This is a genomic window from Streptomyces sp. NPDC017890, assembly GCF_044328675.1.
Classification (GTDB): domain Bacteria; phylum Actinomycetota; class Actinomycetes; order Streptomycetales; family Streptomycetaceae; genus Streptomyces.
This window is the reverse complement of the sequence record NZ_JBIRHU010000013.1, coordinates 96,395-152,979: the sequence shown is the minus strand read 5'-3', so window position 1 is coordinate 152,979 and position 56,585 is coordinate 96,395. Positions and strand designations below refer to the sequence as shown.

49 protein-coding genes (1 of these 49 cut by a window edge) are annotated in these 56,585 nt (G+C 73.3%); 23 read left to right on the top strand and 26 right to left on the bottom strand.

The window, feature by feature from the left end:
- Positions 1–641, bottom strand: partial view of a citrate synthase 2 gene (locus tag ACH4F2_RS19000; protein ID WP_398133852.1) — the 5' portion only. It extends 460 nt beyond the left edge of the window; the window shows 641 of its 1,101 coding nt (coding positions 1–641); its start codon is at positions 639–641; its stop codon lies off the left edge, out of view.
- Between the two features lie 246 nt (positions 642–887).
- Between ACH4F2_RS19000 and pdxH the strand changes: the two genes are divergently transcribed.
- On the top strand, positions 888–1,592 hold the full coding sequence (pdxH, locus tag ACH4F2_RS18995) for a pyridoxamine 5'-phosphate oxidase (RefSeq protein WP_398133922.1): 705 nt from the start codon (positions 888–890) through the stop codon (positions 1,590–1,592).
- Positions 1,593–1,595: 3 nt separating this feature from the next.
- On the opposite strand, the gene ACH4F2_RS18990 is transcribed toward pdxH, so the two are convergent.
- The 8 genes from ACH4F2_RS18990 to ACH4F2_RS18955 all read right to left on the bottom strand — a co-directional run bounded on the left by ACH4F2_RS18990 (position 1,596) and on the right by ACH4F2_RS18955 (position 11,446).
- Positions 1,596–2,222, bottom strand: coding sequence for a TetR/AcrR family transcriptional regulator (locus ACH4F2_RS18990; RefSeq protein WP_398133851.1), 627 nt, complete (start codon positions 2,220–2,222; stop codon positions 1,596–1,598).
- Complete coding sequence (locus ACH4F2_RS18985; protein ID WP_398133850.1) at positions 2,210–2,944, bottom strand: enoyl-CoA hydratase family protein; 735 nt, start codon at positions 2,942–2,944, stop codon at positions 2,210–2,212. The genes ACH4F2_RS18990 and ACH4F2_RS18985 overlap by 13 nt, the downstream gene beginning before the upstream one ends.
- A 78-nt stretch (positions 2,945–3,022) precedes the next feature.
- Positions 3,023–4,207 (bottom strand): acyl-CoA dehydrogenase family protein, encoded by a 1,185-nt coding sequence (locus tag ACH4F2_RS18980; protein WP_398133849.1) that lies wholly within the window; start codon positions 4,205–4,207, stop codon positions 3,023–3,025.
- Positions 4,208–4,269: 62 nt separating this feature from the next.
- Positions 4,270–6,138: a biotin carboxylase N-terminal domain-containing protein gene (locus tag ACH4F2_RS18975; protein ID WP_398133848.1), complete on the bottom strand. Its 1,869-nt coding sequence runs from the start codon at positions 6,136–6,138 to the stop codon at positions 4,270–4,272.
- Between the two features lie 14 nt (positions 6,139–6,152).
- Positions 6,153–7,751: an acyl-CoA carboxylase subunit beta gene (locus ACH4F2_RS18970; RefSeq protein ID WP_398133847.1), complete on the bottom strand. Its 1,599-nt coding sequence runs from the start codon at positions 7,749–7,751 to the stop codon at positions 6,153–6,155.
- Positions 7,748–9,424 (bottom strand): acyclic terpene utilization AtuA family protein, encoded by a 1,677-nt coding sequence (locus tag ACH4F2_RS18965; protein WP_398133846.1) that lies wholly within the window; start codon positions 9,422–9,424, stop codon positions 7,748–7,750. Before ACH4F2_RS18965 ends, ACH4F2_RS18970 begins: the two co-directional genes overlap by 4 nt.
- Positions 9,421–10,215, bottom strand: a complete 795-nt coding sequence (locus tag ACH4F2_RS18960) for a TIGR03084 family metal-binding protein (RefSeq protein ID WP_398133845.1) — start codon at positions 10,213–10,215, stop codon at positions 9,421–9,423. The genes ACH4F2_RS18965 and ACH4F2_RS18960 overlap by 4 nt, the downstream gene beginning before the upstream one ends.
- 250 nt (positions 10,216–10,465) lie before the next feature.
- Positions 10,466–11,446, bottom strand: coding sequence for an EamA family transporter (locus ACH4F2_RS18955; RefSeq protein WP_398133844.1), 981 nt, complete (start codon positions 11,444–11,446; stop codon positions 10,466–10,468).
- A 500-nt stretch (positions 11,447–11,946) separates the two neighbouring features.
- Here ACH4F2_RS18955 and ACH4F2_RS18950 point away from each other — a divergent pair, with 500 nt between their 5' ends.
- Entirely contained in the window at positions 11,947–12,399 is a 453-nt protein-coding gene (locus tag ACH4F2_RS18950; RefSeq protein WP_398133843.1) for an NUDIX hydrolase, read from the top strand.
- Positions 12,400–12,488: 89 nt separating this feature from the next.
- Positions 12,489–13,103 (top strand): dihydrofolate reductase family protein, encoded by a 615-nt coding sequence (locus ACH4F2_RS18945; protein ID WP_398133842.1) that lies wholly within the window; start codon positions 12,489–12,491, stop codon positions 13,101–13,103.
- Positions 13,104–13,144: 41 nt separating this feature from the next.
- Here ACH4F2_RS18945 and ACH4F2_RS18940 read toward each other — a convergent pair whose 3' ends face one another.
- The 3 genes from ACH4F2_RS18940 to ACH4F2_RS18930 all read right to left on the bottom strand — a co-directional run bounded on the left by ACH4F2_RS18940 (position 13,145) and on the right by ACH4F2_RS18930 (position 17,170).
- Entirely contained in the window at positions 13,145–13,720 is a 576-nt protein-coding gene (locus ACH4F2_RS18940) for a DinB family protein (RefSeq protein WP_398133841.1), read from the bottom strand.
- A gap of 101 nt (positions 13,721–13,821) precedes the next feature.
- Entirely contained in the window at positions 13,822–15,348 is a 1,527-nt protein-coding gene (locus tag ACH4F2_RS18935; protein ID WP_398133840.1) for an FG-GAP-like repeat-containing protein, read from the bottom strand.
- Positions 15,349–15,541: 193 nt separating this feature from the next.
- Positions 15,542–17,170: a carboxylesterase/lipase family protein gene (locus ACH4F2_RS18930; RefSeq protein WP_398133839.1), complete on the bottom strand. Its 1,629-nt coding sequence runs from the start codon at positions 17,168–17,170 to the stop codon at positions 15,542–15,544.
- A 247-nt stretch (positions 17,171–17,417) separates the two neighbouring features.
- On the opposite strand from ACH4F2_RS18930, the gene ACH4F2_RS18925 reads away from it, so the two are divergent.
- Positions 17,418–18,614 (top strand): alpha/beta hydrolase family protein, encoded by a 1,197-nt coding sequence (locus ACH4F2_RS18925; RefSeq protein WP_398133838.1) that lies wholly within the window; start codon positions 17,418–17,420, stop codon positions 18,612–18,614.
- Between the two features lie 24 nt (positions 18,615–18,638).
- Here the strand turns inward: ACH4F2_RS18925 and ACH4F2_RS18920 are convergent, their stop codons facing one another.
- Entirely contained in the window at positions 18,639–21,629 is a 2,991-nt protein-coding gene (locus tag ACH4F2_RS18920; RefSeq protein ID WP_398133837.1) for an FAD-binding and (Fe-S)-binding domain-containing protein, read from the bottom strand.
- 110 nt (positions 21,630–21,739) lie between these two features.
- On the opposite strand from ACH4F2_RS18920, the gene serC reads away from it, so the two are divergent.
- Complete coding sequence (serC, locus tag ACH4F2_RS18915) at positions 21,740–22,858, top strand: phosphoserine transaminase (protein ID WP_398133836.1); 1,119 nt, start codon at positions 21,740–21,742, stop codon at positions 22,856–22,858.
- Between the two features lie 71 nt (positions 22,859–22,929).
- Here serC and ACH4F2_RS18910 read toward each other — a convergent pair whose 3' ends face one another.
- Together ACH4F2_RS18910 and ACH4F2_RS18905 are read right to left on the bottom strand one after the other, a co-directional pair.
- Complete coding sequence (locus tag ACH4F2_RS18910; RefSeq protein WP_398133835.1) at positions 22,930–23,757, bottom strand: ABC transporter permease; 828 nt, start codon at positions 23,755–23,757, stop codon at positions 22,930–22,932.
- A complete protein-coding gene (locus ACH4F2_RS18905; protein ID WP_398133834.1) occupies positions 23,754–24,743 on the bottom strand; it encodes an ATP-binding cassette domain-containing protein in 990 nt (329 codons plus the stop codon). The genes ACH4F2_RS18910 and ACH4F2_RS18905 overlap by 4 nt, the downstream gene beginning before the upstream one ends.
- A 113-nt stretch (positions 24,744–24,856) precedes the next feature.
- Between ACH4F2_RS18905 and ACH4F2_RS18900 the strand changes: the two genes are divergently transcribed.
- Complete coding sequence (locus tag ACH4F2_RS18900; protein WP_398133833.1) at positions 24,857–25,645, top strand: TetR/AcrR family transcriptional regulator; 789 nt, start codon at positions 24,857–24,859, stop codon at positions 25,643–25,645.
- On the opposite strand, the gene ACH4F2_RS18895 is transcribed toward ACH4F2_RS18900, so the two are convergent.
- Entirely contained in the window at positions 25,619–26,614 is a 996-nt protein-coding gene (locus ACH4F2_RS18895) for a WD40 repeat domain-containing protein (protein WP_398133832.1), read from the bottom strand. The two genes, ACH4F2_RS18900 and ACH4F2_RS18895, sit on opposite strands and share 27 nt — an antisense overlap.
- A gap of 100 nt (positions 26,615–26,714) precedes the next feature.
- Here ACH4F2_RS18895 and ACH4F2_RS18890 point away from each other — a divergent pair, with 100 nt between their 5' ends.
- From ACH4F2_RS18890 to ACH4F2_RS18880, 3 genes are all read left to right on the top strand, one after another.
- Positions 26,715–27,395, top strand: a complete 681-nt coding sequence (locus tag ACH4F2_RS18890; RefSeq protein ID WP_398133831.1) for an SGNH/GDSL hydrolase family protein — start codon at positions 26,715–26,717, stop codon at positions 27,393–27,395.
- Positions 27,396–27,556: 161 nt separating this feature from the next.
- Positions 27,557–28,144, top strand: coding sequence for a Uma2 family endonuclease (locus tag ACH4F2_RS18885; protein ID WP_398133830.1), 588 nt, complete (start codon positions 27,557–27,559; stop codon positions 28,142–28,144).
- A gap of 52 nt (positions 28,145–28,196) precedes the next feature.
- Complete coding sequence (locus ACH4F2_RS18880; RefSeq protein ID WP_398133829.1) at positions 28,197–29,189, top strand: aldo/keto reductase; 993 nt, start codon at positions 28,197–28,199, stop codon at positions 29,187–29,189.
- Positions 29,190–29,320: 131 nt separating this feature from the next.
- Here the strand turns inward: ACH4F2_RS18880 and thpR are convergent, their stop codons facing one another.
- Positions 29,321–29,893, bottom strand: coding sequence for an RNA 2',3'-cyclic phosphodiesterase (thpR, locus tag ACH4F2_RS18875; RefSeq protein ID WP_398133828.1), 573 nt, complete (start codon positions 29,891–29,893; stop codon positions 29,321–29,323).
- A gap of 116 nt (positions 29,894–30,009) precedes the next feature.
- Here thpR and ACH4F2_RS18870 point away from each other — a divergent pair, with 116 nt between their 5' ends.
- A complete protein-coding gene (locus ACH4F2_RS18870; RefSeq protein ID WP_398133827.1) occupies positions 30,010–30,597 on the top strand; it encodes a Uma2 family endonuclease in 588 nt (195 codons plus the stop codon).
- Between the two features lie 23 nt (positions 30,598–30,620).
- Here the strand turns inward: ACH4F2_RS18870 and ACH4F2_RS18865 are convergent, their stop codons facing one another.
- Positions 30,621–31,982, bottom strand: a complete 1,362-nt coding sequence (locus tag ACH4F2_RS18865; RefSeq protein ID WP_398133826.1) for an MFS transporter — start codon at positions 31,980–31,982, stop codon at positions 30,621–30,623.
- 27 nt (positions 31,983–32,009) lie between these two features.
- Positions 32,010–32,447: a MarR family winged helix-turn-helix transcriptional regulator gene (locus ACH4F2_RS18860; protein WP_381386255.1), complete on the bottom strand. Its 438-nt coding sequence runs from the start codon at positions 32,445–32,447 to the stop codon at positions 32,010–32,012.
- A 154-nt stretch (positions 32,448–32,601) separates the two neighbouring features.
- Between ACH4F2_RS18860 and ACH4F2_RS18855 the strand changes: the two genes are divergently transcribed.
- The gene (locus ACH4F2_RS18855) at positions 32,602–32,784 is read left to right on the top strand and encodes a ribbon-helix-helix protein, CopG family (protein ID WP_398133825.1); all 183 of its coding nucleotides are present in this window, start codon (positions 32,602–32,604) and stop codon (positions 32,782–32,784) included.
- Between the two features lie 30 nt (positions 32,785–32,814).
- On the opposite strand, the gene ACH4F2_RS18850 is transcribed toward ACH4F2_RS18855, so the two are convergent.
- Positions 32,815–34,272, bottom strand: a complete 1,458-nt coding sequence (locus tag ACH4F2_RS18850) for an NCS2 family permease (protein WP_398133824.1) — start codon at positions 34,270–34,272, stop codon at positions 32,815–32,817.
- A gap of 181 nt (positions 34,273–34,453) precedes the next feature.
- Between ACH4F2_RS18850 and ACH4F2_RS18845 the strand changes: the two genes are divergently transcribed.
- From ACH4F2_RS18845 to ACH4F2_RS18835, 3 genes are all read left to right on the top strand, one after another.
- Complete coding sequence (locus ACH4F2_RS18845) at positions 34,454–34,708, top strand: DUF2530 domain-containing protein (RefSeq protein WP_398133823.1); 255 nt, start codon at positions 34,454–34,456, stop codon at positions 34,706–34,708.
- Between the two features lie 50 nt (positions 34,709–34,758).
- Positions 34,759–35,298, top strand: coding sequence for a GNAT family N-acetyltransferase (locus ACH4F2_RS18840; RefSeq protein ID WP_398133921.1), 540 nt, complete (start codon positions 34,759–34,761; stop codon positions 35,296–35,298).
- Between the two features lie 99 nt (positions 35,299–35,397).
- Positions 35,398–37,800, top strand: coding sequence for an HAD-IC family P-type ATPase (locus ACH4F2_RS18835; RefSeq protein ID WP_398133822.1), 2,403 nt, complete (start codon positions 35,398–35,400; stop codon positions 37,798–37,800).
- A gap of 117 nt (positions 37,801–37,917) precedes the next feature.
- Here ACH4F2_RS18835 and ACH4F2_RS18830 read toward each other — a convergent pair whose 3' ends face one another.
- Positions 37,918–41,040 (bottom strand): sacsin N-terminal ATP-binding-like domain-containing protein, encoded by a 3,123-nt coding sequence (locus tag ACH4F2_RS18830; protein ID WP_398133821.1) that lies wholly within the window; start codon positions 41,038–41,040, stop codon positions 37,918–37,920.
- A gap of 271 nt (positions 41,041–41,311) precedes the next feature.
- Positions 41,312–42,238, bottom strand: a complete 927-nt coding sequence (locus tag ACH4F2_RS18825; protein WP_398133820.1) for a DUF3027 domain-containing protein — start codon at positions 42,236–42,238, stop codon at positions 41,312–41,314.
- 332 nt (positions 42,239–42,570) lie between these two features.
- Between ACH4F2_RS18825 and ACH4F2_RS18820 the strand changes: the two genes are divergently transcribed.
- From ACH4F2_RS18820 to ACH4F2_RS18805, 4 genes are read left to right on the top strand one after another with little or no spacing between them, the layout of a single operon-like run.
- Positions 42,571–43,962: an MFS transporter gene (locus tag ACH4F2_RS18820; protein WP_398133819.1), complete on the top strand. Its 1,392-nt coding sequence runs from the start codon at positions 42,571–42,573 to the stop codon at positions 43,960–43,962.
- Between the two features lie 59 nt (positions 43,963–44,021).
- Positions 44,022–44,534, top strand: a complete 513-nt coding sequence (locus tag ACH4F2_RS18815; protein ID WP_398133818.1) for a DUF2771 domain-containing protein — start codon at positions 44,022–44,024, stop codon at positions 44,532–44,534.
- 11 nt (positions 44,535–44,545) lie between these two features.
- Positions 44,546–45,253: a futalosine hydrolase gene (locus ACH4F2_RS18810; protein ID WP_398133817.1), complete on the top strand. Its 708-nt coding sequence runs from the start codon at positions 44,546–44,548 to the stop codon at positions 45,251–45,253.
- Positions 45,243–46,106 carry a 1,4-dihydroxy-6-naphthoate synthase gene (locus ACH4F2_RS18805; RefSeq protein WP_398133816.1) on the top strand — a complete coding sequence of 288 codons (864 nt, stop codon included), beginning with the start codon at positions 45,243–45,245 and terminating at the stop codon, positions 46,104–46,106. Before ACH4F2_RS18810 ends, ACH4F2_RS18805 begins: the two co-directional genes overlap by 11 nt.
- A gap of 16 nt (positions 46,107–46,122) precedes the next feature.
- On the opposite strand, the gene ACH4F2_RS18800 is transcribed toward ACH4F2_RS18805, so the two are convergent.
- On the bottom strand, positions 46,123–46,506 hold the full coding sequence (locus ACH4F2_RS18800) for a cold-shock protein (protein ID WP_053132946.1): 384 nt from the start codon (positions 46,504–46,506) through the stop codon (positions 46,123–46,125).
- 162 nt (positions 46,507–46,668) lie between these two features.
- Between ACH4F2_RS18800 and ACH4F2_RS18795 the strand changes: the two genes are divergently transcribed.
- A complete protein-coding gene (locus tag ACH4F2_RS18795; protein WP_398133815.1) occupies positions 46,669–46,941 on the top strand; it encodes a hypothetical protein in 273 nt (90 codons plus the stop codon).
- On the opposite strand, the gene ACH4F2_RS18790 is transcribed toward ACH4F2_RS18795, so the two are convergent.
- Both ACH4F2_RS18790 and ACH4F2_RS18785 read right to left on the bottom strand, forming a co-directional pair.
- Entirely contained in the window at positions 46,896–47,552 is a 657-nt protein-coding gene (locus ACH4F2_RS18790; RefSeq protein ID WP_398133814.1) for an HAD family hydrolase, read from the bottom strand. The two genes, ACH4F2_RS18795 and ACH4F2_RS18790, sit on opposite strands and share 46 nt — an antisense overlap.
- Before the next feature lie 47 nt (positions 47,553–47,599).
- Positions 47,600–48,724, bottom strand: a complete 1,125-nt coding sequence (locus ACH4F2_RS18785; protein WP_398133813.1) for a hypothetical protein — start codon at positions 48,722–48,724, stop codon at positions 47,600–47,602.
- Between the two features lie 131 nt (positions 48,725–48,855).
- On the opposite strand from ACH4F2_RS18785, the gene ACH4F2_RS18780 reads away from it, so the two are divergent.
- The 3 genes from ACH4F2_RS18780 (at position 48,856) to ACH4F2_RS18770 (ending at position 53,944) form a co-directional block, all read left to right on the top strand.
- A complete protein-coding gene (locus ACH4F2_RS18780) occupies positions 48,856–51,438 on the top strand; it encodes a helicase-associated domain-containing protein (protein ID WP_398133812.1) in 2,583 nt (860 codons plus the stop codon).
- Positions 51,439–52,000: 562 nt separating this feature from the next.
- On the top strand, positions 52,001–52,216 hold the full coding sequence (locus tag ACH4F2_RS18775) for a hypothetical protein (RefSeq protein ID WP_398133811.1): 216 nt from the start codon (positions 52,001–52,003) through the stop codon (positions 52,214–52,216).
- Positions 52,217–52,300: 84 nt separating this feature from the next.
- Positions 52,301–53,944 carry a DNA repair helicase XPB gene (locus ACH4F2_RS18770; RefSeq protein ID WP_398133810.1) on the top strand — a complete coding sequence of 548 codons (1,644 nt, stop codon included), beginning with the start codon at positions 52,301–52,303 and terminating at the stop codon, positions 53,942–53,944.
- A gap of 72 nt (positions 53,945–54,016) precedes the next feature.
- On the opposite strand, the gene ACH4F2_RS18765 is transcribed toward ACH4F2_RS18770, so the two are convergent.
- Positions 54,017–54,202: a hypothetical protein gene (locus ACH4F2_RS18765; RefSeq protein WP_398133809.1), complete on the bottom strand. Its 186-nt coding sequence runs from the start codon at positions 54,200–54,202 to the stop codon at positions 54,017–54,019.
- Between the two features lie 274 nt (positions 54,203–54,476).
- Between ACH4F2_RS18765 and ACH4F2_RS18760 the strand changes: the two genes are divergently transcribed.
- Entirely contained in the window at positions 54,477–56,540 is a 2,064-nt protein-coding gene (locus tag ACH4F2_RS18760) for a HelD family protein (RefSeq protein ID WP_398133808.1), read from the top strand.
- Positions 56,541–56,585: the final 45 nt, after the last annotated feature.

Genomic DNA, 56,585 nt, shown 5'->3' with positions numbered 1-56,585 from the left:
AGGACGCGGGAGGGGGCGCCGCCGTGCAGCGGGCCGGACATGGCGCCCACGGCGCCGGAGAGGGCCGCCGCCACGTCCGCGCCGGTGGAGGCGATGACGCGGGCGGTGAAGGTGGACGCGTTCATGCCGTGCTCGGCGGCGGAGGTCCAGTAGGCGTCGACCGCGGCGACGTGCTTGGGGTCGGGTTCGCCGCGCCAGCGGATCATGAAGCGTTCGACCACCGACCGGGCCTTGTCGATCTCGCGCTGCGGGACCATGGGCAGGCCCTGGCCGCGGGCGGACTGGGCGACGTAGGAGAGGGCCATGACCGCGGCGCGGGCGAGGTCTGCGCGGGCCTGCCCGGCGTCGATGTCCAGGAGGGGTTTGAGGCCCCAGACCGGTGCGAGCATGGCGAGGGCCGACTGGACGTCGACGCGTATGTCACCGGAGTGGACCGGGATCGGGAAGGGTTCGGCGGGCGGCAGGCCGGGGTTGAAGGCGCCGTCGACGAGCAGGCCCCAGACGTTGCCGAAGGAGACGTGCCCGACCAGATCCTCGATGTCGACGCCGCGGTAGCGCAGCGCGCCGCCCTCCTTGTCGGGTTCGGCGATCTCCGTTTCGAACGCGACGATTCCCTCGAGCCCGGGTACGAAGTCGGACATCAGGCGGCTCCTCGTGATCGTGACGTGTGGTGACCTGTGCGGGGGGCGGTGCGGTCGCCCCGATGGATCCACGGTCGTGTCCTCGACTCGCGGTCCTGTCGGTCACCCCTGTGATGCCCCGTACGGTCGGCGGTCATCCAACCGGGCCGGGACCAAGCACGATATCCCTGAGTGCCACGTTTGGGGAGTGGTTGCGGCACTCAGTGCCACTGGGTGACGAAGGACACCGCCAGGGGCGCGGCGCGGATGCGGCAGGATGGCCGCGTGACCGACCGTGATGCCGTCTCCGCCGGCCCCGCCGGCCTTTTCGATCTCGCCTCGATGCGCAAGCAGTACCGGGCCGACGGACTTCTGGAGGACGAGCTCGCCGCGACTCCCGTCGAGCAGTTCGCGGCCTGGTTCAGGCAGGCCGCGACGGAGGGCGGGCTGTTCGAGCCGAACGCCGTGGTGGTCTCCACGGCGGACGCGGAGGGCCGGCCCAGCTCACGCACGGTGCTGCTGAAGCACTTCGACGAGCAGGGGTTCGTCTTCTACACCAACTACGACTCCCGCAAGGGACGCGACCTGGACGCGAACCCGCACGTCTCGCTGCTGTTCCCCTGGCATCCGATGGCCCGGCAGGTCATCGTGACGGGGGTCGCGCGGCGTACCGGGCGGGACGAGACCGCCGCGTACTTCCGGACCCGCCCGCACGGCTCGCAGCTGGGCGCCTGGGCGAGCGTCCAGTCCTCGGTGGTGGCGGGCCGGGAGGCCCTGGACTCCGCGTACGCCGAGCTGGCGGCGCGCTATCCGGAGGGCGAGCAGGTGCCGGTGCCGCCGCACTGGGGCGGGTTCCGGGTGGTGCCGCGGACGGTGGAGTTCTGGCAGGGGCGGGAGAACCGGCTGCACGACCGGCTGCGGTACGTGGCGGAGTCGGACGGGGAGTGGCGGGTGGAGCGGCTCAGTCCGTGAGCGTCAGTCCAGTGCCCCGTCCAGCAGCCGGGCCCACTGCTCGACGACTCGTTCCCGGCGGGCCCCGTCGTCGGTGAGGAGGTTGGCGAGGCCCAGGCCGCGGGCCATGTCGAGGAGGCCCTGGACGGTTTCGCGGGCGCCGGGGCGGGTCTCGTCGGCGCCGAGGAGGTCGACCGCCGTGCGGTGGGCCTCGCGGCCGACGCGGGCCTCCAGCTCGGTCACCCGGCCGCGCAGCTGCTCCTCGTCACAGGCGGCCACCCACAGGTGGAGGGCGGCCCGGAACAGCGGGCCGGTGTAGAGGTCGACGAGGGCGGTGACCACCGCCCGGCGGCCTGCCGCGGCCGCGCCCTGCGGGAACAGGGCGCGCAGTGCGACCGAGCGTTCCTCCGCCACGTACTCGACGGCCGCGGTGAAGAGGTCCTCGCGGGTCGGGAAGTGGTGCTGGGCGGCGCCGCGGGAGACGCCGGCGTGTTCGGCGACGACCGAGACCGTGGAGCCCGCCCAGCCGCGTTCGGCGAGGCAGGCCACGGCGGCTTCCAGGAGCCGTTGCCGGGTGGCCCGGCTGCGGTCCTGCTTGGGAACGCGCTCCGCGCGGTCGGCCGTGTTCGCGGCGCCGCTCACACCACCCATTCCGGATCCCGTCTTTCGAGGAAGGCCGTCATCCCCTCGCGGGCCTGCGGGGAGGCGAACAGCCGGGCCGAGAGCGCGGTCAGGCCGGCCGCGTCCCGGTCGAAGGCCTCCAGCACCTTAGCCGTGAGCAGCCGCTTCGTCTCGGCCAGGCCCTGTGGTGAGGCGCGGCGCACACCGTCCAGTACGGGTTCCAGTACGGCGTCCACGTCGTCGCCCGCGGCCGTGACCAGGCCGGTCCGGGCGGCCTCGGCGGCGTCGAAGCGCTCGCCGGTGAGGCAGTAGCGGGCGAGGGCGCGGGGGTCGGTGCGGGGCAGCAGGGGCAGGGAGATGACGGCGGGGGCCACACCGATGCGGACCTCGGTGAAGGCGAACGTCGACGCGGTGGACGCGGCCGCGATGTCGCAGGCGGCGAGCAGGCCGAGGCCGCCCGCGCGGACGTGCCCGGTGACGCGGGCGACGACCGGTTTGGGCAGTGCGACGATCTGCCGGAGCAGTGCGACCAGGGCGTCCGGGCCGGGCGGGTCGCGCAGGTCGGCGCCGGCGCTGAAGGTGTTGCCGGTGTGGGTGAGGACGACGGCGCGGACGCCGGTGTCCTCACCCGCTTCGGCGAGGGCTCCGGCCAGGCCGGCGACGAGGGCCGCCGAGAGGGCGTTGCGGTTGTGCGGGGAGTCGAGGGTGAGGGTCTGGACGCCGCGTTCGCGGGCGTGGCCGACCGGGCTCATGGGGGCTCCTGTCGTACGCGGCCGACGCGGCCCCCGTGGACAGCGCGGGTCAGTACGGTCAGTACGGGTCAGTACGGGTCAGTACGACTTGGGCAGGCCCAGGGTCTGGTGGGAGACGTAGTTGAGGATCATCTCCCTGCTCACGGGGGCGATGCGCGCCACGCGTGAGGCCGTTATCAGCCGGGCCAGCCCGAACTCGCGGGTGAGGCCGTTGCCGCCGAGGGTGTGCACGGCCTGGTCGACGGCCTTCACGCAGGCCTCCCCCGCCGCGTACTTGGCCATGTTGGCGGCCTCGCCGGCGCCCATGTCGTCACCGGCGTCGTAGAGGTGCGCCGCCTTCTGCATCATCAGGCGGGCCAGTTCGAGGTCGATGTGGGCCTGGGCGAGGGGGTGGGCGATGGCCTGGTGGGCGCCGATGGGGGTCTTCCAGACGGTGCGCTCGCGGGCGTAGTCGAGGGCGCGGGAGAGCGCGTAGCGGCCCATGCCGATGCCGAACGCCGCGGTCATGATGCGCTCGGGGTTGAGCCCGGCGAAGAGCTGAAGGAGACCCGCGTCCTCTCCCTGACTGCCGGAAGCGTGGGAGGGGCCCCCACCGACGAGCGCGTCGGCGGGCAGCCGTACGTCGTCGAGGGTCAGCTCGAACTGCTTCTCGACGGCGTTCAGTTCCATGTCGATCCGACGGCGCTCGAAGCCGGGTGTGTCGCGGGGGACGATGAACAGGCAGGGCTTGACCCTGCCGGTGCGGCCCTCTTCAGCAGGCACAGCCTCGGTGCGGCCGACGATGAGGGTGGCGTCGGCGATGTCGACGCCGCTGACGAAGACCTTGCGGCCGGTGAGGAGCCAGTCGGTGCCGTCACGGCGGGCGGTGGTGGTGATGCGGTGGCTGTTGGAGCCGGCGTCGGGTTCGGTGATGCCGAAGGCCATGAGGCGGGTGCCGTCGGCGAGGGACGGGAGCCAGGCCCGTTTCTGGGTCTCGGTGCCGAAGCGGGCGATGACGGTGCCGCAGATCGCCGGGGAGACGATCATCATCAGCAGGGGGTTGCCCGCGGCACCCATCTCTTCGAGGACCAGGGCGAGTTCGGTGATTCCACCGCCGCCACCGCCGTACGCCTCCGGCAGGTTGACGCCGATGTAGCCGAGCTTGGCGGCTTCCTGCCAGAAGTGCTTGTTGTCGGTGCCGGGGGTGCGGGGGTGGTTCCTGGCGAAGGTGGATACCGCTCGGCGGAGGGACGTGTGCTCTTCGGACTCGATGAGTGTGGTCACTGTGCTCCTTCGGGTGCGGGTCTCGTCGTGGCTGGTCGCGCCCACGCGGCGAAGCCGCATGTTCAATGCGGCCCCGCGCCCCTGACGGCGTCTGCCTCGACCACCGCCAGGAGGGCACCGACCTCCACTTGCTTCCCGGGCTCGGCGTCGAGGGTGGTCAGCGTGCCGGTGACCGGGGCGGTGATCCTGTGTTCCATCTTCATCGCCTCCAGCCACAGGAGGGGCTGGCCGGCCTGGACGGCCGTGCCCTCCGTCAGGCCCTCCGCGACGCGGACGACCGTGCCGGGCATGGGGGCGAGGAGGGAGCCCGGGGCGTGCTGGGCGGTGGGGTCGGGGAAGCGGGGCAGGGCGGTGAGGCGGGTGGTGCCCACGTGGATCTGGTCGCCGTAGCGGGCGACCTCGTAGCGGCGCTGTACGCCGTCGGATTCGAGGACGACGATGCGGGCGTCGGCGTGGACGACGCGTACGCCGTCGGCGGCGGGACCGGTACGGGTGTGGTGGTAGCGGACCTCGTGTTCCTCGCCCGCCATGGCGTACCGCTTGAGCTGGGGCTGTGACGGGACGTTCCGCCAGCCGCCGCCGAACCGGGAGCGGCCGTGGGCGTCGGCGAGGGCCGCGGCCAGGGGCGCGAGGGGGTCCGGGGCCGGCGACGTCAGGTCGGCCAGGTGGCGGTCGTAGAAGCCGGTGTCCATGCGGGCGGACGTGAACTCCTCGTGCCGCAGGGAGCGGACGAGCAGGTCCCGGTTGGTGACCGGGCCGTGGACCGCCGCCCGTTCCAGAGCGCCGGCGAGGCGGCGGACGGCTTCCGCGCGGGTGGGTGCGTGGGCGACGGCCTTGGCGAGCAGGGGGTCGTAGTGGACGCCGATGTCGTCGCCGTCGGTGTAGCCGGTGTCCAGGCGGATGCCGTCGGGGACGGTGAGGCGGTGCAGGCGGCCGGTCTGCGGGGCCCAGCCGCTCGCGGGGTCCTCGGCGTACAGGCGGGCCTCGACGGCGTGGCCACGCGCGGGCGGGGGCTCGGCCTCCAGGGCGTGGCCCTCGGCGATCCGGATCTGGAGGGCGACGAGGTCGACGCCGAAGACCGCCTCCGTGACGGGGTGTTCGACCTGGAGGCGGGTGTTCATCTCCAGGAAGTGCGCCCTGCCGTCGGCGACGAGGAACTCCACGGTCCCGGCGCCGACGTAACCGGCCGCGCGGGCGGCGCGGACCGCCTGCTCGTACAGGTCCTGTGTGAGTGACGCGGTCAGGCCCGGTGCGGGGGCCTCCTCGACGACCTTCTGGTGGCGGCGCTGGAGGGAGCAGTCGCGGGTGCCGAGCGCCCACACGGTGCCGTGGGTGTCGGCGAGGACCTGCACCTCGACGTGGCGGCCGTTCTCGACGTACGGCTCGACGAACACCTCGCCGTCGCCGAAGGCGCTCACGGCCTCCGCGCGGGCGGCGGTCAGTCCGGCGTCGAGGTCGGCGAGGCGCCGTACGACGCGCATGCCGCGCCCGCCGCCACCGGCCGCGGCCTTCACCAGTACCGGCAGGTCGGCCTCGGTGACGTCGGTGAGGGGCGCGATGCCCATGAGCTCCTTGGCGCGGGTCTTGGACGCCATCGCCTCGATCGCCTCCGGCGGCGGCCCGATCCAGGTCAGGCCCGCGTCGGTGACGGCGCGTGCGAAGCCGGCGTTCTCGGAGAGGAAGCCGTAGCCGGGGTGGACGGCGTCGGCGCCGGCGGCGACCGCGGCCTTCACGATCAGGTCGCCGCGCAGGTAGGTGTCGGCGGAGGCCGCGCCCGGCAGCCGTACGGCGGCGTCGGCCACGCGCGCGTGGAGGGCGTTCTCGTCGGCGTCCGAGTGCACGGCGACCGTCCGGATGCCCGACTCGCGGCAGGTGCGGAAGACGCGGCAGGCGATCTCGCCCCGGTTGGCGACGAGTACGGAAGTGATCACTGGTCCCTCACCCCTCACATTCGGAAGACGCCGAAGCCACCGCGCGCGCCCTCGTAGGGAGCGGTGTGGACGGCGGACAGGCACAGGCCGAGGACGGTGCGGGTGTCGCGCGGGTCGATGACGCCGTCGTCGTGGAGCCGCCCGGACAGGAACATCGGCAGCGACTCGGACTCGATCTGCTGCTCCACCATGGCGCGCAGCGCCGCGTCGCCCTCGTCGTCGTACGGCTGTCCCTTCGCGGCGGCCGACCGGCGGGCGACGATGGAGAGCACGCCGGCGAGTTGCTGCGGGCCCATGACGGCGGACTTGGCGCTGGGCCAGGCGAAGAGGAAGCGCGGGTCGTAGGCGCGGCCGCACATGCCGTAGTGGCCGGCGCCGTAGGAGGCGCCCAGGAGGACGGAGAGGTGCGGGACGCGGGAGTTGGAGACCGCGTTGATCATCATCGCGCCGTGCTTGATGATGCCGCCCTGCTCGTACTCCTTGCCGACCATGTAGCCGGTGGTGTTGTGGAGGAAGAGGAGCGGGATGTCGCGCTGGTTGGCGAGCTGGATGAACTGGGCGGCCTTCTGCGACTCCTCGCTGAACAGGACTCCCCGGGCGTTGGCGAGGATGCCGACCGGGTAGCCGTGCAGGCTCGCCCAGCCGGTCGTCAGGCTCGTCCCGTACAGGGGCTTGAACTCGTCGAAGTCGGAGGCGTCGACGATCCGGGCGATCACCTCGCGCGGGTCGAAGGGGGTGCGCAGGTCGCCGGGGACGATGCCGAGGAGTTCCTCGGGGTCGTACTCGGGCGGCTCGGCGAGGGGCGGGTCGGCGTACGCCTTGCGGTGGCCCAGGCGGGCGACGACGCGGCGGGCCTGGCGCAGGGCGTCCGGTTCGTCGACGGCGAAGTGGTCGGCGAGGCCGGAGGTGCGGGCGTGCATCTCGGCGCCGCCCAGCGACTCGTCGTCGCTCTCCTCGCCGGTGGCCATCTTGACCAGCGGCGGTCCGCCGAGGAAGACCTTCGCGCGCTCCTTGACCATGATCACGTGGTCGGACATGCCGGGGATGTAGGCGCCCCCGGCGGTCGAGTTGCCGAAGACGACGGCGACGGTGGGGATGCCGGCGGCGGACAGCCGGGTGAGGTCGCGGAAGATCGCGCCGCCGGGGACGAAGATCTCCTTCTGGGAGGGCAGGTCGGCGCCGCCGGACTCGACGAGGCTGATGCAGGGCAGCCGGTTGGCGAGGGCGATGTCGTTGGCGCGCAGGGCCTTCTTCAGCGACCAGGGGTTGCTGGCGCCGCCGCGCACGGTCGGGTCGTTGGCGGTGATCAGGCACTCGACGCCCTCGACGACTCCGATGCCGGTGACGAGGGAGGCGCCGACCGTGTACTCGCTCCCCCACGCCGCGAGCGGCGACAGCTCCAGGAAGGGCGTGTCGGGGTCGAGGAGCAGCTCGACGCGCTCGCGGGCGAGGAGCTTGCCGCGTCCCCGGTGCCGGGCGACGTACTCCTCGCCGCCGCCCGCGAGGGCCTTGGCGTGTTCGGCGTCCAGGTCGGCGAGCTTGGCGAGCATGGCCTCGCGGTTGGCCCGGTGGTCCGGGGCCGCCGGGTCCAGGGCGGAGGGCAGGACCGTCACAGCAGTTCCTCCGGGATGTCCAGGTGGCGGGCGCGCAGCCATTCGCCGAGCGCTTTGGCCTGCGGGTCGAAGCGGTGCTGTGCCGCGACGCCCTCGCCGAGGATGCCGTCGACGACGAAGTTGAGGGCGCGCAGGTTCGGCAGCACGTGCCGGGTGACGGGCAGGTCGCGGGCCTCGGGGACGAGTTCCCGGAACCGGTCGGCGGTCAGCTCGTGCGCGAGCCAGCGCCAGGCGTCGTCGGTCCTCACCCAGACGCCGACGTTGGCGGTGCCGCCCTTGTCGCCGCTGCGGGCGCCGGCGACGAGGCCGAGGGGGGCGCGGCGTGCGGGCCCCGGCGGGAGCGGCTCCGGCAGCGGTGGTTCCGGTACGGCGTCGAGTACGGCGGTGTCCTGGGCCGGCGGTACGTGGACCCTGCGGCCGTCGTGGAGGACCGCCACCTGGTCGACCGTGTCGTGGGCCGCGTACCCGTCCTCGAAGATGCCGTAGGGCGCGCCCTCCCCGGGGGGCGCGAGGACGTGGAAGCCGGGGTAGCTGGCGAGGGCCAGCTCGACGGCGGCGCCGCTCAGCGCCCGCCCGACGGCCTGCCGTCCGGCGTCCCGGACCACGAGCCGCAGCAGGGCGCTCGCCGTCTCCTCGGTCGGGGCGTCCGGCCGGTCGGTGCGGACCAGGTCCCAGCGGACGTCGGAGACCTTGCCCAGGGCGGGTTCCATCTGCGCCCGCACCAGCGCTGCCTTGGCCTCGATCTCCAGGCCGGTGAGGACGAAGGTGACCTCGTTGCGGAACCCGCCGAGCCGGCCGAGGCCGACTTTGAGGGTGGGCGGCGGGGCCTCGCCGCGCACGCCCTCGATCCGCACGCGGTCGGGTCCGTCCTGGGTGAGCCGTACGGTGTCCAGCCGGGCGGTGGTGTCGGGCCCCGCGTACCGGGCGCCGCCCGTCTCGTACAGCAGCTGGGCGGTCACCGTGCCGGTGTCGACGAAGCCGCCGGTGCCGTCGTGCTTGGTGATGACGCAGGTGCCGTCGGCGTGCAGCTCGGCGAGGGGGAAGCCCGGGCGGCGCACGTCGCCCGGGTGCTGGTCGAAGAACGCGTAGTTGCCGCCGGTCGCCTGCGCCCCGCATTCCAGTACGTGTCCGGCGACGACCGCGCCCGCGAGCCGGTCGTACTCCGTGGGTGCCCAGCCGAAGTGTGCGGCGGCGGGCCCGGTGACCAGGGCGGCGTCGGTGACCCGCCCGGTGACGACGACGTCGGCGCCCGCGCGCAGGCACTCGGCGATACCGAACCCGCCGAGGTAGGCGTGGGCGGTCAGGGTTCCCGGGTGGACGGCGGTGAGGTCGTCGCCCTCGACGTGCGCGACCCGTACGGGGATGCCCAGGCGGTCGGCGAGGGCGCGCACGGCGTCGGCGAGTCCGGCGGGGTTGAGCCCGCCGGCGTTGGCGACGATCTTCACGCCCCGCTCGTGGGCGAGGCCCAGGCACTCCTCCAGTTGCCGCGGGAAGGTGCGGGCGTACCCGGCGTCCGGGTTCTTCAGCCGGTCACGGCCCAGGACGATCATGGTCAGCTCGGCGAGGTAGTCGCCGGTGAGGACGTCCAGCGGGCCGCCGGTGAGCATCTCGCGCATGGCGTCGAAGCGGTCGCCGTAGAAGCCGGAGGCGTTGCCGACGCGCAGCACGGTCACCGCAGGGCTCCCTTCGGTGCCCGCCCGGCTCCCGGCGGCCCGGCGAAGGCCTGGGCGATGTCCAGCCAGCGGCCGGCGTCCGGGCCCTCGGCGCGCAGGGCGAGGTCGGCGCGGTGGGCGCGCTGGGTGGCGAGGAGGCAGAAGTCGAGGGCGGGGCCGGTGACGCGTTGCGCCGCGTCCTCGGGGCCGTAGGTCCACAGGTCCCCGCCCGGGCCGGTGAGCTCCACCCGGAACTGCTCGGCGGGCGGGGTGAGCCCGTGCGTCGCGTAGGCGAAGTCCCGGGCGCGGACTCCGATGCGGGCCACGTGCCTCAGGCGGTCGGTGGGCGGACGTGTCACACCGATGGCCTCCGCGATGTCCAGGCCGTGCGCCCAGGTCTCCATCAGCCGGGCGGTGGCCATGGAGGCGGCGGCCATGGGCGGGCCGTACCAGGGGAAGCGGGCGCCGGGGGCCGATTCGCGCAGCGCCTCGTCGAGGGCGGCGCGGCCCTTGCGCCAGGCCGCCAGCAGCTCGGCGGGGGCCTGCCGGGCGCCGTCCTCGGCGCCGTCGTCGACGTACCGGCCGGGTGCGGCGAGGGCCTGTTCCACCAGGGTGCGGAAGCCGTCCTCGTCGGTGACGGCCAGGAGCGCGGACCGGTCGGTCCAGGCGAGGTGCGCGATCTGGTGGGCGACCGTCCAGCGCGGGGCGGGGGTGGCGAGCGCCCACTGCCCGGGGCTCAGCCGGGCGACCAGCGCGTCGAGTTCCTCGCTCTCCTCACGCAGGTCGTCGATCACGGGCGTCGGGTCGGACACGGGCGCTCCCCTCGGGCACGGCGGCGTGCGGCGCGGTGTGGTGAGGAGCATGGCAGCGGCCGCGTAAGCAATCAAGCATGCTTGCATGATTTTCCGCCCGGACGGTTCGGTGACTCGGTGGCGAAGGCAGCGCGGGCGCGGGCGCGGACCTGGCGCTGCGTGCCGCGTGCTGCGTGCTGCGTGCACAAAAAAAGCGTGAACACTTTCGAGGAAAGTGTTCACGCTCCGCTCAGTTGAACGGTCGGCGGGGTCACCGCACGTCGGCCTCCGGTCCCGGCAGCTCACGCTTGCCCCGGCTGCCACGCCCCACCTGGGTCCGCACCGCGCCCATGCTGGCCGCGATGACCAGGGCGATGGCGGCGGACTGGGTGGCGGACAGGGCCTGGTCGAGGATGAGGAATCCGGCCGCCGCGGCGATGGCGGGCTCCAGGCTCATGAGGATGGCGAAGGTCGGCGCGGGCAGGCGGCGCAGGGCGAGGAGTTCGAGGGTGTAGGGCAGCACGGAGGAGAGCAGCGCGACCCCGGCGCCCAGCGCGAGCGTCGTCGGCTCGATGAGCTTGCCGCCCGACTCGGCGATGCCCAGCGGCAGGAACAGCACCGCCCCGACCGCCATCGCGAGGGCCAGCCCGTCGGCCTGCGGGAAGCGGCGGCCCGTGCGTGCGCTGAAGACGATGTACGCCGCCCACATCACGCCCGCCCCCAGTGCGAAGGCGGCACCGGCCGGGTCGAGGCTGTCGAAGCCGCCGCCGCCGAGGAGGAAGACGCCGGCCAGGGCGAGGGCGGCCCAGACGAGGTTGACCAGGCGGCGGGAGGCGAAGACGGAGAGGGCGAGCGGGCCGAGCACCTCCAGGGTGACGGCGGGGCCGAGGGGGATGCGGTCGACGGCCTGGTAGAAGAGGCCGTTCATGCCGGCCATGGCGATGCCGAAGACGACGACCGTGCCCCAGTCGGACCGGGAGTGGCCGCGCAGCCGGGGCCTGCAGACGATGAGCAGGACGACGGCGGCCACGGCCAGCCGGAGGGTCACCACGCCGAGCGCGCCGGCCCGGGGCATGAGGCTCACCGCCAGTGCGGCGCCGAACTGCACGGAGAGGCCACCGGCGAGGACCAGGCCGACCGGTCCCAGGGTGCCCCGGCCGCCCGGGGCGCCCGTCGGGGCGGAAGCAGGCCCCGGGCCCGCCACGGGTGCGGCGGCCGGGGTGGACGGGGTGGCGGCGCTGGGGGAGGTCACGGGGCCTTCCTGGGGACGTGGGCGGGAACGGAACTCCTGCCGGGCATCGCGTATCGCAGTGCGCCGACCGTTCCAGGGTAATGACCTCCGGACAGGACCGTGCAATGTTTACGCACCTGACGATGAGTCCTCGCCCCGCCCGGGTCAACCCCGTCCGCCATCCGGACCGGACACCCTCTCCCCGGCCCGGTGAACGCCGGGCCGGTGAACGCCGGGCCGGGCACCGCCGGGCCGGGCACCGCCGCCGACGGCGCTTCCAGGCACGTGAACCGGGTCCTCGACCCGCCCCCGGCCCCGCCTCCGTCCCCGGCCCCCGGCCCGACCCCGCGTACGAGCACGCGTACGAGCACGCCCGAGACGGTGAGCCGGGCACCGCGCTCTTCTCCTGGCTGCGGGATGTCAACGCGTACGCGACGACCCGGTCGGCCGGGCGCCGCGGCGGGTACCGTCCCCAGGGCGAATGCCGATGCCCGCCGCCCCACCACATCTGCCGAGGTCCCGTGCGACGACTCCTTGCCCGTCTCTGGCGGCTCCTGCGTCCCTTCCAGAGCCGCGTCATGTGGTTGCTCAACGCCAAGTTCGTCGTCGGCGTGACCGGCGTCGTGCGCGACGACGAGGGGCGGGTCCTGATGTTGAAGCACCGGATGTGGCCACCGGGCCGCCAGTGGGGCCTGCCGAGCGGCTTCGCGCACAAGGGCGAGGACTTCCGGGCGACCGTGGTCCGCGAGGTCAGGGAGGAGACCGGCCTCGACGTGGAGGCCGGCCGCCTGGTCATGCTGAACAGCGGCTTCCGCACCCGCCTCGAAGTGGCCTACGAGGCCCGCCTGCTGGGCGGCGAGCTGCGCATCGACCCGTTCGAGATCCTGGAGGCCCGCTGGTGCCGCCCGGACGACCTTCCCGAGGGCGTCCAGCCGGTGTGCCACCCGCTGGTACGGGGCGAGACGGCGCCCTGAACCGCCCCCGTGGACGGTGTCGATAACGCGGTCTCCCGATCGACGTGAGGGTGAAGGCACCACACCCCACGACCTCGGGAGCACCCCTCATGACCGTCACCGCGGACATGGCCATCACCCTCGACGGCTACGTCGCAGGCCCGAACGTCACCCTCGACAACCCGGGCGGCGACGGTGCCGACCCCATCTTCGACTGGATCCACACCCTGGCGAGCTGGCGGGAACGCCAGGGCATGACGGGCGGGGTGGAGAACCGCGACTCGGAGCTGATCCGCGAGTGGTTCGACGCCACCGGAGCGGTGGTCATGGGCCGGATGATGTACGACACGGGCGAGGAGTTCTGGGGCGACAACCCGCCGTTCCGCACCCCGGTCTTCGTCCTCACCGACCGGCCCCGCCCCACCCTGGTGAAGGAGGGCGGCACCACCTTCACCTTCGTCAGCGACGGCATCCACAGCGCCCTGGAGCGGGCGAAGGCCGCCGCCGGGGACCGGAACGTCGACATCGCCGGCGGGGCGAGCACCGTGCGGCAGTACCTCGCAGCCGGGCTCATCGACGAACTCCAGCTGCACGTGGTGCCCGTGCTCCTCGGTGACGGGCTGCGCCTCTTCGAGGGGCCGGGCGCGGGGCGGCGCCGCCTCGAACAGGTCAGGGTCGTCGAGACGCCCCTGGCCACCCACCTGAAGTACCGCTTCCTGAAGTGATACGTCAGCCGTACGACAGCTCTGCGACCGGACGCCGCCGGTCAGCCCATGCTCTTGGCACCGTCCAGGGACTCGCGGATGATGTCGGCATGGCCGGCGTGCTGAGCGGTCTCGGCGACGATGTGCATCAGCACCCGGCGGGCCGACCACTGCCTGTCGGCCTCGAACCACGGGGCCTTCGGCAACGGCTGCGTGGCCCCCAGGTCGGGCAGCGTGGCGACCAGGTCGTCGGTCCGGCGGGCCGCGTCGGCGTAGTCGGCCAGGACCCCGGCCAGCGTCTCACCGGGCAGCAACCGGAACTCGTCGGCCCGCTGGGCCCAGTCGGCCTCGGTCATGGCCGTGAAGTCTCCCATCGCCGACGGGCCGTTCACGATGAAGTCCGCCCAGCTCCGCTCGACCGAGGACACGTGCTTGATCAAGCCGCCCAGGCAGAGCTCGCTCGCGGTGGTCCGGAGTCCGGCCTGCTCGTCGGTGAGGTCACGGGTGGTGAAGCGCAGGAAGTGCCGCTGGTGGGCCAGCATCTCCAGCAGGTCGGCGCGCTCACCGGTCACGGCCGGGGCCTCGGCCGGGTCGCCGGTGGTCAGGTCGCGGGTGGTCGACTCGTCGAGAGTGGTCATGGTCTCCGCCTTCCGGTGTTCTGCTCCGTCGGTCGAGACCACGCTATGACTCATAGAGGTCAGATCCTGTCCTAGATCGCCCACGACGGGGGACGGACTGTCTAGCGGGCGATCTCACCGCCGCCCATCAGCAGGCCCAGCCCCTCGGTGTCGTCGAAGGTGTCCCCGGACAGCCGGGTGACGCCCTCGGTGGCAGGTCCCTTCGCCGTGCCGGGCAGCAGCCACGCGAGGCTGTCGACGCTGTCGCTGCCCGGCGCGGTCACCACGAGGTCGGCACGGCCGTCGCCGTCCAGGTCGGTGAGGCCGACCGAAGCACCGAAATCGGCGTCCCCGCCCGGGACGGCGCCGAGGTCGTCCCCGTCGAACAACCGGGCCCCCTCACCGCTGAGCCCGTCCGGTCCACCCGCCAGGAACAGCACCTGCTCCGGGCCCGGCTCCCCGTACACGTCCCACCGGGGCGCCCCGGCCACCACGTCCGCGTATCCGTCGCCGTTGACGTCCCCGGTGTCCAGGGTGGAGAAGGCGGCGTCCTCGTCCAGGGGTTCCTCGCCGGGCACGCCGGGAGTGTCCCGGTCGACGGTCGTCGTCCGCTTCCCCGGCCCGGCCCCGGAGCCGTACACCACCGTCACCGAGCTGCGGCTCGCGTCGCCGCCCCGGGGACTGAGGACCAGATCGTCGTAGCCGTCGCCGTCCACGTCACCGATCGCCCCCTCCCCGGCGTCGGGGAGCCGGGTGCCCTCCGGCTGCGTGAAGCCGTCCCGGCCGCCGCGAAGGTAGCTCAGCGGCTGGTTCCTTGCTGACCAGGGCACCTCGGGTCCCGTGTCGGCGTCGTGGAAGCTCACCAGGTCGTCGATGCCGTCGCCGTCGAGGTCCCCGGCGACGAGGTCGCCGTAGTTCGCGGTGGCCACGTCCGGCGCGGGACGGCGTGGTGCGGGGACGCGGCCCGTCCCGGCCGGGGTGCCGTCGCGTCCGAAGGGCCCTTTGAGCAGCCCCTTGTCGGAGCCGAGCCCGAAGACCAGGTCGGCGTGCCCGTCACCGTCGAAGTCACCGGCGGCGAGCTGCTCGTCCAGGATCGGGTCGTTGTCCCAGGCGACGTGACTGACGTCCGTCCCCGGCACCCGGGCGGCGCGCGACAGCCCGTCCTCGGAGCCCCACATGGCGATCACGCTCGGCTTCCAGTCGAAGACGGAGGCGGCGAGGTCGGTGTACCCGTCCCCGTCGAGGTCGCGGGCCACCACGTCCGACCCGAAGAAGGCCTCGTCGCGGTTCTTCCCGGGTATCCCGGCATCGTCCTGGGTGAGGTACTGGCACCGGCCGACCCCCGTCCCGTCCCCCGCCCCGTACGCGACCTCGATACTCCCGCCGCCGCTCCCGCCCTTCACACTCCCCATCGAGCCGAAGGCCAGGTCGGGATGACCGTCACCGTCGAAATCGGCGGCACCCTCCGGGGCGGGCCGCCCCGACGCGGGCGCGGCGGTGCCGTGGGCCGGCGTCCGGCACGCGTACGGCGCGGCGATGTCGGCCGGCTCGCTGTCCGCGACCACCACACCCACGGCGACCGCCGACGCGACGACGGCCGCCCCACCGCCGATCACCCAGGGTCGCTTGCCGACCCGTCGCCGTGGCACTTCCGCTCGATCATCCGAACCGTCCATACGGACGATCACGCTCCGGCCGCGCCACGCGGTTCCGATCACTCTCGCGTCATGGCACGGATTCGACACGGCAACGACGGCGGGCCCGTGTCACGGCTGGCCGACACCACCGAGTCCACCAGCTCGGCATGGGCGCCGAACTCCTCGGACCTCCGTGCGGCCGGGGTCAGCCCAGGGACTTCCAGAAGTCGTACTGGTGGTCCTTCGCGAAGTCGACCGGGCGAATGCCGCCCGGTCCCGACGCGAGGGACTGCGCGTTCAACGCGGCGGGAGTGGTCGCCTTCCACGGGGCTTCGCCGCTGCGGGCGAAGTCGGACCAGATGCGGATCATCGCGTCCGACAGAGCCCGCTGGGGCTCGGTGAGCGGCTCGAACTCGGTGAGCTCGAAGAGGTAGGGGAGCTCGAAGGTGTGCGCGGCGCCCATCGGGAAGGAGGGCTTGGCGTACGTTTCGGCATCGGCGTACCAGGGGGTCTCCCGGTCGGCGAACTCGTAGGTGTAGGTCCGGGCACCACCGCGGGCGAGCGCGCGGCCGGTGTCGACGGTGTGGCGGGCCTGGCCGGCGTCGGTGAGGACCGCCGACAGGGCGAGGGCCGCGCTGCCGCCGTACGCGGAGACGGGGTAGCGGGCGGCGACGGCGGCGGCCTTCTCCGGGCCGAAGTCCTCCTCCAGGCGGGCGCGGTAGTCGGCCTCGTCGAGGGTGGCTTGCGGGTCCTGGGTCGCGTGCCTCTTGGCCAGCTCCGCCCCGTACACCATCGCGCGGTCCTCCTCGCGGTTGATGCCCTGCAGCACGGGCACCTTGTTGTACCTGCCGGTGGCGAAGGCCTCCTGCGGACTGCGCGGCAGCAGCTTGCCGCCGTAGACCGGCCCGTACGCAAAGGGACCCCGCCCGAAGACGTACACCATGTGCCGGGGGTCCGCCGTACGCCAGTCCGCCGTCCCGCCGCTGCCCGTGGCCCTTTCTCCGATCGCCTCGGCGGCGTCCTCGCCATCGCTCAGGGCGTCGGCGCGCTCACGCGCCGCGTCGGGGCGCAGGCAGGCACCGCTCTGCAGAACGACCCGGTCGAAGAGGCCCGCGGAGGACGGTGCGACCAGGTGGGCGCACGTGCTGGTGGCGCCGGCGGACTCTCCGAAGAGCGTCACGTGGTGCGGGTCTCCGCCGAAGGCGGCGGCGTTGCGCTCCACCCAGCGCAGCGCCGCCTGCTGGTCGAGGAAGCCGTAGTTGCCGGACTCGGCCCGGCGTTCCAGGTCCGGGTGGGCGAGATACCCCAGGGCGCCGAGGCGGTAGTTGACCGTCACCACGATCACGTCGCCCTGGGCGGCCAGCCTCCGGGCGCCGTGCATGGCACCCGAGCCGTCGGTGTGGTCACCACCGTGCAGGTAGACCATCACAGCTCGCGGCCTGTCGGACGCGGCGCGCGGAACGGTGACGTCGAGGAAGAGGCAGTCCTCGGTGGAGGAGGCGGGGCCGGCCGGCGGGACGGCCCCGGTCTGGGGGCAGGCGGCGCCCGGTTCGGTGGCGTCCCGCACCCCGTGCCAGCGTCTCGCGGGCGCCGGGGGCGCCCAGCGGCGTTCCCCGGTGGGCGGGGCGGCGTAGGGGATGCCCTGGAAGGTGCTTACCGCGCCGGCGGCAGTCCCGCGCAGCGAACCCTTGTCGGTGCGTACGACGACCCCGCCGTCGCGTCCTGCCGCCGCGGTGGCGTCGCGTCCTGCCGCCGCGGTGGCGGTACCCGCCGCGGCCACGGTGCCCGCGGTCAGGGCGAGGGCGACGGCTGCGTGTGCTGTCTTCTTCAACATGAGGAAGACACTAGGAAGTTACGGATCACGACAGCAGCCGGTCAGCCACCGCCCCTGGGGTGGTGCCGGCACCACCCCGGTCCGTCCCACGGGCCCTACCGGGCGATCCCTCCGCCGCCCATCCGCACCGGGGGACCCGTGTGATCCCACGGTCCCATCCCGGCCGTCGGGATCATGCCACGGTCGTACGGCCAAGTCCCGCCGAAGCCTGACGCGTTGGGCACCGTTCGCACCTACCTTCGAACACATGAACAGGCGATCACGCAGAACCGCTCTGGCCACGTTGCTCACGTGCGCCCTGTCCCTCCCGCTGCTGGGCGCCGCGCCGGCCTCGGCCGCTCAGGACGTCCGCCCGGTGGCCCGGACGGGCCAGGCCCCACCTGCCACCGCGGGCCTGGAGTTGCCCACCCCCACCGGCCCCCATCCCGTGGGCCACCACACCCTGCACCTCGTCGACCGGCACCGCGCGGACCCCTGGGTGCCGACGGCGGAGGGCCGGGAGCTGCTGGTGTCCGTGTCCTACCCCGCCCGCCCGGCCGGGGGCGGACCACCGGCCGCGTACATGACCGAGGGCGAGGCACAACTCCTTCTGGAGAACAGAGGACTCGACGGGGTCGTACCGGCCGCGACGATCGCCGGAACGCGTACGCATGGCCGGGTCTCCGCTCCCTGGGCACCGGGCCGGTTCCCCCTGGTACTGCTGTCCCCCGGCTTCGGGATGCCGCGCACCACGCTCACCTCGCTCGCCGAGGACCTGGCCAGTCGCGGCTACGTCGTCGCCGCCGTGGACCACGCGTACGAGTCCGTCGGTACGGAGTTCCCCGGCGGCCGGATGCTGCCCTGCGTGGCGTGCGAAGAGGTCGATCCGGGTCCGGAGCAGGCGGCCGTCGTACGCGGGCGTGCCACCGATCTGTCGTTCGTGATCGACGAGCTGACGGACCGAAGGACCGCCGGCGCGCTGTCCCGCGTGATCGACTCGCGGCGGATCGGAATCGCCGGGCACTCGATCGGAGGAGCGGCCGCCGCGGCGACCATGGCAGCCGACCGGCGTGTGCGGGCGGGTGTCGATCTCGACGGGAGCTTCTTCGTGGAGGACGCCGGGGCCGGACTCGGCCGACGGCCGTTCATGATGGTCGGCGCGGAGTCCGTCCACCGTCCGGGCAGCGGCGACAGCGACTGGCCCGGCGCCTGGAACCGCCTGCACGGCTGGAAGCGGTGGCTCACCGTCGAGGGAGCCGGGCACTACTCCTTCACCGACTTCTCCTGGCTGGGGTACCAGCTGGGCGTGACGGATGCGGAGTATCCGCTCCCAGGTGAGCGAGGCTGGTCTCTCACCCGCGACTATGTCGCCGCCTTCTTCGATCTCCATCTGCGTGGCGTTCCCCAGCCGGTACTCGACGGCCCCACGCCTTCCCGGCCCGAGGTCGAGTTCCACCGGCCGTAGGGACCACCGGCCCCCGCCCGGCACTCACTCCCCCGCCAGCCCCTCCGCCAGCACCTCCGCCAGATGCCGCCCCCGCACCCCGCCCAGCTGCTCCAGTTGTGTCCGGCAGGAGAAGCCGTCCGCCAGGACCACCGCCCCCTCCGGCGCCTCGCGCACCGCCGGGAGCAGCTGGTCCTCAGCGCAGGCGGCGGAGACCTCGTAGTGACCGGCCTCGAAGCCGAAGTTGCCCGCAAGGCCGCAGCAGCCTCCGCTCAGCTCGCCGGTGAGGCCGGCCGCCTCGCGCAGGCGGCGGTCGGCCGCGTCGCCCAGGACCGCGTGCTGGTGGCAGTGGGTCTGGCCGGTGACCGGACGGTCCAGGGCGGGTGGGGTCCAGCCGGGGGCGTGGCGCTCCAGGGCCTCCGCGAAGGTCAGGACCCGGGCGGCGAGCCGAGCCGCCCGTGGGTCGTCGTGCAGCAGCTCGGGCAGGTCGGTGCGCAGGGCGGCGGCGCAGCTCGGTTCCAGGACGACGACCGGCGCGGATGTCTCCAGCACCGGGGCCATCAGGTCCAGGGTGCGGCGCATCACCGCTCGGGCGCGGTCCAGTTGGCCCGTCGACACGTATGTCAGTCCGCAGCAGACCCGGCCCCGGCGGGCCGTCAGCAGCGCGGTCGGCGACTTCGTCGTGCCGTCCCCGACGCGCCCGCCCCGCGGCCGCAGCGTCGGCGGCAACGCGACCCGCAGCCCCGCCGCCTCCAGCACTCGTACGGCCGCCCGGCCCACGGCCGGTGACAGGTGCTCGGTGAAGGTGTCCGGCCACAGGACGACCAGATCGCCGGACCCGGACCCGGTACTGGCACCGGTACGGGTCCCGGTACTGGCACCGGTACGGGTCCCGCTACTGGCACCGGTACGGGCCCCGCTACTGGCACCGGTACTAGTCCCGGTCCCCGGCCGCCCGGACCGTCCGGCACCCGCACGCCGCCCGCGCCACCACCTGCTGAACGTCTCCCCCGCCAGCCGCGGCACCTCCCGCTCCCCCGCGATCCCGCCCAGCCGTTTCGCCACCGCCGCCAACGGCCCCACGGACGCCAGCGCGTTGACGACCGGCGCCGTACGCGTACGCGCCGCCCACCGCAGCCACACCGGCAGCCACCCCATCGCGTAGTGGGCGGCCGGGCGGCGGCGGCCGGCGTAGTGGTGGTGCAGGAACTCCGCCTTGTACGTGGCCATGTCGACCTCGACCGGGCAGTCGGAGCGGCAGCCCTTGCAGGACAGGCACAGGTCGAGGGCGTCGCGGACCTCCGTGGAGCGCCAGCCGTCGGTCACCAGCTCACCGGCGAGCATCTCGTGCAGCAGCCGGGCACGCCCGCGCGTGGAGTGTTCCTCCTCACCGGTCGCCCGGAACGACGGGCACATCACCCCGGCCCCGGCCGCCGACGTCGTACGGCACTTGGCGACCCCGACGCAGCGCCGTACCGCCGCCGAGAAGTCGCCGCCGTCGGACGGGTAGCCGAACGCCACGTCCACCGGCTCACGCGGCAGGACGGAGAAGCGGAGGTTCGCGTCGAGCGGGGCAGGGCGGACCAGCATGCCCGGGTTGAGGAGGTCGTCCGGGTCCCAGACGGCCTTCGCGCGCTCGAAGAGGGCGACGGTCTCCTGCCCGTACATCCTCGGCAGCAGCTCCGCCCGCGCCTGCCCGTCCCCGTGCTCCCCGGACAGCGAGCCGCCGTGCGCCACCACCAGGTCGGCCAGCTCCTGCGAGAAGCGGCGGAAGCCGGCGACCCCGGCCTCCGTCAGCAGGTCGAAGTCGATGCGTACGTGGATGCAGCCGTCGCCGAAGTGCCCGTACGGGGTGCCGCGCAGACCGTGGGCGGTCAGCAGGCCCCGGAAGTCCCGCAGGTAGGCGCCCAGCCGCTCCGGCGGCACCGCGCAGTCCTCCCAGCCGGGCCACGCCTCCGCTCCGTCCGGCATCCGCGTCGCCGTGCCGCTCGCGTCCTCCCGGATCCGCCACAGCGCCCGCTGCCCGGCCGGGTCGGTCACCACCAGCGCGTCCACGACGTCCGCCGCACGGACCACGGCCTCCGCCCGCGCGCGTGCCTCCGCCTCCGTCTCCCCGCCCGTCTCCACGAACAGCCACGCCCCGCCCCGGGGCAGCCCGGCCGCGGCCGGCACCGGCACCAGGTCCGCCGCCATGCCCTCCACCGTCAGCGGCCCGAGCGGCAGCAGTCCGGCCGCAGCCTCCGCCGCCCCGGCCTCGTCGGCGTACCCGAGCACCGCCAGCGCCCGCGCGCGCGGCGCCTCGACCAGCCGGACCACCGCCTCGGTCAGCACGCCCAGCGTGCCCTCCGAGCCGCAGAAGGAGCGGGCCACGTCCGCGCCCTTCTCCGGCAGCAGCGCGTCCAGCGCGTAGCCGGAGATGCGGCGGGGCAGGTCGGGGAAGCCGGTGCGCAGGCGGGCCAGGTCACCGTCGACCAGCTCGCGCAGGCCCTCGGGCGCCCCGGCCCACTCCTGCCCGAGCCGCAGCCGCTCCCCCCGCGCGGTGAGCACCGTCAGCTCGCGCACGCTGTCCGCCGTCGTGCCCCAAGCCACCGAGTGGGAGCCGCACGAGTTGTTGCCGATCATTCCGCCGAGCGTGCACCGGCTGTGGGTGGAGGGGTCGGGGCCGAAGCGCAGGCCGTGCGGGGCGGCGGCCTGCTGGAGGCTGTCGAGGACCAGACCCGGCTGGACGACTGCCGTTCGCGTCGCCGGGTCGAGCGAGACCAGCCGGTTCATGTGCCGGGTGAAGTCCAGGACGACACCCGTGCCGGTGGCCTGCCCCGCGATCGACGTCCCCCCGCCCCGCGCGACGACCGGCACCCCGCGCGCCCGGCACACCTCCAGCGCGGCCGCCACGTCGTCGGCGTCTCTCGGTGCCACCACACCGAGCGGGACCCTGCGGTAGTTGGACGCGTCCATGGTGGTCAGGGCCCGGGAGGTGACGTCGAACCCGACCTCGCCCCGGACGGCCGTGCGCAGTGCTGCCTCCAGATCGGTCATGCGTCCAGGATGGGGTCTTGTAGCTCAGTACAGGTCCGCGAGGTGGAGATCTCGTCTCATCGGACGGACATGTCTTCGTCCGGTTTGGCCGACGGGATACCCTCCGGCTCGTGGCTGAGATCCAGATTCCTGCTGACATCAAGCCCGCGGACGGTCGATTCGGCGCGGGCCCCTCCAAGGTGCGGGTGGAGGCGCTGGACGCCCTGGCCGCCACCGGTACGTCCCTCCTCGGCACCTCCCACCGCCAGGCCCCGGTGAAGAACCTGGTCGGCAAGGTCCGTGAGGGCATCCGCGAGCTGTTCCGGCTCCCCGACGGCTACGAGGTGATCCTCGGCAACGGCGGCTCCACCGCGTTCTGGGACGTCGCGACCCACGGCCTGATCGAGAACAAGTCGCAGCACCTGAGCTTCGGCGAGTTCTCCTCCAAGTTCGCCAAGGCCGCGAAGCTCGCCCCGTGGCTGGCCGAGCCGACCGTCGTCTCCTCCGACCCGGGCACGCACCCCGAGGCGCGGGCCGAGGCCGGCGTGGACGTGTACGCGTTCACGCACAACGAGACCTCGACCGGCGTCGCCATGCCCGTCAAGCGGGTCGCCGGCGCCGACGAGGGCTCCCTCGTGCTGGTCGACGCGACGTCCGGCGCCGGCGGCCTGCCGGTCGACATCGCCGAGACCGACGTCTACTACTTCGCCCCGCAGAAGTCCTTCGCCTCCGACGGCGGCCTGTGGATCGGCGTCTTCTCCCCGGCCGCGATCGAGCGCGCCGAGCGGATCCACGCGAGCGGCCGGCACGTCCCGGAGTTCTTCTCGCTGCCGACGGCGATCGACAACTCCCGCAAGAACCAGACGTACAACACCCCGGCGCTGGCCACCCTGTTCCTCCTGGGCGAGCAGCTGGACTGGATGAACGGCCAGGGCGGCCTGGACTTCACCACCGGCCGCACCAAGGACTCCTCGTCCCGCCTGTACGCCTGGGCGGAGGCGGCCAAGTACGCCGACCCGTTCGTCTCGGACCCGGCCAAGCGTTCGCAGGTCATCGGCACCATCGACTTCTCCGACGACATCGACGCCGCCGCCGTCGCCAAGGTGCTGCGCGCCAACGGCATCGTGGACACCGAGCCGTACCGCAAGCTCGGCCGCAACCAGCTGCGCGTCGCGATGTTCCCGGCGATCGACCCGGCGGACGTCGAGGCGCTGACCAAGTGCGTCGACTACGTGATCGAGAAGCTCTGATCACCACTCTCGCAGGACGACGATGAGGGGCGCCCGGCATTCGCCGGGCGCCCCTCATCGCTCTCCCGCCCCTATCGGCTCAGCCGCTGGAAGCGCCGCACGGCCAGCGGCAGGAAGACCGCCGTCAGGCCCACCGGCCACACGCCCGCCATCAGCAGCGCGTGCTGCTCGATCCAGGAGTCGCCGCCCCCGACCGGCGTGCCGAACAGCTCGCGGGCCGCCGCGGCCGTGGAGGAGATCGGGTTCCAGGCGGCCACCCAGCCCAGCCAGTCCGGCATGAGCTGCGGGGCGACGAAGATACTGGAGATCATCGTCAGCGGGAACGCCACCGCGAACAGGCCGCCCGCCGCCTCCGGGTTGGGAACGAGCAGGCCCAGCCACACGCCGACCCAGATCAGCGCGAACCGCAGCCACAGCAACAGCCCGAACGCGGCCAGAAAGCCCCAGCCGCCGTCCGGCCGCCAGCCCATGGCCAGCGCCGTCAGCATCATGATGGCCAGCTCGGCACAGGCGACCACGAGGTCGGTCGCCCCGCGTCCCGCCACCACCGCCGAGGAGGACATCGGCATGGAACGGAACCGGTCGATGACGCCCTTGGTCGAGTCGTACACGACGACGGTCGCCGTGTTGATGAAGCCGAACGCCATGCTCATCACGAACATGCCCGGCATCAGGAAGTCCTTGTAGTCCCCGCCGCCCGGCACGGTCATCGCGCTGCCGAAGACGTAGCCGTAGAGGAGGACGGACAGGATCGGGAAGCCCAGCTGCCAGGCGATGTTGACGGGCTGGCGCTGGTAGTGGGTCAGGCCGCGACGGACGATGTTGCCGCAGTCGGCGAGGAGCCAGTACAGACGGCCGCGCTCACGCGTGGCACCCGTGGTCAGGTCGAGGGCGCTCATGCCGCCACCGCCTCCTTCTCCGCACTCGTACGGTGTCCGGCACTCGTACGGTGTCCGGTCAGGCGCAGGAACACGTCGTCGAGGCTCGGCCTGCGCAGCCCGATGTCCTCCACCCGGACACCCTCGTCCTGGAGGGTGCGCGCCACCTCGGTCAAAGCGGACACCCGGTCGGTGACCGGGGCGTGCACCCGCAGCGACCCCTCGTCGGCCTCGGGTTCGCCGTCGCAGACGCGGGCGACCACCTTCACCACCCTCGGTATCTCGGCCCGCTCGGCGACCACGACCTCGACGCGGTCGCCGCCGACCAGGTTCTTCAGCCCGTCCGGGGTGTCGTCGGCGATGGACCTGCCCCGGTCGATGACGGTGATGTGGGAGGCGAGCCTGTCGGCCTCCTCCAGGTACTGCGTGGTCAGCAGCACGGTCGTGCCGTTCGCCACCAGCGCGCGGACGGAGTCCCAGACCTCGCCGCGGCTGCGGGGGTCGAGGCCCGTCGTCGGCTCGTCCAGGAACAGCACGGACGGGGCGAGGATCATCGACGCGGCGAGGTCGAGGCGGCGCCGCATGCCGCCGCTGTACTTGCCGACGCCCCGGTCGGCGGCGTCGGTCAGGTCGAACTGCTCCAGCAGCTCGACGGCGCGGGCGCGGGCCCTCCCTCCGCCCAGGTGGAACAGGCGTCCGAACATCTCCAGGTTCTGCCGGCCGGTGAGCACCTCGTCCACGGCCGCGTACTGCCCGGTGACCCCGATCCGCGCCCGTACCTCGCGCGCCTGCCGGCCGACGTCGAGGCCCGCCACCTCGGCCCGTCCCCCGTCCAGCCGGATCAGCGTGGACAGGATGCGCACGGCAGTGGTCTTCCCGGCGCCGTTCGGCCCCAGCAGGCCGTGCACGGTGCCCTCACGGACGGCCAGGTCGAAGCCGTCGAGGGCGCGCTTCTCGCCGTACCGCTTCTCCAGCCCCTCGGCCCGTACCGCGTATCCGTCGCTCATGGGTCCCCCTCTCACTCCCTCACTGAGTACACCGTACCCGATTCCGAGTACACCGTACCCAGTTCTGCGCGTACGGCGTACCCGGTTTTGTCTCCGGGATCTAGACTGACCTCATGGCAAGCGCTACGGAGAGCAGCGGCAGCGGTGACATCGGGCGCACCCTCGACCTGTTGTGGGACACCGGCAGGCGGCCCAGCCGGGGGCCCAAACCGGGTCTGACGCTGGAGCGGATCGTGGAGGCCGCCGTCGAGGTCGCGGACCGCGACGGGCTCGGCGCGGTCTCCATGCGCCGGATCGCCACCGAGCTGGGCACCGGCACCATGTCCCTGTACCGCTACGTCCCCGGCAAGGGCGAGCTGATCGACCTGATGCTGGACCGCGTGCAGCGCACGTCCGAGGAACCCGGCGACTTCGGCGACGGCGGCTGGCGCTCGGCGCTGGAGGCACTCGGCCGCGCCACCCTCGCCCTCTACCGCCGCCACACCTGGCTGCTGGAGGTCAACCAGACCCGCCCGGTCCTCGGCCCGAGCGCCCTGGACGGCATGGAGAAGGTGCTCACCCGGATCAGGCCGATGGGTCTGACCGACCCCGAGCTGGTGTCGGTGATCATCATGATCGACGGGTACGTCGTCGGCGCCGCCCGCACGCAGGTGTACGAGGCGGAGGCCGAACGCCGCTCCGGGATGACGGACGCGCAGTTCTGGGCCGCCCAGCAGCCGGTGCTGGAGAAGGCCATGACCAGCGGGCGCTACCCGGCCCTGGCCTCCCTGTCCGAGGACAGCTTCGGCCCCGACTTCGACCACTTCGGGTTCGGGCTGCAGCGCATCCTGGACGGGCTGGAGGCGCTGGTGGCCGCGCGCCGCGCGGCGAACGGCTCAGCGGCGGCGGAAGAGCCGTCGTAGCCCGAAGAACACGGCGGCGCACGCGACGACCAGCCCGACCGCCCCGACCTTGAGGGTGTCCCCGCCGGTCCCGTCCGGCCCGTCCGGCCCGTCGGTCCCGCCGGAGCCCTCACCGGAGGCGTCGGAGCCTCCCGCCCCGCCGCCGCCCCCGGGCGCGTCCTCGGCCTTCACGGGGCTGGACGCGCCCTCCATCCCGAGCAGCAGCTTCTCGCCGTCGGTGGTGTAGGTGACGGACTCGCCCTGGCCGAGCGGCACGCTGATCCGCCCCTTGCGCTGGATCTGCCCGCCGTTCCAGTCGTACCAGACGCCCCCGAGGTAGCCGCGCACGGCGAGGTGCTCGCCGTCCGGGGAGAAGGCGGCGTCGGTGGACCAGAGTTCGACGGGGGCGGCACGCCGGAAGACGTTGGTGCCGGACGCGGAGAGTTTCGCCGGACCCTCGTACAGGTGCCCGCCGTCCTCGTTCTTGTCGATGATGTAGACCCGCCCGGTCTTCGGGTGGACGACCATCGACTCCGCGTCCCGGGAGCCGTCCGCGTACTTCACGACGTACTGCGTCGCCTTGACCGTCTGGTCCTTCAGCTCCGTCGGCTCGGGCAGCTCGTAGATCCACACGTGCGGCCAGGACACGCCGTCGTTGTCCCCGATGTCGCCGACGAGGATCCGGTTGTCCGGCCCGATGGAGATCGCCTCGACGTCCCGGGGCGTGCCGACTCCCGCGAGCGCGACGCGGGCGACGGTCTCGCCGGTGGAGCCGTCCACCGCGTAGAGGTACGGCCCGTTGTCCTGGTCGTTGTGGGTCCAGTAGACGCCGGGGTGCAGGCGGGAGGCGGCGAGGCCGCTGGACTCGGTGATGCGCGGGTCCCTGATCGTGAAGCCGTCGCTCCCGGCGACCCCGCCGGCGGCGGAGGCGGGCGCGGCGAACGCGCCCACGAGAAGGGCCGAGGCGAGGAGGGCGAAAGATCGGCGCATGCGCCAAGACTGCCATCCCGCGCGGGCGTTCACGGTACGGGCCTCCCCAGGTGGTCGGGCTCACATCGCGTCGGCCAGGCCGATCGTCCATGATGAGCGGATGCTCAGGTTCATGTTTGTCGGTGACTCCATGACGATCGGGAGCGCGGGCGAACACACGTGGCGCTACCGCATGTGGCAGCACCTGCGCGACTCCTGCGGCCGTCCCTTCACGTTCGTCGGCCCCCGCGAGACGCTGCACGACCGGTCGACGGACGCCCCCACCTCGTACGCCTACGCCGACCCGGACTTCCCCCGCGCCCACCTGGCCGGCTGGGGCGAGGGCTGGCACCACATGGCTCCGCTGATCGGCGAGACGGTACGGGCCTTCCGCGCGGACGTGCTCCTGGTCTCCCTCGGCCTGATAGACCTCGGCTTCTACACGAACGCGGAGCAGACCAACGACAACGTCCGGGCCTTCGTCGCCGAGGCGCGGTCGGCCAACCCGCGCGTGCGCATGGCCGTGATGCCGGTCATCCCGAACATCCGGGTGGAGGCCGACGAGACCTTCGCCGAGCAGGTCGCCCGCTTCAACGACCTCCTCGCGAAGACGACCGCCGACCTCGACGACCCGCGCTCCTCACTGCTCCTCGTCCCGCCGCCGGCGACGTACGACTTCCACACGGACACGTACGACGGCACGCATCCCAACGAGAGCGGCGAGCACAAGATCGCGGAGGCGTTCGCGGAGGCGATGGACGAGGAGTGGGGGCTGGGCGGGCCCTGCTCCCCGGCCCCGTAGGCCGCCCGGACCGCCCGGACCGCCCGGACGAGGTGGTCGGTGCGGTCCCGGACCCGGTCCCGTTCTGGCATATGCGCGTTCTCCTGTGTCCCGGTCGCCGTGCGTATCGTTGTACCGCGCGGCTGTACTCGTCCGTGAGGCGGCCGGGGAGGAGCGCGACGATGACCCTCCCTGACGACAGGATCGCCATGGCCGACAGCAGCACTCAGCACTTGGACGAGTGGTTCGAGCGACTGGAGCGCATGCCCGTCCCCGAAGGATTCAGGGTCGAGATCGTCGGGGGCAACGTCCACATGACACCGCAGCGGGACACGCATTGGGCAATCATCCGCCGGATCGTACGGCCCATCGAGGACCGGTTCGGCATGGACGTTCCGGTCTTCTCGGACGTCCGCATCGACTTCCCCGGCCACGAGAACGGCTTCTGCCCGGACGTGGCCAAGCTCCGCGACGGAGCCGAGCAGGACGACACGGGCCACTGGCGCCACGAGGACGTCGAGTTCGTCGCCGAGGTCATCTCCCAGGGCACCGCCGCCAACGACTACGGCCCCAAGAAGCTCGCCTACGCCGCCGCCGAGGTCCCCCTCTACCTCATCGCCGATCCGTACCAGGGGCGCTGCCACATCTTCACGCACCCCAAGGACGGCGACTACACGACCGAGACCAGGGTCGCCTTCGGGCAGGAGCTGGACCTCACCGACACCGTCCTCGGCCTCACCCTCAGAACCGACACCTTCCCCCGCGACTGACCGCACGGACCCGCTTGCCTGGAGCGCACTCCAAGTCGTTGGCTTGGGGACCATGAAGTACACGCAGCTCGGACGCACAGGACTCAAGGTCAGCCGGCTCGTCCTCGGGACCATGAACTTCGGCCCGCAGACCGACGAGGCCGACAGCCACGCGATCATGGACGCGGCGCTGGACGCCGGCATCAACTTCTTCGACACTGCAAATGTGTATGGGTGGGGTGAGAACAAGGGCCGTACCGAAGAGATCATCGGCAACTGGTTCGCCAAGGGCGGCGACCGGCGGGACAGGACCGTCCTGGCCACCAAGGTCTACGGCAACATGGGCGCAGAAGGCGAGGCGTGGCCCAACCACGACAAGCTGTCCGCCGTGAACATCCGGCGGGCCGTCGACGCCAGCCTCAAGCGGCTCCGGACCGACCGCATCGACCTGTACCAGTTCCACCACATCGACCGCGCCACCGGATTCGACGAGATCTGGCAGGCCGTCGACGTACTGGTCCAGCAGGGCAAGATCCTCTACGCCGGATCCTCCAACTTCCCCGGTTACAAGATCGCCCAGGCCAACGAGGCCGCCGCCCGGCGCGGCGGCACCATCGGGCTGGTCAGCGAGCAGTGCCTGTACAACCTGGCCGAGCGCCGCGCCGAGATGGAGGTCATCCCGGCCGCGCAGGACTACGGCCTCGGAGTCATCCCCTGGTCGCCGCTGCACGGCGGGCTGCTCGGCGGCGTCCTGAAGAAGGAGGTGCAGGGCGGACGCCGTGCCTCCGGGCGGGCCGCCGACACCCTCGCCGACCCGGCCGGCCGCGCTCAGGTCCAGGCCTACGAGGACCTGCTCGACAAGCACGGCGTCGAGCCCGGCGAGGCCGCGCTGGCCTGGCTGCTGACCCGGCCCGGCGTGACCGGCCCGATCGTGGGTCCGCGCACCGCGGAGCAGCTCGCGTCGGCGCTGCGTGCCGTGGAGCTGGAGCTGTCGGACGAGCTGCTGACCGGGCTGGACGAGATCTTCCCGGGGCCGGGGCCTTCGCCGGAGGCGTTCGCCTGGTGACGGCGTGAGAGGGCGGCGGCCGCCTCACGGCTCCTCAGCCGAGCGCCGCCGCCACCGCCACCACGAGCATCATCACTACGAGCACACCGGCCATGATCCGGTTACGGGTCTTCGGGTCCACGCCCCCGAGCCTAACCGGACGCGCCGAGCGGGCTGCGGGCGACCGTCTCGTAACGGGGCTGTTCGCCCGGCACCCCCGACCTCGGCAGGTTGCTGCGGACCAGCGCCAGGTCCGTCACGGTCCAGGTGCGGCTCGTGAAACCGTCCAGTGCCCCGACGTACGGGGCGACGTCGAACGCCGCCCGGCTGCGGGCCACCGTCAGGTGGGGCTTGTAGCGCCGGTGCTCCCCCATCGGGACGCCCGCCCTGCGCGCCGCCGACTCGGCACGGTCGGCGAGCAGCCGCAGGGTCGCCAGATCGCCCTCCGCTCCCGCCCACAGGGCCCGCCCGTGCCCGAACTGACCGCCCCCGCGCAACGCCAGCCGGAAGGGGGCGGTGCGGCGGGCGGCCCGCTCCAGGCGGGCCGACAGGTCCGGTACGAGGTCGTCGTCGACCTCCCCGTAGAAGGCCAGCGTGAAGTGCCACCCCGGGCGGCCGGTCCAGCGCAGCCCGTCCGCCCCGGGCAGCCTCCGCAACGCGGCCACCTCGGCGGCGAGGGCGGCGGCGACGTCCTCGGGGGGCAGTACGGCGGCGAACAGTCTCATGCCGGCCAGTCTCCCCCGGAGAACACGCGTACGTCCGCGCGTGGCCTGGTCACCGTGCGTATCGTTGTACCGCGCGGTCGCACTCGCGTCGGGGGCGGCCGGGGAGGAGCGCCACGATGACTGTCCTTGACGACAGGATCGAGATGGCCGAAGAGAGCACCGGGCTGACTCTGGACGTCATGTTCGAGTGGCTCGAGAAGATGCCCGTCCCCGAGGGATACAAGACCGAGATCGTCGGGGGTCACATCTTCATGACGCCGCAGCGGGACACCCGCTGGGACATCATCCTGGACATCGTCGAGCAACTGCGCACCAAGTACCCGCGCAAGCGCGTCAAGTCCGACGTCCGTATGGACTACCCGGGGCATCTCAACGGCTTCGCCTCCGACGTCGTCGCCCTGGCCGAGGGCGCCCGGCGGGACGACAAGGGCCACTGGCTCCCCGAGGACGTGGAGTTCGTCGCCGAGGTCATCTCCCGGAGCACGGCCGGCAACGACCACGGCCCCAAGAAGGACGCCTACGCGGCCGCCGGAGTCCCGGTGTACCTGATCGTGGACCCGTACGCGGGCGAGTGGCATCTGCACACCCTGCCGCAGGACGGCAAGTACCACGGCTTCGTCAGCTTCGGTTTCGGTGAGGACGTCGACCTGACCGGCACCGTCGTCGGCCTCGCCCTCAGGACCGACGACTTCCCCCGCGACTGATCCGGGGACCGGGACCGGACCGGCTACGCCGCCGACGCCAGCTGCCCCCGCCGCTCCCGCGGCACGAACCGCACCTGCGGGTGGCCGCGGTGCCAGCCGACCGACAGGCGCAGATTGCCGACGCGGGCCAGGACCAGGCCGATGACGAGCGCCGCGGTGGCCGCGACGGCGCCGCCCGCCGCGAAGCCGGCCCGGGCGCCGTAGGTGTCCGTGACCCAGCCGACGATCGGCGCGCCCACCGGGGAGCCGCCGAGGAAGACCATCATGTACAGGGCCATGACGCGGCCCCGCATGGCCGGGTCGGTGGACATCTGGATGCTGGTGTTGGCGGTGACGTTGACCGTCATGCTGAAGACGCCTATCGGGACCATCAGCAACGCGAACAGCCACAGCGCGGGCGCCGTCGACGCCACGATCTCCAGGGCGCCGAAAGCCAGGGCCGCCGCGATCAGCACCCGCAGCCGCGCCGTGCCGCGCCGGGCGGCGAGCAGGGCGCCGGTGACCGAGCCGACCGCCATGAGCGTGTTGAAGAGACTGTAGGCGCCGGCACCCGCCTGGAAGACGTCGTCGGCGAAGGCGGACAGGAAGACCGGGAAGTTGAAGCCGAAGGTGCCGATGAAACCGACCAGGGTGATCGTCCAGATCAGCTCGGGGCGTCCGGCGACGTAGTGCAGGCCCTCCCGCAGCTGTCCCTTGCCGCGCGGGGCGCGCTGGACGGCGTGCAGGTCGCGGGCGCGCATCAGCACCAGGCAGGTCAGCGGCGCGACGAAGGACAGGCCGTTGGCGAGGAACGCCCAGCCGGTACCCACCCCGGTGATCATCAGACCGGCGACGGCGGGGCCGACCAGCCGCGCGGACTGGAAGTTGGCCGAGTTGAGACTGACCGCGTTCTGCAACTGGTCCCGGCCGACCAGCTCGGCGACGAAGGACTGGCGGGCGGGGTTGTCGACGACGGTCGCCAGTCCCATCGCGAAGGCGGCGACGTACACGTGCCAGACCTCGACGTGGCCGGTCAGGGTGAGGACGGCGAGGAAGAGCGCCGTCAGGGCCATCGCGGACTGGGTGACCAGCAGGGTGGGCCGCTTGCGCAGGCGGTCGACGAGGACGCCGCCGTAGAGGCCGAAGAGCAGCATCGGCAGGAACTGCAGGGCCGTGGTGATGCCGACGGCGGCCGAGGAGCCGGTGAGGCTGAGCACCAGCCAGTCCTGGGCGATGCGCTGCATCCAGGTGCCGATGTTGGAGACGACCTGGCCCAGGAAGAACAGGCGGTAGTTCCTGACCTTCAGGGAGGCGAACATCGACGCCCTGCGGGGGGCGTCGGGGGTGGTCGGGTCGTCGTGGCCGTCAGGTGCGGGGGCGGAAGCTGCTCCGGATCCCGTACTCAAAAGGGTTCGCCTCCTCGCGAATGCTGCTTACCGGTGTGCGAGCTTCTCCAGCACGGGGGCGGCGGCGCGCAGTTTCGCCCACTCGTCCTCGTCGAGTCCCTCGACCAGCGTGGCCAGGAACGCGTTCCGCTTGCGGCGGCTCTCCTCGAGCATGACCACCGCCTGCTCGGTCTGCGTCACGACCTTCTGGCGCCGGTCCTCGGGGTGCGGCTCCAGACGGACCAGTCCCTTGGCCTCCAGGAGAGCCACGATGCGGGTCATCGAGGGCGGCTGGACGTGTTCCTTGCGGGCGAGCTCGCCCGGGGTCGCGCTGCCGCAGTTGGACAGGGTCCCGAGCACCGACATCTCGGTGGGGCTCAGCGACTCGTCGACCCTCTGGTGCTTGAGCCGACGGGACAGCCGCATCACGGCGGAGCGCAGGGAGTTCACGGCGGCGGCGTCGTCGCCATGGTTGAGGTCCGGCATGTTCCTTAGCTTAACTCATTAGTCTCGCGAAATACCACCGCTCACTCACCCACACGCGTGACGCCCGCCACTGAAACCCAGGGTTCACCCGTACGAGTGAGCTGTTTCCGGAAATCAGGGCATCGTCCGGTCGGTGGGGGTGACCCTCGTGCCCATGGGGACCAGCGTGCTCAGCCTGCGGATGGACGGGGAGCTGCTCGACCGGCTCCGGCACCACGCGGCGAAAAGGGGAATGAGCGTCCAGGACTATGTCGTCCGGACGCTCATTCGGAATGACTTCGACGAGCGGTTCCAGTCCGCCGTGGAGGAGACGGAACGGTTCTACGACGTCACCTGAGCCCCACCGGTCAGGCGCTGATCACGCCGGTCAGGTGAGCCCCAGGGCCGGCATCAGGTAGTAGAAGGCGAACACCGCGGACACCGCGTACATGGTGACCGGCACCTCCCGGCCCCGCCCGGCCGCCAGACGCAGCACCGAGAAGGTGATGAAGCCCATGCCGATGCCGTTGGTGATCGAGTAGCTGAACGGCATCATCAGCATCGTCACGAACGCCGGGACGGCGATCGTGAAGTCGCTCCAGTCGATCTCCCTGATCGAGCCGGCCAGGATCAGGAAGCCGACCGCGACCAGCGCCGGGGTGGCCGCCTGGGAGGGCACCATCGTGGCGACCGGCGTGAGGAACAGGGCCACGGCGAACAGCGCGCCGCTGACGATGTTCGCGAAGCCGGTGCGCGCACCCTCGCCGACGCCTGCCGTGGACTCCACGAAGCAGGTCGTCGCCGAAGCGGAGCTGGCTCCGCCCGCGGCGACCGCGATGCCGTCGACGAACAGGACCTTGTTGATGCCCGGCATCTGGCCCTCGCCGTCGGTCAGCTTCGCCTCGTCGCTGACGGCCATGATCGTGCCCATCGCGTCGAAGAAGCACGACAGCAGGACGGTGAACACGAACAGCACGCCGGTCAGGATGCCGACCTTCTCGAACCCGCCGAACAGGCTGACCTCGCCGACCAGGCCGAAGTCGGGGGTGGCGACGGGGTTGCCGGGCCACTCCGGGGTGGTCAGGCCCCAGGACGGGATGTCTGCGACCGCGTTGATGATCATCGCGACGACGGTCATCACCACGATGGAGATCAGGATCGCGCCGGGGGTCTTGCGGACGATCAGCGCCAGGGTGAGCAGCACACCGAGGGCGAAGACCAGCACCGGCCAGCCCAGCAGATGTCCGCCGGTGCCCAGCTGGAGCGGGACGGTGGTCTGGGCGGCGTCCGGCATCCGGGTGATGAACCCGGAGTCGACGAGGCCGATCAGCATGATGAACAGGCCGATACCGATGGCGATGGCCTTGCGCAGGCCGTAGGGCACGGCGTTCATCACGCGCTCACGCAGGCCGGTGGCGACCAGCAGCATGACGACGAAACCCGCCAGCACCACCATGCCCATGGCGTCCGGCCAGGACATCCGCGGGGCGAGCTGGAGGGCGACGACGGAGTTCACGCCCAGGCCGGCGGCCAGCGCGATCGGGACGTTGCCGATGACGCCCATCAGGAGCGTGGTGAACGCCGCCGTCAGGGCGGTCGCGGTGACCAGCTGACCGTTGTCGAGCTGGTTGCCGTACATGTCCTTCGCGCTGCCCAGGATGATCGGGTTCAGCACGATGATGTAGGCCATCGCGAAGAAGGTGGCGAGACCGCCGCGGATCTCGCGGGGCAGGGTGCTGCCGCGCTCGGAGATCCGGAAGTAGCGATCGAGCGCGTTATGCGGGGGCCGCCGGTCCTCCGGCGACTCGGGGGACGGGGGGACCTTGGCGGAGGCCGAGGTGGACATGCGGGACCTCATCACCAACAGGTTCCCCCACGGCCTTATTGGTGCTTCCTACGAATGAAAGTGGTCAGAGACAAACGGATTCAGTATGAACGTATGAGCCCCAGATCGCTATCTCCGCGCGTAGACCCGGAGTGGCGCCGTGCCGTCACCCCACCGGCGGCCCTCCTCGTAAGCTGTACGCATGACGAAGTGGACACCCACGCACGAGGCGCCGGAGCCCCTGGAAGGCCCCGTGGTCGCGACCATCATCGGCGGCACCGTCCTCTGGTTCGTCCTCTTCCTCGTCCAGTTGCCCTTCTACGGCTGGTTCGACGACCGCGGGCACGCCTGGTGGGTGTGGACCTGCCTGGCCGGCGCCGGGCTCGGACTGATCGGCATCTGGTACGTGCGGGGGCGCGACGCCGCGCTCGAGCGGGCGGCGCGGGACGGCGCCTGACGCCCGTGACCGAGCCGACCGCGCTGCCCCGGCCGTACGGGCCGGCCGCGCTGCCCGCGCCGAACGGGCCGGCCGGGCAGCCCCGGCTGCAACGGCTGCGGTCCGGCCACGCGCCCGCCCTCCTCGCCTTCGAGCGGGAGAACCGGGCGTGGTTCGCCGCCTCGGTGCCCGACCGGGGCGAGGACTTCTTCACCCGGTTCGACGAGATGCTCCGCGCGCGGCTGGCCGAGCAGGAGGCCGGGGTCTGCCACTTCCACGTGCTGGTCGCTCCCGGCGGCGAGGTGCTCGGCCGGGTCAACATCGTGGACGTGGAGCACGGCGTCGCCGAGCTCGGTTACCGGATCGCCGAGCGGGCCGCCGGGCGGGGCCTGGCCACGCGGGCCGTACGGGAGGTCTGCGCCCTCGCCGCGCGCGGGTACGGCCTGACCGCGCTGCGGGCCGCGACCACACCGGAGAACGCCGCCTCACAGGCCGTGCTGGTCCGCACCGGGTTCGTCCGGACCGGCGAGACGCGGCTCGACGGGCGCCCCGCTCTGACGTTCCGGCGCGCGCTCGGGGACCCGCACGGTCCCGCGGTCCACGCCCCGTAGTACTACGGCACCACTCGCCGGGCCGCCCCGTCCTCCCGTGGTCGGAACTTCCGCCCATCCGGAGGGTGAGGCCCCAAAACCGCACGTACCGTCGAACGCATGACGCATCTCGACGCGGGCGACCGACTCGATCCAGCGCACCCCCTGCCCACCCCTTCCCCGGCCACCGGACTGACGGCGGCCGGCGTCGCCGAACGGGTCGCGCGCGGTCAGGTCAACGACGTGCCGGTGCGCAGCAGCCGCTCCCTGACCGACATCGTCCGGGCCAACGTCTTCACCCGGTTCAACGCGATCATCGGCGTGCTCTGGGTGATCATGCTGTTCGTCGCGCCGATCCAGGACAGCCTGTTCGGCTTCGTGATCCTCGCCAACACCGGCATCGGCATCATCCAGGAGTGGCGGGCGAAGAAGACGCTCGACTCCCTCGCCCTGATCGGCGAGGCCCGGCCGACCGTGCGCCGGGACGGGACGGCCGCCGAGGTCAGCACCTCGGAGATCGTGCTGGACGACGTCATCGAGATCGGCCCCGGGGACAAGGCCGTCGTCGACGGGGTGTGCGTCGAGGCGGACGGGCTGGAGATCGACGAGTCCCTGCTGACCGGCGAGGCCGACCCGGTCGTCAAGCAGCCGGGGGACCAGGTCATGTCCGGCAGCTTCGTGGTCGCGGGCGGCGGCGCCTTCCGGGCGACCAAGGTGGGGCGCGAGGCGTACGCCGCCCAGCTCGCCGAGGAGGCCTCCCGCTTCACGCTGGTCCAGTCCGAGCTGCGGTCCGGCATCTCCACGATCCTGAAGTACGTCACCTGGATGATGGTCCCGACCGCGATCGGCCTGATCCTCAGCCAGCTGTTCACCAAGGACAACGAGCTGGACGACTCGATCGCGCGGACCGTCGGCGGCATCGTGCCCATGGTCCCGGAGGGCCTGGTCCTGCTCACCTCCGTCGCCTTCGCGATCGGCGTCATCCGCCTCGGCCGCAAGCAGTGCCTCGTCCAGGAACTGCCCGCGATCGAGGGCCTGGCCCGTGTCGACACCGTCTGCCTGGACAAGACCGGCACGCTCACCGAGGGCGGCATGGACGTCAGCGAGCTGCGCACCCTCGACGGCGCCGACGAGAGTCGCGTCCGCACGGTCCTCGGCGCCCTCGGCGAGTCCGACCCGCGCCCCAACGCCTCCCTGCGGGCGATCATCGACACGTACCCGGTCGCCGAGTCCGCCGAGGCCTGGCGCTGCACCGAGTCCCTGCCCTTCTCCTCCGCCCGCAAGTACAGCGGTGCCACCTTCGGCGAGGGCGACGGCGCCTCCAGTACGTGGCTGCTGGGCGCGCCCGACGTGCTGCTGGCCGAGGACGACCCCGCCCTCGCCGAGACGACACGGCTCAACGAGCAGGGGCTGCGCGTGCTGCTCCTCGCCCGCGCCACCCGTGACCTGGACGACCCCCGGGTGGCCGAGGGCGTCACGCCCACCGCCCTGGTCGTCCTGGAGCAGCGGCTGCGCCCGGACGCCGCCGACACCCTGCGCTACTTCGCCGACCAGGACGTCCGGGCCAAGGTCATCTCCGGCGACAACGCGGTGTCGGTCGGCGCGGTGGCCGCGAAGCTCGGCCTGTCCGGCGCGACGGTCGACGCGCGCCGGCTGCCCGCGGGGCGGGAGGAGATGGCCGGGGCGCTCGACGACGCCACGGTCTTCGGCCGGGTCACCCCGCAGCAGAAGCGGGACATGGTGGGCGCCCTCCAGTCCCGCGGCCACACGGTCGCGATGACCGGCGACGGCGTGAACGACGTCCTGGCGCTCAAGGACGCCGACATCGGCGTGGCCATGGGCTCGGGTTCGGAGGCCACCCGGGCGGTCGCCCAGATCGTGCTGCTCAACAACAGCTTCGCCACGCTGCCGTCGGTGGTGGCCGAGGGCCGCCGGGTCATCGGCAACATCACCCGGGTCGCGACCCTGTTCCTGGTGAAGACCGTGTACTCGGTGCTGCTGGCGATCCTGGTGGTCTGCTCACAGGTCGAGTACCCGTTCCTCCCCCGCCACCTCACCCTGCTCTCCACGCTCACCATCGGCGTCCCCGCCTTCTTCCTGGCCCTCGCCCCGAACAAGGAACGGGCCAGGCCCCACTTCGTACGGCGCGTGATGCGGTACGCGATCCCGGGCGGGGTGCTGGCCGGGGCGGCGACCTTCACGACGTACCTCGTCGCCCGGCAGCACTATTCCGGTCCCGGGGCGCTGGACGCGGAGACGAGCGCGGCGACGCTGACGCTGTTCCTGATCTCCATGTGGGTGCTGGCGATCATCGCCCGGCCCTACACCTGGTGGCGCGTGGCGCTGGTGGCGACGATGGGCGCGGGCTTCCTGGTGGTGCTGGTGGTGCCGTGGCTCCAGGACTTCTTCGCGCTGAAGCTGGTGGGCGTGACGATGCCGTGGACGGCCGTCGGCATCGCGGTGGCGGCGGCGGCCGTCCTGGAGCTGGCGTGGCGGTGGGTCGACCGGCGGCTGCCGGTGTGAGGTCCCTCCGGAAAGCGTGGACATCGGGCCCTGAATGTCCTCGCTGCGCTCAGAAGAGCGCGCCGAGGACATTCACCCGCCGGCCGTTCACGTGCGCGGAGAGGGTCGATAGGGTCCCTAGTCGAACCAGCGGTCCCGGGCCAGTTCCTCCGTGCGGGACTCGTCCTCCAGCAGGGCGGCGACCTCGAAGCGGCGCGGCCACTGACCGGCCGCCCAGGCGAGCGCGGCGGCCACGCCCTCCAGGGTCGCGGCGTGCGGCACGCCGTCGTCCGTCAGCCGCCAGTCGATCTCCACACCGTCGACGACCAGCTCCTCGTGCTCCACGTACGACGCGGGGGTCCGCGCCCCGAGCAGCACCCGCACCGGCTCCGGCACGTCGTGCTCGGCGCCTTCGGAGCCCACCTCGCCGGTGACGGACTCGCTCAGCCGCCGCACCTGGAACAGCTCCGCCAGCTCCCCGGCGCGGGCCGGCCGTACGGGCAGCAGTGGCACACCCGACGTGAAGGGCAGCAGGTCCGGCGAGTCGACCACCACGGCGTCGGCGGCGTCCACCACCTCCACCCGGCCGTCGACGACGGCCCGCACCTCGTCCGGCAGGGTGACCTGCTCCGGGTCCAGTTCGGCCAGCGCGCCGTACAGGGCGTGCAGTTGGGCGGCCGTGACCGGGCGGTCGGGGTCGGCGAGGCGGTCCAGCAGCTCGGCCGCGCCGCCGGGCTCGTCGAGGAGGGCCGCGACGGACGTCCGTACGCCCAGCGCCCGCAGCACCTGCTCGTCCTCGAAACCGGTGGCGTCGGCGTCGTCGTACAGGCCCCGCAGGAGCGGGTCGCCGCCCGCCGCGCGCAGTCCCGCCGGGCGGCGCCTGCCGAGCACCGGGTGCCCGCGCAGCCACCACGCGGTGTACGGCCGTACGACCTCGTGGGTGCCGTCGGGCAGCAGGACGCGCACGGGCTGGACGAGCGCGTCGCGCAGCGGCGGCTGCGACAGCAGGGCGAGGGCCTCGGGCCACCGGTCGTCGGCCACCAGGTCCAGGTCGCGCACGGCGACGATCTCGGTGGCGACCGGCGGTACGGGACTGTCCGGGAAGCGGTCGAGGACGTCCTCGCTCCACACGTCCACGGCGTCCAGCAGCCCCGCGTCGTCCGGCTCGGCGAAGTCGCCCTCACGGGGCTCCAGTTCGTCGGGATCGAGGACGACGTCGGTGGCGCGGACCAGGGCGAAGGTGACGAGCACGCCGCAGGCGGCCAGCGGTTCGGGCCCCCACTTCCCAGCCAGCTCCGCGTCCACGGAGGCGAGTTCGTCCTCGCGCATGACCTGGGCGAACGGGCCGCCGGGGAAGACGAGTTCGCCCGCCGGGGAGAGTTCGCCGTCCTCGTCGGGCAGGGCGAGCGCGCCCAGCCAGGGCTCGTCGCCGGGGTCGAGTCCGGCGTCGCGGACCAGGCCGAGGACGGTGTCGGCGAGTTCGTCGGCGTCGAGGACGTCCTCCTCCCAGTTCGCGGCGCCCTCGTCGTCCAGGGACGCGGCGACGGCGGCCCGGACCTGCGGGGTGGTGAGCACGGCACGCGGGGTGGCCGCAAGGGCGCCGAGCTTCTCCAGGAGAGCGTGGGCGGCGTCCGGGTGGGCGACCTTCAGGCCGAGCCGGGTGAGGACCTCCGGGTCGAGGGAGGCGGCGTCCGCGGAGGGCAGCAGCACCTGCCGGGGCCCGATGGTGGTGCGGCCGTCGGCAAGGGGCACGGGCAGTCCGGAGAGCCGGTCGGGATCGACCCCGGCGAGGCTGTCGTAGAGCCGCCGCCACCAGCCGGGGGCTTTCTCCAGCCCGGCCAGCCGGTCGATCGCGTCGGCCAGCGGCACCCGGGCCACGCCCAGCGCGCGCAGCTCCGCCCGGCGTTCGAGTCCGGCGGGCAGCAGGGTCGGCAGCACCTCGGCGAGGACCCGCACGGTGTCGCTGCCCGCGCCCTCCACGACCTCGGCGTCACGGGGCCGCAGGGACTCGGGCAGGTCGGGGTCGTCCTCGCGCGGTCCGGCGGCGGGCGGCAGGAAGGAGGTGCGCGGCAGCCGTTCGAGGATCGCCTGCCGCAGCGCGCCGTCCAGCCCGCCCTTGCCCAGCGGGCCGGGTACCAGGTCGATGAGGCCGGCGGCGACCGGACGCCAGTCGGCGAGCAGCCCCGCGTAGGCGTCCGCCGCCCGCTCCGTCAGGAAGTCGGTCAGCGGGCCGGGGGCGGCGTGCCGGCGGGTGGAGTCCAGCGGGAACGACGCGATGAGCAGCGCGGGCACGCCGAGCGGCTCGTCACTGGGCGTGGGCGCGTGGACGACGGGGCTGGTGCGGGGCCGCGCGGGAGAGCCGTCGGCGTCCACGGGCACCGCCCATGTCACGGACCAGTGGGGGCGCAGCCGTTCCTCCACCGGCCGGTCGGCGAGGAGGCCGGGGGTGAGGGGCCCGTGCGCGGCGACGGTGCGCCACCGGGTGACGCCCTCCCGGGAGTCCTCCACGACGGTCAGGGCGTCCTCGGCACGCCGGGAGAGCGTGCGCACGTCGTCCGCGACCTCGACGACGACCTCCTCCAGGCCCGGCAGGGCGAGGAGCAGGGCGTCGTCCACGGCGTGCAGGAGCCGCTCGGCGAGGTCGGCGGCGGCCGTGTCGCGCAACGGGAGGATGACGGCCGTGTCGTACGGGTCGGGGGCGGTGCCCTGGGCGGGGAACGGCAGCCGCAGCAACGGGACGTGCCCGTCGCGCCGCCGGATCTCGTTGCCCAGGCCGGGACTGTGCCGTGCGATGTCGGCGGCCAGGTCACGGGCCTCCGCCAGGGACCAGCGCACACCGCCGTGCCGGCCTACGACGGCGGGCTCGTCGGTGACGGCCAGGACGGCGGCGAAACCGACCCCGAACCGGCCGACCGCGCTGTCCCCGGCGTCCCGCTTGGCGGAGGCGCGCAGCGTGGACAGCGACTCGACGCCGGCCGCGTCCAGCGGGGCGCCGGTGTTGGCGGCGACGAGGACACCGTCGCGCAGGGTGAGACGCAGCCGGCCGGGCACGCCGGCCCGTGCGGCGGCGTCGGCGGCGTTCTGCGCCAGCTCGACGACCAGCCGGTCGCGGTAGCCGCCGAGGACGAGGTCCTCCTCCGCGTTGGCGTCCTCACGGAACCGGGCCGGGCTCGTCGCCCAGGCGTCCAGCACCCCGCGCCGCAGACGTGCCGTACCGAACGGATCCGCGCCCTCGGCGGCAGGCCGCACGAACATGCTCACGGTGACTCTCCTCATCGACGGACCACGAAGGTACCGCGACGACGCCGTGCCACCGTCCCTGGCGGCGGCCGACGCCACTCCCCCACCCGACGTGCCACCGGCGCCCGCGCCCCGGACGGACCCCGCCTGCCCCGACCGGCCCCGACCGGAAGACGCCGGCCGGCGACCGCACCGGCGGAGTGCGGGGACGGGACCGTCAGGGCCGCCGGTGGCCCGGGTGCGCGGCCCACGGCGCGAACGCGCCCGCCGTCACCGCTGACGCTCCCGTGCCCTACGAGTGCCCGAGCTCCGCCGACGCCTCGTCCTCGGTCACCGGGACCGACCCGGAGTCCGGCGCCGGCCGCAACGGGAACGGGTCGACCCTGGTCTCGTCGATCACCGGCGGAGCCGGCTGCGGCGGCTTCGGCATCACCGCCGCCTCCGAGTGCCCGCCGCACCCGTAGGCCAGCGACACCACCCGGCCGTCCGCCGGGGAGAACTCGTTGGCGCACACCCCGAAGGCCTGCCCCAGCGAGCCGCCGATGCGCGCCAGGAAACCGCAGCTCACGCAGGACGCGGGGGCCGCCTGGGCCATCGCGGTCTTCGGGCCGTAGCCCTCCTCCCAGCGGTCCGCGGCGACGTGGAGGCCGTACCGGGAGAGCACCCGCGTACGGCGCAGGCCCAGCTCCTCGGCGACCGCGGAGATCGTGCCGCGGGCGGGGACGACCGACAGCTCGGCGGGCGGTCCGGCCGTGACCTCGGCGTCCTCGGCCTCCACGAGCTCGGCCATCTCGTGGGAGACGGCGGAGTTCGGCGGCGGCTCGTCCTCACCGGTCCAGCCGGGCTCCAGCCGGAGGTCCTCCGCGTCGGTGGGCAGCAGGTCACCGGGGCCCAGGTCGCCGGGGCGCAGCCGCTCGCTCCACGGCACCCACTCGGGGGCGAGCAGCGCGTCCGGCCCGGGCAGCAGCACCGCCTCGTCCACCGTGACGATCTTGGCGCGGGAGGCGCGGGCCACGGTGACGGCCCAGCGCCAGCCCCGGTACCCGAGCTCCTTGCAGGCGAAGTAGTGCGTGACGACCCGGTCGCCCTCCGACACCAGCCCGGCGTGCTCGCCGACGACGCCGGGTGCGGCGGCCTCCTCGGCTGCCGCGCGGGCGAGGTCGACGGCCTCGGCGCACAGACGGTCAGGGGTGCGGCTTCGCGTTGTCGCTGCGCTCACAGGTATCGCTTCTCTCCATACGCCGTCTCACGAGTGCGCCGCTGCCTGCGAGGGGCGGACGGAGCGGACCTGTGGACCGCGTCGACGTCCGCGCCCGATCGCGCTCGGGCACACCTACGTCATCCATTCTGCGGGATGCCCGTAAGGCGCGCGGCCGAGAACGTTCGCCACGGCGCGCTAGGCACGCTACCTGCTCATGTGCGCTGGGCCTACACCGACGGGAGTTTCGGCGGGGTACGGTCCGGTGTTCCCCGGTGGTGTCACCCGACTCGTTCACCGCCATCCGTGCCGTATCGACGCTATAGCCCCCGCTCTCGGGGCACTATGACGGGGTGGCAGCCGCACGGACGGAGTTCAAGGGCGGGAGCCGGGGGCGCGGCCCCGGCTCCCGGTTCCGGGCGATCGGCCGTGCCCTGCGGCTGCCGGTGACCGGAACCGCGCGCGGCATCCGCCGGGCGACGCACGCGCACGGCGCCGGCGAGTCCGGCCTCGGCAAGCTGATCGAGCTGCACGGGGTGAACGGCGCCGGCGACGTCATGATCACCGTCGCGCTCGCCTCCACCGTCTTCTTCTCCGTCCCCACCGACGAGGCACGCGGCCGGGTCGCGCTCTACCTCGCCATCACCATGGCCCCGTTCACGCTCCTCGCGCCGGTGATCGGTCCGCTCCTGGACCGCGTACCGCACGGCCGGCGCGCGGCGATGGCGACGGCGATGGGCGCCCGGGCGCTGCTCGCGCTGGTGCTGTCCGGGGCGGTCGTCAGCGGCAGCATCGGGCTGTACCCGGCCGCGCTCGGCGTGCTGGTCGCCTCGAAGGCGTACGGCGTGGTCAGAAGCGCGGTGGTGCCCCGGCTGCTGCCGCCCCGTTTCTCCCTGGTGAAGGCGAACTCGCGGGTCACGCTGTGCGGGCTGCTCGCCACCGGCGTCGCCGCGCCGATCGCGGCGGGGCTCCAGCAGGTCGGGCCGCGCTGGCCGCTGTACGGCGCCTTCGTGATCTTCGTCGCGGGCACCGTCCTGTCGTTCACGCTGCCGCCGAAGGTGGACTCGGCGCGCGGCGAGAGCCGGGCGCTGCTCGCCGCGGACGAGCACCATCTGCACGGGCCGCTGCGGCGGCGGGGCAAGCGCCCCGGGCTGCGCACGGTGGGCCCGGCGGTGACGCACGCGCTGGCCGCCAACGCCGGCATCCGCTGCCTGTCCGGCTTCCTGATCTTCTTCCTGGCCTTCCTGCTGCGCGAGCATCCGCTGTCCGGGCAGAGCGCGGCCGTGTCGCTGGGCATCGTGGGCGTCGCGGCCGGTGCGGGCAACGCGCTGGGCACCGCGGTCGGGGCGTGGCTGAGGTCGCGGGCGCCGGAGATCATCATCGTGACGGTGGTCGCGATCGTGCTGGGCGCGGCGGTCACGGCCGCGGTGTTCTTCAGCACCGCCCTGGTGGCGTGCCTGGCCGCGGTCGCGGGGTTCGCGCAGGCGCTGGCCAAGCTGTCCCTGGACGCGCTGATCCAGCGGGACGTGCCCGAACAGGTCCGCACCTCGGCGTTCGCGCGCTCGGAGACGCTGCTCCAGGTCTCCTGGGTGCTGGGCGGGGCGGTGGGCATCGTGCTGCCGCTGAACGGCACGCTGGGCCTGTCGGTGGCGGCCGCGATCATCGCCACCGGGTGGCTGACGACCGTACGGGGTCTGATCGACTCGGCCCGGCACGGAGGACGGGCGCGGCCGAGGGTGGCGTGACCACGCCACGCCGTACCCAGGTGGGGGGCGGGCCCCGGGCGCCATATAGCCTTCGCACCATGACCACGTTGCCCCGCGGCACCGCCGCCATCGGACACGGCGTAGTGCGACGCCGCCGCGCCGTCGCCGCCGCCGGCGCCGTATCCGCCGGACTCCTCCTGCTCTCCGCCTGTGACCAGCCGACGCCCATGTCCACGGTCACGGTCGGCAGTGACTCGGTCAGCTCCGAGGCCACCTGCGGCGGTGAGGACAAGGTCCTGGAGGTCGCCGAGATCCAGAAGTGCCTGCAGAACGACGACGTCGAGTCCATCACGGTCAACGCCGACGACACCGTGCGCTTCGGCGTGGACCCGGACGTCGCGGACCGGCGCTGGACGATCCTGATGAACGGTCAGCAGCTGACCGACGACACGGACAACACCTACCGCACCGTCCCGGGCAGCGTGTTCTTCAACGCCCAGTACGGCGCCCAGGGCGATTCGACACTCGTCACCATCAAGGCCGGTGACGGCAAGGAAGCCGGCGACGCGGCCACCGGTCTGTGGTCCTTCCGGCTGAAGAAGGACAGCTGACCACGTCCTCCGTGCGCGTCCTCGTGGCCACCGCGGTCCCCGTCGAACGGGACGCGGTGGCGCAGGCGTTCCCGGGGCGGGGCGCGGAGGTGTCCCGCCCCGGGGTGACCCTCCACCGGCTCCCGGGCGGCTGGGACCTGCTGGCCGCCGGGGTCGGCCCCGCCCTCGCCGCCGCCTCCACCGCCGCCGCCCTGACCGCCGCGGCCCTCGACTCCGCGCCGTACGGCCTGGTCGTCTCGACCGGCATCGGCGGCGGCTTCGTCCCGGACGCGCCCGTCGGCTCGCTCGTCGTCGCCGACGAGATCACCGCGGCCGACCTGGGCGCCGAGACGGCCGACGGTTTCCTGCCGGTCACCGACCTCGGCTTCGGCACCGTCACCCACCACCCGCCCGCCGGCCTCGTCCGCGCCGTCACCGCCGCGACCGGGGCCCGCCCCGGCACCGTCCTGACCGGCTCCACCGTCACCGGCACCGCCTCACGCGCCGCGCTGCTGCGCGCCCGCCACCCGCGTGCGCTGGCCGAGGCCATGGAGGGCTTCGGCGTCGCCGAGGCCGCCGCCGCGCACGGGGTGCCCGTCCTGGAGCTGCGCGCGGTCTCCAACCCGGTCGGCCCGCGCGACCGCGCCGCCTGGCGCATCGGCGACGCGCTCGCGGCCCTGACGGACGCCTTCGGGAAGCTCGCACCCGTTCTCACGAGTTGGAATCCACATGACGACTGAGCCCCTGCCGACCGAGTCCCTGCGGATCGCGTACTCGCCGTGCCCGAACGACACCTTCGTCTTCGACGCCCTGGCCCACGGCCGCGTCCCCGGCGCTCCCGCCCTCGACGTGACGTTCGCGGACATCGACATCACCAACGGCATGGCCGAGCGCGGCGAGTTCGACGTACTGAAGGTGTCGTACGCCGTGCTGCCGTACGTCCTCGGCGAGTACGCGCTGCTGCCCTGCGGGGGCGCGCTGGGCCGGGGCTGCGGGCCGCTGGTGCTCAGCCGGGAGGCGGACGCCGACCTGCGCGGGCGCACGGTCGCGGTGCCGAGCGAGACGTCGACGGCGTACCTGCTGTTCCGGCTGTGGGCGGCGGACACCGTGCCCGGAGGGGTCGGCGAGATCGTCGTCATGCCCTTCCACGAGATCATGCCGGCCGTGCGCGACGGGAAGGTCGACGCGGGGCTCGTGATCCACGAGGCCCGCTTCACGTACCGGAACTACGGGCTGCACAAGCTCGCCGACATGGGCGAGCACTGGGAGCGGACCACCGGGCTGCCGATCCCCCTCGGCGCGATCATCGCCAAGCGCTCCCTGGGCGCACAGACGCTGACGCGCCTGGCCGACTCGGTCGTCGCGTCCGTACGCGCGGCCTGGGACGACCCGGAGGCGTCCCGGCCGTACGTCATGGAGCACGCCCAGGAGATGGACCCGGCCGTCGCCGACCAGCACATCGGGCTGTACGTCAACGAGTTCACGGCCGGCCTCGGCGAGGACGGCTACGCGGCGGTCCGGGGCCTGCTGACCCGCGCGGCGGCCGAGGGACTGGTACCGGCCCTCGGCCCGGACGCGCTGGCGTTTCCGTAGCGGGTGGGGCGCGGGGTCAGACGTCCAGCTGGTCGGCGACCGCGCGGAGCAGACCGGCGATCTTCTTGCCGGCGGTCTTCTCGGGGTAGCGGCCCCGCTCGAGCATCGGGGTGATGTTCTCCAGCAGGGTGGTCAGGTCCTGGACGATGGAGGCCAGCTCGTCCGGCTTCTTGCGCTGCGCGGCCGCGACCGACGGAGCCGGGTCCAGCAGGGTCAGGGACAGGGCCTGGTCGCCGCGCTGCCCGGCGACGACGCCGAACTCGACACGCTGGCCCGGCTTCAGCGCCTCGACTCCGGCGGGAAGGACCGAGGAATGGACGAAGACGTCACCGCCGTCGTCGCGGGAGAGGAAGCCGAAGCCCTTCTCGCTGTTGAACCACTTGACCTTGCCGGTAGGCACGTCTGTCCTCGTCCTCGTACTCGTCGGAAAACTGCTCGGAAACGGCTCTTGATAGCACTTGGGCGGGTCGTCCGGACCCGCCGGTACCAAGGCTAATGGTCTTCAGGCCGGTGACAAGACGTCCCCCGGTCGTTCTCCAGGCCTGGGAACTACCCTGGTCGGGTGCGTGACAAAACCCAAACGAATTCCGCCGCGCCCGGTGACCGACTGATCCGCGCGGGTGCGATCGTCTTCTTCGTCGGTACCGTGGCCACTCTGGTCACGGTGGCCCCGCTGTTTCTGGGGACGACGCCCTTTCCCACCTACATGTTCGTCCTGAGCATGCTGATGGGAGTGGGCTTCCTGATCGCCGGTGCGGGCGTCTTCCAGTCGATCGCCGCCGGCCGACGTCAGGCCCGCGCGGCGTCCACCCCGGCGGAGCCGGCGCCGCAGTAGTCCGCGAGCCAGCCCGGGAACTCCGTCAGGTCGGCGAGGACGACGTCGGCGCCGGCCGCGCGCAGTTCCCCGGCGCCGCACGGGCCGCTGGCCACGGCCACCGCGAGGGCGCCGGCGGCGCGTGCGCCGCGTACGTCGCCGAGATGGTCGCCGACGTACACGTCCGCGCCGTGCTCGCGCAGCGCCACGGCCTTCTGCTCGGCCCACAGGTCGCCGATCACGGCGTCCGGCTCGATGCCGAGGTGCGCCAGGTGCAGCTTGGCGTTCGGCTCGTACTTGGCGGTGACGACGAGCGCCCGTCCGCCGGCCTCGCGCACGGCGGCGACGGACTCCCGGGCGCCGGGCAGCGCGGGCGTGGCCGTGACGGCGTACTCCGGGTACATCTCCCGGTACAGGTCGGCGACGGCCTCGATCTCCTCGGCCGGGAACCAGTACGCCAGTTCCTCCACCAGCGGCGGCCCGAGCCGCGTGACGGCCAGGTCGGCGTCGACGTACGTCCCCGTCCGCTCGGTCAGCGCCAGGTAGCAGGCGCGGATGCCGGGGCGCGAGTCGATCAGCGTCATGTCGAGATCGAAGCCGACGGTGGGCGCGGGACGGGTCGTGGAGGCCATGGCTCCCATTGTGCAGGGGGCCCGGGGAGGAGCCCGCCGGGGGCGGGTCAGGCCCGGGGGCGGCGCGAGCGCCGCAGGAGGTACAGGGCCGTGGCGACGGCGGCGGCGCGCAGGACCCAGGGCCAGGTCTCGGCGACGGCGTCGTTCATGTGGCCCTCGGCGACCGGGTCGCCCCAGCGGCCCTCCGTGCGGCCCCACAGCCAGACGACGCCGGCGGCGGCGACCGTGCCGGGCAGGCCCAGTACCGCCCACTTCGCCTGAGCCCGGGTCAGGCGGCGGGAAAGGTAGACGATCAGCCAGCCGAGGCCCATCGGAACGAGGCTGCCGAGGAGCGCGCCGACGACCAGCAGGGCGGCGGCGAGCAGCAGCACCGGGTTGTTCCAGCCGCCCTCGGGCCACAGGCGGGGCAGGCGGCGGCGCGGGGCCGCGGCCGCCTCCCCGGCCCCCTCGGGTGCCCCGGCGGCCTCCTCCACCGCCTCCGCGGCCGCCTTCCCGGCCACCCCGTTCTTCTTCGCCGCCCCGTGCGTCTCGTCCCTGTCCCTCGGCGGGGGCCTGAGCAGCTCCGGGATCTCCACACCGCCGACGAATCCCGGCACGCTGTCGCCGCCGCCGAACGGGCCGTTGTCCACCCGCCACCAGTCCGGCTGCGTGGCGCTGCCGTCCCCGAGCTCGTGCGCGCTCGCCATGTGCGGCGGGGAGGGGGCCGGCGCGGGCTCGGGCTCGGGCGTGGCGGGGCGGGGGCGCGGTACGGCCCGGCGCAGGCCCTTGAGCCGCTCCGCCATCCGCGGCTCGCCCCGCGCCTTCCGCTGCTCTCCCTGCGCCTTCCGCTGCTCGCCCTCCGCCTTCCGCTGCTCGCCCCGCGCTTTCCGCTGCTCGCCCCGCGGCTGTACGGGCACGGCGGCGGACTTCGGCGCCGACGGCCTCGGGACAGCGCCCGCGCCGCCCGTGCCGCCCGCCGCGTCGACGATGTCGTCCGGGCTGCCGAGCCGGTCCAGGATGCGGCGCACGGCGGCGGGACTGTCCACGGTGGTCCTGGCACGGTGCCGGTCGATCTCGTCGCGCAGCTCGGACACCAGCCGCATGCGCGTGGCCGACGGCAGCTGCCGTTGCTGCGCCACGTCGCCGACGCGGCTCAGATACTCGTAGACGACCTGGTCGCTCTCGATCCCCACGGAGCCCTCCGGGGCGGTGTGTTGTGGTACGCCGTCGGACGAAGGTACCGAATCCTCCTGGACGCGGCGGACGCGCACCGCGGCGCCGTACGCGCACCCCGCCGTCGTACCCACCCGCTAACGTGGGCCGGATGAGCACCGAGGAGAAGTCCGCGGCCCCCCGGTCCCTCGCGGAGGCGCTCCGCGTCAGGGACGACGTCTCGCTGGCCGCCCTCCTGCGCAGCCGTCCCGACCTCATCACTCCCGTACCCACGGACCTGACGCAGCTCGCCACCCGTGCCGGCACCCGCGCGTCGGTCGTACGGGCGCTGGAGCGGCTGGACCGGTTCGCGCTGCAGACGGCTGAGGCGCTGGCGGTGGCGGCGGACCCGGCGCCGTACGACGAGCTGCTCGCGCTCATGGCCGGTGACGAGCGGGACCCCGTCATCGCGGGGGCCCTGCCCCGGGCCGTCGCCCTCCTGCGCGAACAGGCGCTGGTGTGGGGCGCCGACGACCGGCTGCGGCTGGTGCGCACCGCCCGTGAGCTGCTCGCGCCGTCCCCGCAGCACCCGTCTCCGACGGGGCTCGGCCCCACCGTGCGGGAGGCGACGGCGGGGATGTCGCCGGGCCGGATCCAGGACATCCTCGCCGCGGTCGGGCTGCCCTCGACCCACGACTCCGTGTCCGCCGTGTCCGCGCTCGGCGCCCTGTTCGCCGACCGGCCGCGGATGACGGCGCTCCTCGCCGGCCTGCCCGGGGAGTCCCTGGAGGTGCTGGAGCGGCTGGTGTGGGGGCCGCCCTACGGCCAGGTCACCCACGATCCCGCACCGCACCTGCGCCACCTGCTGGACCGCGGCCTGCTGCTGCCGACCGCGCCGGGCACGGTCGTCCTGCCCCGCGAGGTCGCCCTGCACCTGCGCGGGGGCCGGGCGCACCGCACGCCCGAGCCGGTGCCGCCGCCCGTGGAGGCCGCCGCCGCGCACCGTCCACAGGTTGTGGACGCCACCGCGGCCGGGCAGGCCTTGACGGCGCTGGCGACGGTCGAGGAGCTGCTGAAGGAGTGGGACGAGGGGGGGCCCGCGGTGCTGCGGGCCGGCGGGCTGAGCGTGCGCGACCTGAAGCGGACGGCCGTCGCGCTGGACGTGCCCGAACCGGTCGCCGCGTTCTGGGTCGAGCTGGCCTACGCGGCCGGTCTGATCGCCTCCGACGGTGAGGCCGACGAGCGGTACGCGGCGACCCCGGCGTACGACGAGTGGCGGGAGCTGCCCCCCGCGGAGCGCTGGGCGCGGCTCGCCGGGACATGGCTGACGGCCACCCGCACTTCCGGTGTGGTCGGCGGACGGGACGCGAAGGACCGCACGCTCTCGGCGCTGGGCCCGAACCTGGACCGTTCGGCGGCGCCGGAGGTACGGCACCGGGTGCTGGCCCTGCTGGCGGGGCTGCCCGAGGGTGCCTCGCCCACCGAGGAGTCGGTGCTGGCCCGGCTGCGCTGGGAGCGCCCGCTGCGCGGCCCGCGACGGGACGGCAGGGACGGCCGGGACGACGATCTGCGGACCCGGCTGGCCCGGTGGACGCTGTCCGAGGCCGAGCTGCTGGGCATCACCGGGCGCGGCGCGCTGGCGGCGCCGGGGCGGGCGCTGACCGGGGCGCCCGAGCCGCGTCCGGCGGAGGTGTCCGAGGGGGCCGGGGTGCCCGAGGGTCCCGGCGACAAGCTCCCCGTCCACCACCGCACGCCGCCCGCGCCCGCCCCCCTGCCCCCCGCCGAACAGGCCGCCGCCGCCGCGAGGGCCGCCCGGCTGCTCGCGCCGCTGCTCCCCGAGCCGCTGGACCACGTGCTGCTCCAGGCCGACCTGACGGCGGTGGCACCGGGGCCCCTGGAGCCCGAGCTGGCCGGCGTGCTGGGGATGCTCGCGGACGTGGAGTCCAAGGGCGGGGCGACCGTCTACCGGTTCACGCCGGGCTCGGTGCGCCGCGCGCTGGACTCCGGGCAGGCCGCCGCGGACCTGCACGCGTTCCTCGCCCGGCACTCCCGCACACCGGTGCCACAGCCGCTCACCTATCTGATCGACGACGTGGCCCGGCGGCACGGGCGGTTGCGGGTGGGCGCGGCCTCGGCGTACGTGCGCTGCGACGACGACGCGACGCTGGACGAGATCCTCGCCGACAAGCGGGCCGCCGGCCTCGGCCTGCGCCGCCTCGCGCCGACCGTGCTGGCCGCGCAGGCCGACCCGGCGGCGCTCTTGGAGGGGCTGCGCACGATGGGGTTCGCGCCGGCCGCCGAGTCCGCCGCGGGCGATGTGCTGGTCGCCCGCGCCGACGCCCACCGCACGCCGCCGCGGACGGCACCGGAGCCGGTCCCGGACGGTCCGCCGGTCCCCGACGACACGCTCCTGACGGCGGCGATCCGCGCTGTCCGGGCCGGCGACCTGGCCGCCACGGCCCCGCGCAAGCCGGGCCCCGGGAGCGGGGCGGGCGACACCCCGGCCGCGGGCGCCGAGCTGCCCCGTACCTCCGCCGCCGAGACCCTCGCCACCGTGCAGGCGGCCGTCATGACCGGCGAGGCGCTGTGGATCGGCTACGTGAACGCCGAGGGCGCCGCCAGCCAGCGCGTCATCGCCCCGATCCGGGTCGAGGGCGGCTTCGTGACGGCGTACGACCACACGGCGGACGAGGTGCGCACGTATCCACTGCACCGGATCACCGGCGTGGCCGAACTCGCCGACGACGCGACGTGAGGTGACGGGCGGCGTGGCCTGCGGTGACGTGATCCCCCGGGTTTTACGCGCGCCCGGCCGTGATTCCGCTCGCGTGCGCACTTTCGGGTGTACGCGGTGACTCATGCACGCCACGCCGGGTGATTCGCACCTGCGAGGGAGCTTTTTTCATATTCCGCATCGGTTCGCGGACGGTCGGGCAGCCACCGGTTGCCCGGTAATCGACCGGTAATCCAACCGAAAGGGAGAACCCGATGCGTACTGCAGTACGCCGCGTCGCCACCGTACTGACCTCCACCGCCGCCCTCGTCGCGGCGTTCGCCGCCGAGGCCGCGGCGGTCGGCATCGACCTGGGCGGTGGCCTGACCCTCTGACCGTCCTGTGATCCCCCGCTGATCCCCCCGGTCAGCGTCCCCGTCGGCGGGCCGGGTCCCCAGTCCCCTGGGCCCGGCCCGCTGCGGATCCCCCCTCGCTTCCCCCCTTCACTCCCCGCGCCCTGATCACTCCCCTCGCCCTGGCTCACTCCCCTCGCCCTGGCTCACCCCCCTCGCCCTGGCTCACTCCCCGAAAGGCTGGACACCCCATGCGTGCCAAGCTCCGCGAATCCGACCGCTCCGCCGCCCGCAACGCCGTCGCCGTCTCCGTCGCCGCCCTGATCACGGCCGCGGCGCTGTTCGGCGCGCTGGCTCCCGAGGTCGCCGCGCTGCCGCTGCCCCTGCCGGTCACCGGCGTCGAGTCCCTGGTCACGGAAGGGGTCACCGTCGAGGGACCGCTGATCAACAACCTCGGTCTCCGGTAGCCCGGTTTCCCGATCAGGCACACTGGACGTTTGGCCGATCCGTCGAGTCGCTGTCGGCCGTACGCACGCGAAAGGGTGCCGCCCGTGAATGGTCCGCTGATCGTCCAGTCCGACAAGACCCTGCTCCTCGAGGTCGACCACGAGCGGGCCGGCGACTGCCGTCGGGCCATCGCGCCGTTCGCCGAACTGGAGCGGGCGCCGGAGCACATCCACACCTACCGCGTGACCCCGCTCGGCCTGTGGAACGCCCGGGCGGCGGGTCACGACGCCGAGCAGGTCGTGGACGCGCTCGTCGAGTACAGCCGCTACCCGGTGCCGCACGCGCTGCTCGTCGACATCGCCGAGACCATGGACCGCTACGGCCGCCTCACCCTCTCCAAGCACCCGGCGCACGGCCTGGTCCTGACGACCACCGACCGGCCGGTGCTGGAGGAGGTTCTGAAGTCGAAGCGGATCGCGCCGCTCGTCGGCAACCGCATCGACCCCGACACGGTGGCCGTTCACCCCTCCGAGCGCGGGCAGATCAAGCAGACGCTGCTGAAACTGGGCTGGCCCGCCGAGGACCTCGCCGGGTACGTCGACGGTGAGGCGCACCCGATCGAGCTGGCCGAGGACGGGTGGACGCTGAGGCCGTACCAGAAGCAGGCGGTGGAGAACTTCTGGCACGGCGGCAGCGGTGTCGTCGTGCTGCCCTGCGGCGCCGGCAAGACGCTGGTCGGAGCCGGTTCGATGGCGCAGGCCAAGTCGACGACGCTGATCCTCGTGACGAACACCGTCTCCGCCCGCCAGTGGAAGCACGAGCTGGTGAAGCGGACCTCCCTCACCGAGGACGAGATCGGCGAGTACAGCGGGACGAAGAAGGAGATCCGGCCCGTCACCATCGCCACGTACCAGGTGCTGACGACGAAGCGGAAGGGCGTCTACCCGCACCTGGAGCTGTTCGACTCCCGGGACTGGGGGCTGGTCGTCTACGACGAGGTGCACCTGCTGCCGGCGCCGGTCTTCAAGTTCACCGCCGACCTCCAGGCGCGGCGCCGGCTCGGTCTGACCGCGACCCTGGTCCGGGAGGACGGCCGCGAGTCGGACGTGTTCTCCCTCATCGGCCCGAAGCGTTTCGACGCGCCGTGGAAGGAGATCGAGGCGCAGGGCTACATCGCGCCCGCCGACTGCGTGGAGGTCCGGGTCAATCTCACCGACTCCGAGCGCCTCGCGTACGCCACCGCCGAGACGGAGGAGAAGTACCGCTTCTGCGCGACGACCGCGACCAAGCGGAAGGTGACCGAGGCGATCGTGCGGCGCTTCGCCGGGCAGCAGATCCTCGTCATCGGCCAGTACATCGACCAGCTCGACGAACTGGGCGAGCACCTGGGCGCGCCGGTCATCAAGGGCGAGACGTCCAACGCCCAGCGGGAGAAGCTCTTCGAGTCCTTCCGCCAGGGGGAGATCAGCGTTCTCGTCGTGTCGAAGGTCGCGAACTTCTCCATCGACCTGCCGGAGGCGACGGTCGCCATCCAGGTGTCGGGCACGTTCGGCTCCCGGCAGGAGGAGGCCCAGCGGCTCGGCCGGGTGCTGCGGCCCAAGGCCGACGGCCACCAGGCGCACTTCTACTCCGTCGTCGCCCGCGACACCCTCGACCAGGACTTCGCCGCCCACCGTCAGCGCTTCCTGGCGGAGCAGGGCTACGCGTACCGGATCATGGACGCGGACGAACTGCTGGCGGAGAGCTGAGCGGCGGCGTCCCTGGCGCCACCGGTGTTCCTGGCGCCACCGGTATCCCTGACGCCACCGGTGTCCCAGGCGTTACCGGCGGCGGACGCCGGCCTCTTCGCCGTACTCGCCGAGGACGACCACGTCGAATGCGGCGCCCGCGAACACCCTGACGGCGCGCAGGGTGTCACCGAGCCGGTGCCGGTGGCTGCCGGCCACGGGCGTGGCACCGGACACGCGGACCGGTGCCGGGGCGGGGGAGATGGTTGCTGCGCTCATGCCTCCATGGTGCGACCGCGGGCCCCGTACCGGCATCGGTCTGCGGGCCGAACCCGCTCCGGCGCCGTGTACGCCTCCGGGGGGACGCCCTCCCCCCAGGTCGGAGGGGACCGTCCCCTAGGGGTCGGAAAAACCGTTGGCCCACCCGTCCCCCGCTCCCCTAGAATCTCCGCTCTTGCCCGCCTCCCCACGGAGCGCCGCCGTCCGGACGGAAACCGGTCGGCCCACCGCGCAGTCCGCGCCCACCGCACCGCAGGTCACCGGAGGCACCCCCTTGTCCACGCCCGTCCACGACGCCCCCCTCGCCAAGGAACGCTCCCACCTGGCGGCCTCCCGGTCCGCCCTGCGCGCCATGCGTGAGGACGTCGAGTCCCTCGACATCACCGACGTCACCGCGAACTGGGTCAACGCCGCCGTCCTGCAGAGCCAGATCGAGCAGCGCGTCAAGGCGCTGGCCGACCTCAGCGAGACCCCGCTGTTCTTCGGCCGGCTCGACTACCTGCACGCCCCGGGGGCGGAGCGGGCACAGGGCAGGGAGGGGGAGCGCGGGGAGGGGGAGCGCTTCTACGTCGGGCGGCGGCACGTGCACGACGCGGACGGCGACCCGATGGTGATCGACTGGCGGGCACCGGTCTCGCAGCCGTTCTACCGCGCGTCGAAGAATGACCCGCTGGACGTCTCGCTGCGCCGCCGCTTCGGTTACACCGGCGGCGACCTCACGGCGTACGAGGACGAGCACCTGTCCGACCCGGCCGAGGCGGCGGTCACCAGCAAGCTGCTCCAGCAGGAGATCGAGCGGCCCCGCGTCGGCCCGATGCGGGACATCGTGGCGACCATCCAGCCCGAGCAGGACGAGATCGTGCGCGCCGGGCTGGCCGGTTCGGTCTGTGTGCAGGGCGGACCCGGCACCGGTAAGACCGCCGTCGGCCTGCACCGGGTCGCCTACCTCCTGTACGCCCACCGCGAGCGCCTCGCCCGCACCGGCACCCTGGTCGTCGGGCCGAACAAGTCCTTCCTGCACTACATCGAGCAAGTGCTCCCGGCCCTGGGTGAGCTGACGGTCCGGCAGGCCACCGTCGACGACCTGGTGGCGCACGTCGAGGTGCGCGGCGCGGACGAGGCGGCGACGGCGGTGGTCAAGGGCGACGCGCGCATGGCGGAGGTGCTGCGCAGGGCCCTCTACTCGCACGTCACCCTGCCCACCGAGGGCGTCGTCGTGGTGCGCGGCTCGCGCCGCTGGCGGGTGGCCGCGTACGAGGTGGAGGAGATCGTCCGCGAGCTGCTCGCCCGCGACATCCGCTACGGCGCCGCCCGCGAGGCCCTGCCGCAGCGCATCGCGCACGCCGTGCTGGTGCAGATGGAACGGGCCGGTGAGGCGCCGGACGACCGGGTGCAGAACGCGGTGGCGCGCAACGCCGCCGTGAAGGCGGTGGTGAAGACGGTCTGGCCGCAGGTCGAGCCCGCGAAGCTCGTCCTGCGGCTCCTGACGGACGCGGACTTCCTCGCCGAGCACTCCGAGGGCGTCCTCACCGAGGACGAGCGGAAGGCGGTGCTGTGGGTGAAGCCGGCCCGTTCCGTGAAGTCCGCCAGGTGGTCGCCCGCCGACGCCGTGCTGATCGACGAGGCCACCGACCTGGTCGAGCGCACCCACTCCCTCGGGCACGTGGTCCTCGACGAGGCGCAGGACCTCTCCCCGATGCAGTACCGCGCGGTGGGCCGGCGCTGCACCACCGGTTCGGCGACCGTGCTGGGCGACCTGGCGCAGGGCACCACGCCGTGGGCGACCCGCAGCTGGGACGAGGCCCTGGCCCACCTGGGCAAGGGTGAGGCGGTGGTCGAGGAGCTGACGGCCGGTTTCCGCGTGCCGACGGACGTCATCGCGTACGCCTCCCGGCTGCTGCCGCACATCGCGCCGGGTCTGACGCCGGTGGCGTCGATCCGCGAGAACCCGGGCTTCTTCGACATCCGTGAGACGGCCGAGGGGGCGGCGGACGTCGTGGCCGCCTGCCGTGAGCTGCTGGAGCGGGAGGGCTCGGTCGGCCTGATCGCCGCCGACGCGCGGGTGCCGGAGCTGGCCGACGCACTCGGGGCGGCGGGGATCGGCTTCATCGGGCCGGGCGAGGAGACGACCCACGCCACCCGACTGACCCTGGTGCCGGCCTCGCTGGCCAAGGGCCTGGAGTACGACTACGTGGTCCTGGACGAGCCGCAGGCCGTGATCGGCGGCGAGCCGGACGAGCGGACGGGGCTGCGACGGCTGTACGTGGCGCTGACCCGCGCGGTGTCGGGCCTGATCGTGACGCACGGGACGGGCCTGCCGCCGCAGCTGGCGGAGTAGCGCGGTTGCGGTCGGCGCCGACGCCGCACCACTGCCGCCCGTCGG

Excerpts from the sequence above, each read along its gene's own strand:
- pdxH (WP_398133922.1), top strand. The coding sequence starts at position 888 with ATGCGGCAGGATGGCCGCGTGACCGACCGTGATGCCGTCTCCGCCGGC.
- ACH4F2_RS18990 (WP_398133851.1), bottom strand. The coding sequence starts at position 2,222 with ATGGGTGGTGTGAGCGGCGCCGCGAACACGGCCGACCGCGCGGAGCGC.
- ACH4F2_RS18985 (WP_398133850.1), bottom strand. The coding sequence starts at position 2,944 with ATGAGCCCGGTCGGCCACGCCCGCGAACGCGGCGTCCAGACCCTCACC.
- ACH4F2_RS18945 (WP_398133842.1), top strand. The coding sequence starts at position 12,489 with ATGACCGTCACCGCGGACATGGCCATCACCCTCGACGGCTACGTCGCA.
- ACH4F2_RS18940 (WP_398133841.1), bottom strand. The coding sequence starts at position 13,720 with ATGACCACTCTCGACGAGTCGACCACCCGCGACCTGACCACCGGCGAC.
- ACH4F2_RS18930 (WP_398133839.1), bottom strand. The coding sequence starts at position 17,170 with ATGTTGAAGAAGACAGCACACGCAGCCGTCGCCCTCGCCCTGACCGCG.
- ACH4F2_RS18925 (WP_398133838.1), top strand. The coding sequence starts at position 17,418 with ATGAACAGGCGATCACGCAGAACCGCTCTGGCCACGTTGCTCACGTGC.
- ACH4F2_RS18920 (WP_398133837.1), bottom strand. The coding sequence starts at position 21,629 with ATGACCGATCTGGAGGCAGCACTGCGCACGGCCGTCCGGGGCGAGGTC.
- ACH4F2_RS18910 (WP_398133835.1), bottom strand. The coding sequence starts at position 23,757 with ATGAGCGCCCTCGACCTGACCACGGGTGCCACGCGTGAGCGCGGCCGT.
- ACH4F2_RS18905 (WP_398133834.1), bottom strand. The coding sequence starts at position 24,743 with ATGAGCGACGGATACGCGGTACGGGCCGAGGGGCTGGAGAAGCGGTAC.
- ACH4F2_RS18900 (WP_398133833.1), top strand. The coding sequence starts at position 24,857 with ATGGCAAGCGCTACGGAGAGCAGCGGCAGCGGTGACATCGGGCGCACC.
- ACH4F2_RS18895 (WP_398133832.1), bottom strand. The coding sequence starts at position 26,614 with ATGCGCCGATCTTTCGCCCTCCTCGCCTCGGCCCTTCTCGTGGGCGCG.
- ACH4F2_RS18890 (WP_398133831.1), top strand. The coding sequence starts at position 26,715 with ATGCTCAGGTTCATGTTTGTCGGTGACTCCATGACGATCGGGAGCGCG.
- ACH4F2_RS18885 (WP_398133830.1), top strand. The coding sequence starts at position 27,557 with ATGACCCTCCCTGACGACAGGATCGCCATGGCCGACAGCAGCACTCAG.
- ACH4F2_RS18880 (WP_398133829.1), top strand. The coding sequence starts at position 28,197 with ATGAAGTACACGCAGCTCGGACGCACAGGACTCAAGGTCAGCCGGCTC.
- thpR (WP_398133828.1), bottom strand. The coding sequence starts at position 29,893 with ATGAGACTGTTCGCCGCCGTACTGCCCCCCGAGGACGTCGCCGCCGCC.
- ACH4F2_RS18870 (WP_398133827.1), top strand. The coding sequence starts at position 30,010 with ATGACTGTCCTTGACGACAGGATCGAGATGGCCGAAGAGAGCACCGGG.
- ACH4F2_RS18860 (WP_381386255.1), bottom strand. The coding sequence starts at position 32,447 with ATGCCGGACCTCAACCATGGCGACGACGCCGCCGCCGTGAACTCCCTG.
- ACH4F2_RS18855 (WP_398133825.1), top strand. The coding sequence starts at position 32,602 with ATGGGGACCAGCGTGCTCAGCCTGCGGATGGACGGGGAGCTGCTCGAC.
- ACH4F2_RS18850 (WP_398133824.1), bottom strand. The coding sequence starts at position 34,272 with ATGTCCACCTCGGCCTCCGCCAAGGTCCCCCCGTCCCCCGAGTCGCCG.
- ACH4F2_RS18845 (WP_398133823.1), top strand. The coding sequence starts at position 34,454 with ATGACGAAGTGGACACCCACGCACGAGGCGCCGGAGCCCCTGGAAGGC.
- ACH4F2_RS18835 (WP_398133822.1), top strand. The coding sequence starts at position 35,398 with ATGACGCATCTCGACGCGGGCGACCGACTCGATCCAGCGCACCCCCTG.
- ACH4F2_RS18815 (WP_398133818.1), top strand. The coding sequence starts at position 44,022 with ATGACCACGTTGCCCCGCGGCACCGCCGCCATCGGACACGGCGTAGTG.
- ACH4F2_RS18805 (WP_398133816.1), top strand. The coding sequence starts at position 45,243 with ATGACGACTGAGCCCCTGCCGACCGAGTCCCTGCGGATCGCGTACTCG.
- ACH4F2_RS18790 (WP_398133814.1), bottom strand. The coding sequence starts at position 47,552 with ATGGCCTCCACGACCCGTCCCGCGCCCACCGTCGGCTTCGATCTCGAC.
- ACH4F2_RS18780 (WP_398133812.1), top strand. The coding sequence starts at position 48,856 with ATGAGCACCGAGGAGAAGTCCGCGGCCCCCCGGTCCCTCGCGGAGGCG.
- ACH4F2_RS18775 (WP_398133811.1), top strand. The coding sequence starts at position 52,001 with ATGCGTGCCAAGCTCCGCGAATCCGACCGCTCCGCCGCCCGCAACGCC.
- ACH4F2_RS18765 (WP_398133809.1), bottom strand. The coding sequence starts at position 54,202 with ATGAGCGCAGCAACCATCTCCCCCGCCCCGGCACCGGTCCGCGTGTCC.